Here is a 41,531-nt window from a genome sequence, read left to right on the forward strand (position 1 = left end):
GAGGAGAGCGTAGCTCTCATCACATTTCGGTCCCCTTTTATTTCGGGCGAAAGCGGGATTCCCAAGGGCCTCGTCCTTGGGTGGGGTCAAGGGGCAAAGCCCCTTGCAGGGTTTGGGGCAGCGCCCCAATAAAACAAACAAACAACCCGCCCGCCCCGCGCCCCTTGCAGAGCACGAGACGGAGTCTCGTACCCCAGCCACACCATAAAAAAAGAGGCTATACCCAGAGTGGGTATAGCCTCGAGATTTTCAGTGATGCGGGGCTAGGGTTTGCAGACGAACTGCTCGCTGTCTTTGATGTACTGATCGAGACAGGGGCGATAATATTCGAACGTTTTTTCTAAGCCCTGATCTGTCGTGGTTGTTGGTTTCCAACCCAGTTCGGCGGTGATTTTTGAGCAATCGCCGTAGAAATCACCGATGTCGATTTTTTTCTTTTCTTCGGGCCACGGGACGAGCTTAAAGGAGCCGCTTTTGGCGGTGGCGATCATTTTTTCGCAGATGCTTTTGAGGGAGATAGGTTCATCGCCAGCGAGGTTGTAGACCTGACCGACGGCCTGTTCCTTCTGTCCTGCGACGAGGAGGGCGTCAACGACGTCTTCGACATAGTTCATGTCGCGTCGCTGGAGGCCATCGCCGTAGAGCTGGATTTGCTTATTTTCTGCCACGAGCCGGATAAACCAGCCGAGAAAGCCTTGGCGGTTGTGCTTCAGGAGCTGCCGAGGTCCGTAAGTATTTGTAAGCCTGAGGACGGAGGTCGGAATGCCATACACCTTGTTGTAGAGCAGGTGATACCATTCGCCAGCGATGCAGTTGATACCGTTGACGTCAACGGGGTCGAGTGGGTGCTTTTCATCGACGGGCATGTAGTGTGGCTTGCCGTATATCTGTCGGGTACTGGTAAGGACGATGCGGGCATCGCGGTTACCGTGGCGACAGGCTTCGAGCACGCCGAGCTGAGCTTTTGCATTGATTTCGAGATCCGTAAACGGGTCGTGCATGGAATCAATGTGGCTCACTTGTCCTGCGAGGTTAAAAATAACTTCCTGATTGCGAATGAGGTACTTCATGGAGACCTGATCGCGAACATCGGAGATGTTGAGATGGATGTCATTTTTAACTGGTTCGATGTTGTAGAGGTTTCCGCCATACTCCTCAATCATGGAGTCGACGACGGTCACGTCTGCACCGGCCTGAACCAGCCGAATCGCGAGGTTGGAGCCGATAAAGCCACATCCACCGGTGATGAGAACTTTTTTACCCGAATAAAACTGCATTGTATGCGTCTCCGCCTAGTGCTTGGTGGGGCGAGGCAGTATGAGGTTGAGAACCACACCGATGACGCCGGAAAGACCGATGCCGGAGAGTGTGACTTTGGACAAGCCAAAGCTCATGCCGCCAATGCCGAAAACAAGAATAACTGCGACAATGGCCATATTCCGGGGTTCGAGCAGATCTTCGCCAGCTTTGACCAGAGCATTGATACCGACGACGGCGATGGTACCAAAGAGGAGAACCATGATGCCGCCCATGACGGGGGTCGGGATGCTCTGCAAGACTGCGCCGAGCTTGCCAACAAAGGCAAGGCAAAGTGCTGTGAGAGCGGCCCAAGTCATGATGCCGGGGTTGAAAGATCTGGTCAGAGCGACTGCGCCAGTGACTTCGGAGTAGGTGGTGTTTGGGGGGCCACCGAGGCAGGATGCGAGAGCGGTAGCGAGACCGTCACCGAGCATGGTGCGGTGGATACCGGGTTCTTCGATGTAATCCTTGCCAGTAACCGAAGAGATAGCGAGTACATCGCCAAAGTGCTCAATGGCCGGAGCGATGGCAACCGGGACAATGAACAGGATGGCTTCCCAGTTAAATTCTGGGAAAACGAAGTTCGGCACGGCGAACCACGGGGCGTTTTGCACAGTCGTGAAATCAACCATACCAAAGTAAAGGCTCAGGGCATAACCTACAACGATTCCGCAGACAATGGGAATGAGTCGCAGAATTCCGCGTCCCAGCTGAGAGACCAGAATCGTGGTCGTGAGGGCACACATGGAAACGATAAGCGCTTCGTTGCGTGCGAAAAGCTCAATGGAGCCGTCTCCGCTTTTGCCGATAGCCATAAAGACAGCGGTCTTGGCGAGGAGCAGGCCGATAACCATGATAACAGGTCCCGTTACGATGGGGGGAAGCACTCGATGCAGGATCTGGGTTCCGCGGAATTTAATCATTGCGGAAAGGAAGACATAAAAAAGTCCCGCAGCGGCAAGGCCACTCATAGTTGCGGGGATGCCCCAAGTCTGCACACCGTAAATGATTGGAGCGATGAACGCAAAAGATGATGCAAGGAAAATCGGAACCTTGCGTTTGGTGACGACCTGAAAGAGCAGGGTACCGGCACCAGCTGTGAACATAGCAACGTTTGGGTCGAGTCCCGTCAGCAGGGGGACCAAAACCAGCGCGCCAAATGCCACGAACAGCATTTGGGCTCCCACAAGGGAGTCTCTCAGTCGGAAGGAATAATCCGTTTCGGCCATGAGTTTAATGCCTCCGTATGTTGTTCGTTGACACAAAAAGGATGGAAACCAACATCGACATTATTTTGTGCCGAAAATCTTGTCGCCAGCGTCACCCAGACCAGGCAGGATGTAGCCGTTCTCGTTGAGGCAGTCATCAACACTTGCAGTGTAGACCTCAACGTCGGGGTGCTTTTCTTCGAGCTTTTTCAGGCCCTCAGGAGCAGCCACGAGGAAGATGCCGCGAATGTTTTTGCAGCCAGCTTTTTTGAGCAGGTCAACAGTGGCGATGAGCGTTCCGCCAGTTGCGAGCATGGGATCAAGGATAAGAGCCATGCGGTCCTGAATGTTGTTGGCGAGCTTGACGTAGTATTCGACAGGCTCAAGAGTCTCTTCGTTACGGAAGAGGCCAACGACGCTGACTTTTGCACCGGGCACCATGTCGAGCACGCCGTCGAGCATGCCGATACCCGCGCGGAGAATCGGAACAACAGTAAGGGTTTTGCCCTTGATGTTGTCGATTTCAACATCGCCATTCCAGCCGTCGATAGTCACCTTCTCGGTTTCGAGGTCTTTGGTGGCTTCGTAGCTCAGAAGGCGAGCAACTTCATTGGAAAGAGCACGAAAATCTTTTGTGCTCAGGGATTTTTGGCGCAGCAGACCGAGCTTGTGCTTGACCAGCGGGTGGTCCACAACATGAACAGCCATTGTATCTCCTTGGCAATTTTGGATGTTGAAAATTTGATAGGAAAATGCGTGGTGCAAAATCTTGCTATTTTTACCCGTGGACGCGTTTAAGGTCAATAGCCGCTCCAAAAATGCAGAAGCTCTGCATCAGGGGGAGGGGAAAAGCGACGCAAAGAGGAAAAGCCTTGATTATGAGTGCTCTTTTGAAAAACTGCATATGCAATTTTTTTCATGAAAGGCGCTTTTTACGCTGAAAAAAAGAATATGAGATCTTTTGAGGGGTGATTGAGGGGCTGATGACGCGGGAAAAAAAGAAAAATAAAAAGAAGAGATTTTGATTTGAATGTTGTGAGGGGTGGAAAAACAGAGATCATAAGATGAATTTGTTAACGAAAAAAAATAAAAAAGAAGAAAAGAGAATGTGCACATTGCCTTGAGAGATAAAAATGCAGTTGTGATGGAATTGCAGAGAAAGAAAAGGTGGTGTTGAGAGGTGGGGAATTTTACAGGGGGGAAGAAGGAATTTACAGGCGTGAATTTCTTGACTACATGAATGCTTTTTCTACGAGGAACTGGCGAAAAGCTGTGCCGTGGAGCACGCGAGAGCGTTTGGCACATGCGGAAGCCTTTGTCGTCGTGGGCCCAAGAGTATACCAGCCTGTGGCAGAGTCGGGTTTTGCACGCCGGGCTTTTGCGAGACACGGAACACAGGACACACGAGGAGCATTCATGAATATTTTTGTTTTTGGTTCGCTGGCATTCGATCGTATTATGGCATTCCCCGGCAAGTTCGAGGACCATCTGATTCCTGAAAAACTGCACATGATTAACGTCTGCTTTGTGGGAAGTGACCTGACCGAGCGCTTTGGTGGAACCGCTGGGAATATTGGCTACACTCTGGCCCTGCTGGGCGAAAAGCCTGTGCTGGTTTCCTCTGCTGGTCGTGATGACTTTGGCCGCTATGACGAGCACTTGAAAAAGCTTGGTCTGGATGATGATGGCATCCGCATCGTCACGGAATCCCTGACCGCAAACTGCCACATTACGACAGACCTTGCTGCAAATCAGATCACCTGCTTTAACCCCGGCGCAATGGGCTACCCGTGCGAGTATGACTTTGCTTCGGCTGACCCGGAAAAAGATATCGCCATCGTGGCACCCGGCAACCATGCTGATACTATTGAGCTGCCTCGTAAGTTCCGTGAGATGGGCATGAAGTATATCTTTGACCCGGGCCAGAACATTACGGCTCTGCCGGGTGAGAAGCTGCTGGAGGCCTTGACGGGTTCTTGGATGTTTATCTCCAATGACTATGAGCTTGAAATGGTGATGCGTGCCACAGATATGAATCTGGAACAGCTTTTGGAGCGGACCCAGTACGTTGTCACCACACTCGGAGAAAAGGGCTGTGTGATTCATAGCGCTGAGGGAGAATGCCGTGTTCCTGCGCTGGAAGGCGTGAAGGTCGTGGACCCCACAGGTGCAGGCGACAGCTTCCGTGCAGGCCTGCTCAAGGGCCTTTCTCTGGGCTGTGAGCTGGAAGTGGCCGCCCGCATTGGTGCCTGCTGCGCAAGCTATTGCATTGAGAAGACAGGGACTCAGGAACACGTCTTTACAGAAGAGGCGTTCTGGGAGCATTATACCAAGAATTTTGGACCGGTTTCCTTCCGCTAGCCCGCATAAGGAGATCGGCCCTGTACATGGTGGCCGCCCCTGTGGCGGCCAGCACAACACAGGATGGTCTCTCATGCTTGAACTGACGAATGAGGCTGTGGAAAAATATCTCCAGCAACTGTTTGGTCCTGAGCTTCGGCTTACCGGCGTTGGTGAGCTTGGCTCTCTGGATCAGCAGGAGATGAAAGATTTTGGATACGGCAAGCCACTGGAGCTGTTCTGGGAAAAGAATGGTGAGTCAAAGAGCGCTGTGCTGTCCATGATGAAGGGCGACCGGTACGGGCATCAGGAATACTGGGATCGTGCCCGTATCCTGATGATGCAGCATGACACCGGGCAACGCATGGAGCGGCATGTGAAGCCGCTTGGACTGGGCTATGCGGACCAGGCAGGCAAACTTTTTGCCGTACAGAATCCGCAGGAATTTTTTGTCCTGAGTGAAAAGAGTCAGGGGCGGGATTATTTCCGTGACCTGTATCGGATTCGCGAGGGAGAGCTTCGGGACGAAGACGTGGCGCTTGCGGCTGAATTTGGCCGCTGGCTGGCACGCATCCATTCAGAAAAACATACGGACCCAGACCTTTACGTCCGCCGGGTTCGTAATCTTGTTGGCGATTGTGAGTGCATTTTCGGCATTGATGATGGCTATCCCTATCCTTATGAATTCTTCCCGCCAGAACGCTTTGTTGCTTTGGAGCAAAAGCTGGTAGAATGGCGCTGGAAACTTCGACAGCACACTGACAGACTCTGCGCAGTTCATGGAGATTTTCATCCGTGGAATATTTTGGTGCAGGAAGGAAGCGCCAGCCCGGATTTCCGCGTGCTTGACCGGAGCCGGGGAGAGTGGGGCGAGGCTGCTGACGACGTGGCCTGCATGACCCTCAACTATATGCTTTTTGGACTCTACAAGAAGCCGTACCTTTCTGGCTCCTTCGCAACGCTTTTTTCCACGCTGTGGGAAAGCTACCTCGAGGCCAGCGGAGACACGGAAATCTGCAAGGTCATTGCTCCATTCTATGTTTTTCGGGCAATGGTCGTGGCTTCTCCTGAGTGGTACCCAAACCACCCTATTGAGGTGCGAAAAGGCCTGTTCAGATTCGTCGAAAATATATTACAAGATGATATCTTTGATTGGCAGAATGTGAATCGATACATGGAGAACGCATAATGTCTGAGACTGCATCAGCACAGCGTCAGGGCTGGGCGATTTGGGTTGTGGGCCTTCCGGGGTCTGGCAAAACCAATCTTGCCCGTGGGCTTGCCGCAAAACTGAGCATACAGGGAGACTGCGTGGTGTGGCTCCAGATGGATGCTCGCCGAAAAGCGTATTTCCCGGAACCGACATATTCTGACGAAGAGCGGGAGGAAGCATATCGGCTTTTTGCTGATGAAGCTGCGGCCCTGACTCGAGAAGGGAAAAATGTCGTTATGGATGGTTCCGCATTCCGTGCGGACATGCGCGACTACGCCCGTTCAATGATACCTGATTTTGCCGAAGTTCATGTCCAGTGCTCGCTTGAGGAAGCCATGAAGCGGGAGCACCGCCGTGAAAAAGGTCTGGTTATGGCAGACCTCTATCGCAAGGCTCTTGAGCGAAAAGAAACAGGGAAAGAGTTTCCCGGACTTGGCAAGGTCATTGGCGTCGATGTGGTCTTTGAAGAAAGTCCACAGGCTGAATACACCATAAACAACGAGTTTATCTCCAAGGATGAAACGCTTCGCCGTACACTCCGTTTTGTTCGCGAGTGGCTGCAAGGTGTTGAAGCTCATCATTTTTGCGATGAAGACGAGTCCTGATAGTGTATAATTCATTTCTTTATGGGGGATTTTTTGCACGGAGCACGCACTTCGTGGAGAAATTCCCCCCTTCCAGCATTTGCCTTTAGCGCCGCTTTTCCCTAAACAGAACTGTTTTGGATGCAGGAAAGCTTCTGCATTCCCGTTTCATTATTTCCAACAGCATTCTGGCGCTGATATGCCGGAAAAGAATACAGATATGACCAGCACGAAAACTTTCCATGTTCTGACCTTTGGCTGTCAGATGAATGTTCATGATTCCGAGTGGCTTGCTCGCGCCCTGACTGTGCGCGGATGGACCGAAGTTTCCGAAGACGAAGCAGAGGTATACATTGTGAACACCTGTAGCGTCCGGGATAAGCCGGAGCAGAAGGTGTACAGCCTGCTTGGCCGCCTTCGGGCATACATCGCAGAGCACCCAGACCGTTTTGTGGCTGTTGGTGGCTGTGTCGCCCAGCAGATTGGAAATGATTTTCTGGAGCGCTACCCCTTTGTGCGTCTGGTCTTTGGTACGGACCAGGTTGGGCGCGTGCCGCATGCTCTGGACGAGCTTCTCGAAGATGGCGAACGCCGTATGGCTCTGCTTGATTTTGAGGATGGCTATCCTTCTCAGGACGCTGTTGATCCTGAATCCGCTGCTGTGACCCATCTTCCGGGACAGGCCTTTGTGAACATCATGAAGGGCTGCGACAATTTCTGTGCGTACTGCATTGTTCCCTTTGTCCGCGGACGTCAGCGCTCTCGCCGGGCCGATGACATTGTCCGTGAATGCGAAGTGCTGGTCGAAAGCGGAGTGCGTGAAATTACGCTGCTTGGTCAGAATGTGAACAGCTTTGGACTGGACAAGCAGGGCGACGGCACCAGTTTTGCCGAGCTTCTGGAGCGGGTCGCAGCTATTGATGGCCTGACTCGCCTGCGTTTCACGACATCGCACCCCAAGGACCTGGCTCCCGAAGTCATCGACGCTTTTGGTCGTCTGGATGCACTGTGTCCGTCTCTGCATTTGCCGATGCAGTGCGGTTCAGATAATATACTGAAAGCAATGGGGCGTAAGTATGATATGGAACGCTACATGGGCCTCGTTCGTGGCCTGAAAGAAGTGCGTCCTGATATTGCTCTGACCACGGACCTCATTGTTGGTTTCCCCGGTGAAACAGACGAAGATTTTCGCCAGACCCTCGCTGCTGTCGAAGAAGTGGGCTTTGAGTCCAGTTTCTCCTTTATTTATTCCGATCGCCCCGGCACCCGTGCAGAGAAAATGCCGTTCAAGATTGACCGAAAGGTGCAGGGGGAACGCCTGATTGAATTGCAGACTCTTCAGGAAACACTGACCAGAGCAGCTCTAAAAAGGTGCGAAGGCACTGAGGCGGAAGTCCTCGTAGAGTCTCGAAGCAAGGTGCAGGACGGCGACGACGTCATTTCCTGGCGTGGGCGTGACCGTTACGGTAGAGTGGTAAACTTCCCGTGGCCACAGGCTGCCGGTGATCTCGCTGGAAAGCTCGTGCGTGTTCGCATTGAAATTGCCAAAAAACATTCTCTTTCGGGAAAAGTTGTAGGCGAACTATGGTAAAAATGACTGTGTATGGTCTGGCGCTGGATGAAACAGCGCAGGTTCCGGTGCTTATCCTCAAAGACGTAGAGGAGGATACGACCTTGCCGATTTGGGTGGGGGCAACGGAAGCTATGGCAATTTCCCTTGCACTCAACAAGGTGGCATTGCCGCGGCCCATGACGCATGATTTGATGCTCAATCTTGTTCACCAGCTTGGCGCCGAGGTTTTGCGCGTTGAGCTGGTTCGTGAAGAGCGTGGAACCTATTTTGCCGAGATTGTTTTGCAGGTTGCGGAAGAAGAAATTCGCGTTGACTCTCGCCCGTCAGACGCTATTTCTCTCAGCCTTCGGGCCAAGTGTGACCTGTGGGTCAGCAAGCAGGTGCTCGAGACTGCTCTGGAGCAGCTTGGGGATGCAGAATCCCGCCTGACCCCGAATACAGACCGTGAATCCTGGGAAGCGATTCTCCAGCAGTACAGCGGCGACGACAACAAATACAAAATGTAAGTCCCTATTCACCTGCTCTTGCAAAGGAAGTCCGATGATTGACCTGCATACGCATACGGTTTTCAGCGATGGCGAACTCATTCCCGCAGAACTGGCCCGCCGGGCAAAAGTCGCAGGGTATCGTGCCCTCGCTATGACAGATCATGTTGATGATTCCAATGTCGAAACGGTGCTTGCTGCCGTGCGGCAGGTGACGGAACTGTATTCTCCGTACATGGAGATTGATCTGTTCTGTGGCGTTGAGCTGACACATGTACCGCCCGCGCTGATTTCCCGCGTGGCCGACCGTGCGCGTGAGCATGGTGCCCAGATTGTCGTCGTGCACGGTGAAACCATTGCCGAGCCAGTTGCTCGCGGGACAAACCTTGCTGCGCTCGAAGCTGGGGTCGATATTTTGGCCCATCCGGGACTCATTACGCACGAAGAAGTGCAGCTTGCCGCAGAGAAGGGCGTTGCTCTTGAGATTTCGACCAGAAAAGGACACAGCCTGACAAATGGTCACGTTGCGGCCTTTGCCCGCCGCTATGGTGCAAAACTGGTCATTAATAATGATGCGCATGCGCCGTCAGATCTCGTTGGCGAAGACATGCGAAAAGCTGTGGCCCTTGGGGCTGGACTTTCTTTGGATGAATACCGAGCAGCAGAAGAAAATGCGCGTGGCATTCTCCAGAAGGTGCTGAACCGGGAACGGGCCAGACGGCAGTAAGTGCATGTGCAAGCTTGTGAAATGATTTGTGTGGGAATACAAGTTTGCGTAGGCGGGAAGAGTTTTGAACTTCAAAGGTTTTGAGGCCCCTGCCGACGCGGTCGAAAGATCGTCAGTGATTTTGTATACAGAGAAACGAGCAGGTTCAGAGAGCGTCTTTTTGTTGGCGCAGTGTCTGGGCTACTGAAAGTTTCACAAAGGATATTTTTATGCCCCAAGCTGGTATTTTTGCGATTCTCGGGCACGCGACGTTTACCGTAAAGTGCGTCCTGGCTTTGCTGGTGTGCATGTCTCTTATGAGCTGGAGCGTGATTCTTTTCAAGATTGTGGTCCTGAATCAGGCCCGCATTCGTGCCAGAAAAGACTATGCAAAATTTGTTATGGCGCAGACACTTTCCGAAGCCATGACCGCCCTTGGTCGCGATTACTCTTCGCCGCTGTATGGCGCGGGCACAATGGCAATGGACGAGCTGAAGCGTCTGGAGAAGGTCAAGCTTCTTGATGCAGCTCATAGTCCCATTGTCATTGAGAACCTTGGGCGTGCATTGCGGCAGGGCGTAAGCGCTCAGCTTGGCAAGTTCTCCCGTTCTTTGCCGTTTCTCGCGACCTGCGGTAACTCGGCTCCTTTTATTGGTCTGTTTGGTACGGTTTGGGGCATTATGCATGCGTTCCATTCCATCGGGCAGATGAAGACGGCGGCGCTTGCTGCTGTTGCACCGGGTATTTCTGAGGCTCTGATTGCAACTGCGGTCGGTCTTGCTGTCGCTATTCCCGCGTCCATTGCCTACAACGTGTTTTTGGGGATGCTCCAGACCGTGGAACGCGAGCTGGTGAATTTTACCGGAGCATTTCTGAACACCGTGCAGCGTGAGCTGTCTGGTGAAGAAGCTCCTAAAGCAGAAAACCCCATGCTCAAGGGGATGGACAATGGGCTTTAATTCTGGCGGACAGAACAGCTTTATTGCCGAAATCAACGTGACGCCCTTTGTTGATGTCATGTTGGTTTTGCTGATTATTTTTATGGTCACTGCGCCAATGATGACGCAGGGGCTTGAGGTTGACCTGCCCCAGACCCAGACCGTCCAGACCCTGCCACAGGGCAAAGATCACATGGTTTTGACCATTTCCAAGGATGGAGAGCTGTATCTCGATGAGTACAAGGTGCCACGTGAACAGCTTGCCGGACACCTTGAACGTCTGGTAAAAAAGCCAAATAAATTCCTGTACCTGAGAGCAGACAGAGCCGTACCTTACGGAGTTGTTGTCGAAGTCATGGGACAGGTCAAGTCTGTGGGCATTGATCGGCTCGGTGTTGTGGCAGAGCCGGACACTGACCCGTCCAGAAAGAAGTCTTAGGTACCCCCGCAGTGATACGTTTTTTTAGCTGGATTTTTTCTTTTCTCATCCACGCAACAGTCGTTTGCGCGGCTCTTTTTGTTGCGTCTCCAGAACCAGCAAAGATGAATCTCGACATCCCTGTCTATCATGTGGATCTCGTGAAGCTGGTGCCCAAGAAAGGAACTCCGGCTCCGCGGCGTGCTGCTCCCAAGCCTGCGGCTCGTCCTAAGGCGGCACCTGTTGCGGCTCCCGCACCAGCTCCAAAAGAGGTTCATCCCTCTGCGCAGCAGATCGCCTCGCGGGAGGAAAAGCCTAAGCCAAAGCCGAAAAAGATCGTCAAGAAAGAGGCGCCCAAGAAGCCTGTCAAAAAGAAGGCTCCGCCCAAAAAACTTGAGACCAAGAAGCCAGCCAAGAAAGTGACCAAGGCCAAGCCGAAGAAAAAAGCTGCGCCAAAGAAAAAGGTCGCGCCCAAGAAGAGCCGCCAGCAGTTGCTGAATGAGGCCCTGCAGCAGGCAAAGAAGGATGCCAAGTGGAAAGAGCATCTGGAGAAGAAAAACCGCAAGTCGACAATGGAAAATGAGCTTGCGGCGCTGCGAAGTCTTGTCGCCAAGGAAGATGCCAAGAAAGGCCCGGTTGGGGCCGGTGGTGATTCTGACGATGGCGTAGAGGTCGGGCTGGAACAAATTTATGCTGCTCAGGTCAAAGAGATTATTCAGGAGAATTGGCGCTTCCCCTCAATTCCCGTAGAATCACAGCTGAGCGCGACAGTCGTGCTCAAGGTCAACGCTGCTGGCGCGATTGTCGATTCTCGGCTTATCAGCACCTCTGGCCGTCCAGATTTTGATTCTTCTGTGACCAAGGCGATCAAGGAAACGCGTCAGCTTCCGCCGCCGCCGGGAAAAGTGAGCCAAATCCAGATCAACTTTAATCTTCAGGACATGCTGTAATATGAAACGTTTTCGCATCCTTTGCACTGTCCTTTGTCTCGTGCTCTGTCTCACTGGTACAGCCTTTGCCAGTCAGAGCATGACTATCGACATCAACGGGCCGGGGCAAAACCGGGTGAACATGACCCTTGCCGAGCCGTTTATCTTTTCTGGCTCGACTCCAGATGTTGCCCGCAGCTTTTCGCAGCTCGTTGAGCAAAATCTCGGCCTCCTGCCTTTTATTCAGGTGGTCCCCGCATCCAGTATTCTCGGTGGTGCGCAGCTCAAGGGTGTGACTCGTGACGACATTGACTTTCACCGTTTTCAGGTGAGTCGGGTCGACATGGTCGCGACCGCTGGGTGGCGTCCTGATCCGGCTGGTGGAAGCCGTCTTGAATGTCGCGTGTATGAGAGCTTTGGTTCCCGCCTTCTTGTCGGCAAGGCCTATGCCGGTGTAAACCGGGCCAATGTTGCCCGTGTTGCAGATCTTTTTTGTGAGGCGTTTATGAAGGCCCTCACTGGACGCAGTGGCTTCTTTAGTTCCACCCTCGCGTTCACCAAGACAAGCGGCAAGAAAGGACAGCGCAATATTTGGACTGTGACTCCGCAGGGGCGAAACCTGCGGCAGGTGACCTTTATGGACGGCGCAAGCAGCAGCCCCTCATGGTCTCCTGATGGTCGCTTTCTCGCCTTTGCCCATCACAGCAATCATGAGCACACGCTTGGCTTATGGGATTCGCGGAACAACAGAATTTTCATGAGCAAGGTTCCCGGTACAACGATCGGAGGCACCGCCTTTACCAGTCAGGGGAATGTTGTCATTGCCCTCACTCGCGGCAACATGGAAATTTTTGAGCTGACCCGGGATTTGACCCGAATTAAAAAAACGCTCGTCCAGAACTGGGCGATTGACGTTTCTCCTGATTTTTCCGCCGATGGCAAGACTCTCGCCTTTGCCTCAGACCGCTTTGGCAACCCACATATTTTCACTCGGGACATGGCTACGGGTAAAATTTCTCGCGTTACGTACGATGGGAAGTATAATACAAGTCCGTCGCTCAGCCCTGATGGGAAGATGGTTGTCTTTTCTCGGCGTACTGACGAAGGTCATCGGATTTTTGTCCACGAAATCGACACCGGACGCGAAAGGCAGCTGACCTTTGGCCCCGGAAGTGACGAAGAACCTGCATTCTCCCCGGATGGGTATTTTATTTGCTTTGCGTCTAATCGCTCCGGGAAGTATCAGTTATATTTGACAACGCGACATGGTGCTGAACCAAAACGCATTCCAACTGGAAATGGGGATGCAACACAGCCCGCTTTCGGCCCAAGGTCTCGTTAGTACATGTTTTATGCCCGCAACTGGCGGCAGGTATGAAAGAAAAGAGTTGAGCTGACATTGCCTTTCGTATTAATGCGAAGTAATCCCAGTAGAAGATAAAGGAAGCCAGTACCTTGCTTGACTGTGGATTTTCGCAAGTGTGATTCAAGAAGTTTCTGAAGCTGATTGAGGAGGATGAAATGAGAATGAGACTCCTGGTTGTTGGATTGCTGGTTGCTTTTATGGCCCTCACTGGTTGTGCAAAAAACCAGATGAGCACCGAGCCTGGTACCCAGGCTGGTGAAAATGCCGCTGTTGCTACTGATTCCCAGAATAGCAATGGCCTGAGCGAGCAGGACCTCGCTGACCAGCAGCGTCAGGCTATGGCCGCCGCTGAGCAGGAAATTACCCAGAACAGAATTTACTTCGGTTTCGACAAGTTCGACCTCGACGCTGAAGCAAAAGACGTTCTCAAAACCAAGGCCGAAGCACTGAAGGCTCACTCCGAGTGGAAGATGCTCATCGAAGGTCACTGCGATAACCGCGGTACCGAAGAGTACAACCTCGCCCTCGGTGAACGCCGCGCCCGCGCTGCATACGAGTTCCTCGTTATGCTTGGCGTGCCGTCTTCTAACCTGAAGATCGTTTCCTTTGGTGAAGAGCGCCCCGCTGTCGACGCCGACAACGAAGCCGCTTGGGCTAAAAACCGTCGCGATGAGTTCAAACTCTTCAAGTAAGCGACTCGGTTTGCCCCTTTTTAAAAAACGCCGCTCAGCGAACGCTGAGCGGCGTTTTTTTATGGCGTAGGTGAGTTTGGGGGCGCAGTTTGGTGTTGTATTGGGACGCTGTCCCAAACTCTGCAAGGGGCGCTGCCCCTTGACCCCGCCCAAGGACGAGGCCCTTGGGAATCCCGCTATCGCTCAAAAAAGACGGCTGAATGGGATGAAAGCTATGCTTTCCTCTCCATCAGCCGTCTTTTTTGAGCTAGTGGGCGTTTCCCGAATGCGTGTTTTTTTGCCTTGTTCGAACCTCCCTTTCTTTCTGAACGCTTGCGTTCAGAAAGAAAATGGTGGCAACTCGCAGAAGAGAAAGAGGCTCTCGACGTTATTTTCATCAAGTTTGAATTTCATTCACGCGAAGCGTGGATGGAATTCAAACTCGTTGAGGATACGTAAGGGAATCATTCCCTTACGCGGGGGGTTGGGGGCTGGCCCCCAATCTTCCTCCCCCATGCTCCTAGCGTACGCCATTCTGGCGCATAAATGGGGCGTATTTTTTGTCAGTGCCTTTGATGTGACCGACGAGCCAGTCGCGAAGGAAGTTCATGATGTCGGTAGAGACATCAGCCTGCCCGGAGGAATACTGCTGGGCGAACTGCTTGACCTTGTCTGTGAACTGCTTGTGAATGCGCTTGTGGCTTGCGGTGTCGGCGTAGCCGAACTTGTCGAAATACTTTTCTTCGGTCCCGAAGTGATAGACGGTGTAGTCGAGGAGTTCAGTAAGAATTTTTTGAATAACGTCTCTGCCGTGGCCGTTTTTCATGCCGCGATAGAGGGTGTTAATCAGGTTAATGAGCTGCTTGTGCTGTGAGTCTAACTCATTGACGCCGGTAGCAAGCTCGTGAGTCCAGTTGAACAGGGTGTCGGCAGAGATGGAGTTCAGGTCCTGCACGAGATGCTGGAGGTTGACGTTCATGTCAGACAGCTCGTGAGCGGAGCGCGCGGCGTCAGTAATACCGTGGGCAATGGAGTCGGCAACGTCGTTAACTTCGCCGACGGCGTTGTTGATTTCCGACATGGTCTGCGCCTGTTCCTCGGCAGCGGCGGCAATGGCCTGAATCATGCTGAGGTTCTCTTCGGCGAGAGACGTGATGGTGCTGACGGCGTTGCCGGATTCACGGGAAAGCTCTGCTGCACTGTTTACGAGGTCGGCGGCATCATCCATGCGGTTGACGTTGGCCTGAGCGGCCTGCTGAATGCCAGCGATGGAGACGCCGACTTCTTTTGTGGCGGCCATTGTTTTTTCGGCGAGTTTTCTGACTTCGTCGGCAACAACGGCAAAACCACGACCAGCCTCACCTGCGCGGGCGGCTTCAATGGCGGCATTCAGGGCGAGGAGGTTGGTCTGGTCAGCAATGTCGTTAATAACATCAATAACCTGTCCAATGCCCTGAGCCTGCTCACCAAGGCCGTGCATCAGCCCCTTGAGTTCGCTGGTAATGCCTTCAACCTGAAGGATGGCATCCTGGGCACGGGTGACGACCTTGGTGCCTTCCTCAGCCTGCTGCTTGGTATTTTCAACGTTAGCGGCGGTTTCGTGGGTGTTGCGAGAGATGTCTGTAACGGCTGCGGACATTTCGACCATAGCGGTAGAGGTCTCGTGCATGCGCTCACGCTGGGTGGCGGCACCAGTGCTGATGCTGTCAGTCAGATCCGTGATGACGTGAGTTGCTTCTGCTGTGCTGTCGACCACGAGGGTGAGCTTGGCAGCAGTTTCGCTCATTTCTGCTTTGCGGGTTTCCTCGGCCATTTTGGAAGCCTGTGCGGATTCCTGAATGGACTGCCGGGTGCGCTGCTCAATGCTGGAAAGTTCTTTGCTCAGTCTGTCATTTTTTTTGACGATGTCTTTTTTTTCCTGAAGCAGGATATCAAGGGAGCCTTCGAGGCTCTGCCCGATACGTTGCCTCCCGAGCCTGTGCGCAATGGCTTCCTGCGGGGCAAAGCCGTGTTGCTGTGCAAAGAAAAGGGCTGTGGCGGCAAAGATGGCTGCGACAAGGCCGAGCACCGTCAAAACAAATGGTGAGGCTGCAAGCTGTGCAGCAATGCAAATCCCTAGGGCTGCAATGAGGCTAAGGATTCCGCAAACAAGCGACGGGGTTTTCTGGATCATGTTCCTTCCCTGTTCAGCATTGTGGCCCGAAATGGGTCAGATAATAAGAGTGATTCCTGATAAGAACAGTGTGCCGTAAAATATTCTTATCGGCAAGAATTAACGAAACATTTGGGAGATATACTCTAAATAAAGAAATCGGGCACCAAAAAGGCAGAGAGCGCCGTAGAGTCCGGCAATTATGTCGTCGATCATGATGCCAAAGCCCCCAGGAAGCCATGATTCAGCAGCTTTGACGGGCCAGGGCTTGAGGATGTCGAAAAAGCGAAACGCCAAAAATCCAAAAAGGATTTGCCAGGACGTCATGATGGGGAAAAATGCGAAAACGAGCCACTGACCAGCGACTTCGTCAATGATAATGCAGCCGGGGTCTTTCTGGCCGAGCAGTCGTTCTGCCCTGTCTGCGGCAAGTCCGCCAAGAACGAAGACGAGGGCGATGATGATGCAGCGGACAAGGGGCGAATAGGGCAGAAGGAGAAAAGGGGCGGCGATGATGGCGACCGCAGATCCCCAGGTGCCGGGAGCTTTGGGTAAAAAGCCAACCGGGCCGAGCGTGGCTATTGCCTTAGAAATTTTATCTGTCGCAGTGGTGTGAGACATGGTCTTTCCTCTGTGTATTTTAGAGAAGCCTATGGAAGGGATAGGACCGAAGAAAAATTTTGGCAAGCGTTCAATGTATTGCGATTGCCATGCGGTATACCACAAAAAAAGCCCTGACAGGCAGGGCTTGGTGTCTATCGTGTCATCATTGCGCGGGGGCGAATGGCCCGGATTGTCTGGAGGCATTGCACAAGTCGGGCAAGGGGCAGACCCACGACATTGTTGTACGAGCCGCTGATGGACTCAATGAGAAAGCCGCCTTTGCCCTGAATGGCGTAGCTTCCGGCCTTGTCCATAGGCTCGCCTGTTTCGATGTAGCTAAAGAGGACTTCAAGGGGCTGTGGTCCCATTGTGACTTCCGTGGAGACGGAAAAACATTCAGGACGGGGAGAGCTGGGGTGATAGACCGCGCAGCCTGAAATGACGTGATGTGTGTTGTCCACAAGCTTGGAGAGCATCATCATGGCATCTGTTGTGCCGCTGGGCTTGCCCATGATCTCGTCATCGAGAGTTACAATGGTGTCGCAGCCAATAACGATGGCGTCTTTGTTCGCCTTGTGAACGGCGTCTGCTTTGGCGAGCGCGGCACGAACGGCAAATTCTTCTGGTGTTTCGTGGTCTTCGGGTTCTGGCTCGCACTCGTCTGGGGCGGGAATGATTTCAAAATCAAGGCCGATGGATTCCAGCATTTCGCAGCGTCGGGGGGAGCCAGAGGCCAAGATGATGCGCTGGATGGACTGAAAGGGGCCTGCTTCAACAACAATCGGTTCAATATCCATAAACGGGTTCCATAAAAAACGGGTCGGCACCCAAGGGAGCCGACCCGCTGATGTTCAGTGTTGGGCGTGAATCACACTGCGGTTTGATCCGCAAGGATGGCATGCAAAAGCGCTTCATCCAGTGTGGGGTGAGCCCATATGATACGGTGAGCGTCGGCGAGAGTCCAGCTTTCGCTGACCATGAGTGTCGCCTGCGTTATGAGATGCGACACGCCATGCCCGACAGCCGTTACCCCACATATCTTTCCATCATTCCAGAGTATTTTGATAAAGCCCTGAGCCAGTGCGTGTGCCTGCGCAATGGGGTTTGCCGCCAGTGCATACTGGGAAACCACAGGGGACAGACCCTCTGCACGCATGTCTTCTGCCATTTTTCCTACCCGAATGCTTTCTGGTGCTCCATAAATGCACCACGGCATTGGCCCGGAGGAATAAGGCGCAGATGTTTTGCCTGCGATGATGTCTGCAACATACTGCCCCTGATGCGAAGCCGCATGAGCGAGTAACGCCTGCCCATTCAGATCGCCAATGGCGTAGATACCTGCTGCGGCCTTGAGATACTCGTCAACCTGAATAAAGCCACGGCTGTCTTGCGTGCAGGCGGATTCTTCCAGCCCTAGCCCGTCAAAGACAGGGCCTCGGCCTGTGGCGACAAGCACACGGTCTGCCGTAAGCTCTTCGCCAGATTCCAGCGTGAGTTCTGCATGCTCGGCAGTGCTCCTGAGTGACTGCACCCGTTTGCCAAGAAGAAGCTTCCATTTTTCGCGTTTGCAAAGTTGCGCAATGGTCTTGCTTACGTCTGGGTCCTCAAAGGGCGCCAGACGATCAAGAGCTTCGACGACCGTGATTTTTGTTCCAAGGCGGGAAAAGAAACGGCCAAGCTCCAGACCAATAACGCCGCCGCCAACAAGAATCAGGCTTTCGGGAATTTCCGTCAGGTCCAGAATCCCGTCAGAGTCAAGAATCCGCTCGCCGTCTGGCTCCAGCCCCGGGAATGCACTCGGAGCCGAACCCGTAGCAAGCACCAGGTTTCCAAACTCAATGGCTTGCGGGCCATCGCTAAGCTGAACGTCGATATGTGACGCGTCGTGTATGTGGGCACTGCCTTCAAAAAGGGCAATCCCAAGCTGTTCGAAGCTCTTGCGTAGTCCCTGACGCGATCCATTCAGCACCTGCTCTTTGCGTTTTTGAAGCGCTGGGAGATTTGGCTGAATACTGCCAGAAAGCAGCTTGAATTTGGACTGTGCTGCCAGCTCATGAATGCACTCTGTTGCTCCCAGAAAGAGCTTTGTAGGAATGCAGCCACGATTCAGGCAGGTGCCGCCGAGTTCTCGACGTTCCACAATGGCGACGGAAAGTCCATTTTGTGCTGCGCGCTTGGCGCAGGCTTCGCCACCGGGACCAGAACCAATGACAACGAGGTCAAAGCGCACTGTGTGCTCAGACGTCATCTGTCAGCTCCATGCTGCGTGCGGCACGCGTTTCATCGAGTCGGGTGACAGGAAGTGTCACAGGCGCATGCTTGACGCTTTCAGGGTCTGTTTTTGCTGTTTCGATGATCTCGGCGAGGGCATCAACAAAGTCGTCGAGGGTGCTCTTGGATTCTGTTTCTGTTGGCTCAATCATGAGGCACTCTGGGACAATGAGCGGGAAATACACAGTGGGTGCATGGAAGCCCTTGTCCAGAAGCGCCTTGCCAACGTCCAGCGCACGGACGCCGTTGAGTTCATCACCAACAACAGAGCAGACAAACTCGTGTTTGCAAATGTCGTTGTGCGGGACCTCAAGGAGAGAGCTGACGCGTGCGCGGATGTAGTTTGCTGCCAGAACGGCATTTTCACTCGCGCGGGTCAGGCCTGCTCCGCCAAGGCGAAGAATGTACGCGTAGGCTTTGAGGTAAACGCCAAAGTTGCCATAGAACGGCGCCATGTAGCCGATACTCTTGGGATGGTCGTAGTCGAGAACAAAGCGGCCATCTTCGAGTTTCTTGACGCGGGAGACTGGCAGGTAGGGTTTGAGCCGTGGCGAAACACCAACCGGGCCAGAACCCGGACCACCGCCGCCGTGTGGCGTGGCAAAGGTTTTGTGCAGATTCAGGTGAACAACGTCAAAGCCTGCATCACCCACGCGCATTTTGCCCATGATGGCATTCATGTTTGCCCCGTCATAATAGAGCAGGGCGTCCTTTTCGTGGATCATCTCGACGATTTCCGGGAGATGTTTTTCAAAAAGGCCAAGAGTGTTGGGGCAGGTCAGCATAACTGCGGCGACATCATCGTCCAAAGCCTCGCGAAGGGCTTCGGGGTCAACCATGCCGTCACGGGATTCGATAGAAACAATGTCAAAGCCCGCAAGGTGTGCTGATGCGGGATTTGTGCCGTGCGCAGAGTCCGGGATGATGACTTTGGTCTTGTTCGTGTTGCCCTTGTCCGCATGGTACGCAGCAATAAGCATTGCCCCGGTCAGCTCGCCATGTGCGCCTGCCATTGGGTGAAGGGTGTAGGCGGCCATGCCCGTGATTTCGCAAAGCAGGCTCTCGAGATCATACATGACGGCAAGAGCGCCCTGTGTGAAGTGGCCTGCTCCCTTGAGCTGGGCCATGAGGGGGTGCAGTCGGGTGAAGCCCGGAAGTGCTGCGGCCTGCTCAATGAATTTGGGATTATATTTCATTGTGCAGGAGCCAAGCGGGTAGAAATTGCCGTCGACGCTGTAGTTCAGGTGCGAAAGCCGGGTGAAGTGGCGGACCACGTCCAGCTCACTGAGTTCTGGGAGCTGGGCCGGGCTTTGGCGCATCATTGACTTGGGCAGAACATCTGCGGCCTTGAGCTGTGGCTCGTTTAGGCACACACCTTTTCTGCCGGGGACTGATTTGGCGAAGAGCGTTTTCATCGAATCACACCTCCAACCATTTCAGCAAGGATACCAAGATCCTGACGGGAATGTTTTTCTGTGCAGGCGACCAGCAGGCAGTTTTCCAGCCCCTTGAAGTAGCGGCCCAGAGGGAAGCCGGGGACAAAGCCGCGTTCAGTGAGCTGGTCAACCAGCTCATAGGCCGGAATGGGGAGCCTGATCGCGAATTCATTGCAGAACGGGGCATCTGTCAGCAAACTGATGCCGGGAATCTCTGTGAGTCGCTGTGCAGCGTACTGTGCATTTTCCATGCTTTTTTCTGCAACGCGCTGCATGCCGCAGGGACCAAGAAGGCTCATGTAGGCAAGGGCGCGCAGGGCGCACAGAGACTGGTTCGAGCAGATGTTTGACGTGGCGCGCTGGCGGCGGATGTGTTGCTCGCGGGCCTGAAGGGTCAGCACGTAGCCTGTACGGCCTTCGGTATCCACGGTGCGGCCAACGATTCGGCCGGGCATCTGGCGCACCATTTTTTTGGTGCAGGTCATGATGCCGAGGTATGGGCCGCCAAATGACAGAGGCATGCCAAGGCTCTGGCCTTCGGCCACTGCGATGTCTGCGCCCATTTCACCGGGTGTTTTGAGGATGCTCTGCATGACCGGATACACAGAGATAACACTTTTTGCCTTGACGGAGCGTGCATGGTCAAACAGTTCGGTGAAGTCATTGACGTTACCGAAGAAGTTGGGATTCTGCACAACAACAGCAGCGGTTTCTGAGTCTACAGCGGCCTTAAGTGCGTCGAGGTCTGTTGACCCGTCGCGGTGAGGCACGGTGACCAGATCAAGTTTGAGATTTTTGGTATATGACGCCAGCATGATGCGATAAATCGGGGACAGGGCTTCGCTGATGACCAGCTTTTTACGCTTGGTCGCCCGGACGCCCATCATCATGGCTTCAAAGATGGCAGAACCGCCATCGTACACCGAGGCATTAACGCACTCCATGTCGAAGAGGCGGGAGATGGCTGTTTGATATTCGAAGATAGCCTGCAGGGTGCCCTGTGAGGCTTCTGGCTGGTAGGGGGTGTAGGCCGTGGCAAATTCACCACGGTTAGTCAGGGTGTCGACAGCGGCCGGGATATGGTGGTCATAGAATCCCGCGCCAAGGAAGCTGACAACATCAACGACGTTCTTTTCCGCCAGTCGTTCGATGTGGGCCATGACTTCCATTTCGCTCAGACCATCGGGGAGATTGAAGCTCTTGGGACGAAGCGCCGGGGCGATGTCCGCAAAAAGAGCATCAATGTCGCTGACCCCAATGGTGTCAAGCATCTGCCGTGTCTCCTCAGGAGTATGAGGAATGTAGGGCATTGGTATGACTCCTTAAAAAAGGGCTAGCTAGTGACAGGATACGGCGTTTTTTTCGTAGTCTGCGGCGTTCATCAGGCCCTCGGGCTGTGCGGCAAGTTTGATCTTGACCAGCCAACCTTCTTCGTATGGGGACTGATTGACTTTTTCGGGGGCGTCTTCAAGAGATTCGTTGATTTCAACAACTTCACCGGAAACCGGGGCGTAGATTTCGCTCGCGGCCTTGACGGATTCAACAGAACCCATCTCTGCACCTGCATCAAACGTGTCGCCAATTTCTGGCAACTCAACGTAGGTCAGGTCTCCAAGCTGTTCCTGCGCAAAGTGTGTGATGCCAACATAGGCAAATTCACCGTCAATGCGCGCCCATTCGTGTGACTTACTGTAGAGCAGATCCTGGGGAATCACTGTCCTGTCTCCTTGATTCTGTGTCCCGGCCGTGGCCGTGGGCCGATGATGGCCGGAGAACGGGTTTATGTCGTTGTATTTGTCTTGTGCAATGCAGTGAGTACTGCCACTCATGGGGATATACTTTTGCAGGCCGCTTCGCAATAGCAAGGCGGCCTGTAACGCGTCTTTACGACTGGGGACGTGGGGCGGGGAGGGGCTTCTCCGAGTATGCAAGAACACGCGTCAAAAAGTTTAGTAAATACTGTAAGGGCTTGTTCTTGTGACTCTTTTGGAGAAAATGTTTTGAAGCTACGCTTTTCGCTCCTGAATCTGGATGCCGAGATTGCGGATCTCATCCAGTAGCGTTTTCTTACGGATTGGCTTCACGATATACGAGGTGGCCTCGCCAAGGAAAAAGGCGTCATGAAGTTCCTTTGTGTCATCAAGGGCAGAAATCATGATGGTTTTTGTTCGCTTTTCCAGAGGAACATCGTGTTCTGTTTCAATCTCTCGAATTTCTCGCAATGCCTGCTGGCCGTCAACATTCGGCATTATAATGTCCAGGCAAATGAGGTCATACGGTTCGTTACTCGTCAAGGAACGCTTAAATGCTTCCACAGCTTCCTCGCCATCTACTGCAACATCACAGTATCCATACGGATACAGAATTTTCTGCATGAGCCTGCGGCTGTCGAAGTCGTCATCAACAATTAAAAAACGCATGGGTCCTCCCTCATTTCTGTAAATGATAAACGTACTGAAATGTGTAATTGATTTTTATTTGTGATGCAATATTTGCTGGGGAGTTGTAAGCACTTCCGAGACAGCGTACCCTCCTTTCTCACTGGTTCAAAAGGATTTTCATTTTTGGAGTGTGCATGAAAAGATTTTTTGCTGCGGCGCTTTGTCTTCCCTTTCTCTTTCCTCGTCTGTGCATGGCTGCGCAGATTGGCGAGAAAAAGCCAATTATGGGGCTTGGTGTTTTGATCGCCGCAGGCATGAGTGTCGCCGTTGTCCTTTTTTTACGATTTTTGTTTGGACCCAAGGGAATTTTGCGCCCTCGGGATTTTGGTACAGAGCACATAGCCATGCGCAAGCGGCACAAGGCTGAGCGTAAGGATTTACAGCGGCGCTGGAAGCGCGGTGAAATTCGTGCAGATGAGTATTCGGCAGAACTGGAGCGTATTGAGAATGAAGAGCATGGAGCTTGAGCAGCACAAGGCATTGTTTTTGGACTTTGTCTCAAATTTTCAGTCTGATGTCCCTCTCGACAAGGAAAATTACGACCTCAAACGAGATCACACCTTTCGCGTTCTTCACTGGGCACAGCAGATTACGAAAAGTGTTGAAGGGGAGTGTGGTCGATCCCCAGACTGTCTTCGGGCAACTCATCTTGGTGCCCTTTATCACGATATTGGGCGCTTTCCCCAGTACAGGACGTGGAAGACTTTTGCTGATCCAAAGTCTACCAATCATGGGCGTCTCGGTTTTCGGACATTAAAAGCAACGGGCTTTCTACGCGACATCCCTGAGCACTGGCGCAAAGTTATTCAGGTCGCTGTCGCGCTTCACAACCGGCGTGAGATTCCCCCTCATTTACCCAAAGATATGGACTTTGCCCTGCGTGTCGTTCGCGATGCCGACAAGCTTGATATTCTTGAGGTTATGATTGCCCATCTCGCCCCTGATGCTCCGCCGAACCCCGTTGTCACTCTTGGCCTTTCTAACATTCCAGAGTGGAGTGACGATCTGCTTGAGATGCTTCGTACAGGGCATCTCGGCGCCTACACCAGGATGCGCAGTTTACACGATTTTCGGCTGCTCATGTTAAGTTGGGTTTATGACATGAATTTCCCCTTCACGGCGCAGTGTGTCTTACAGCGCAAGAACTGGGACGACCTTGCACAACCGCTCCCCGATGACCCGGCTATTCGTGCCGCTCTCGCTCCCGCTCGTGCCCATCTTGAGGCTTTAGCGCAGCGTTAGTTAGGGCTATGGGGATAGCAAGGGCGCATGTGGGGTGGGCTGGTGTTGTGTTGTATTGGGACGCTGTCCCAAACCCTGCAAGGGGCGCTGCCCCTTGACCCCGCCCAAGGACGAGGCCCTTGGGAATCCCGCTATCGCTCAAAAAAAAATACGGCTGATGGAGAGGAAAGCTTCGCTTTCCTCTCCATCAGCCGTATTTTTTTTTGAGCTAGTGGGCGTCCCGTGTGTTCTTTTTCTTTGTGCTCCAATCCTTTCTTTCTGAACGCTTGCGTTCAGAAAGAAAATGGTGGCGAACTCGCAAAAGAGAAAGACTTTTTTTACGCCTTCTCACCCAAGTTTGAATTTCATTCACGCGAAGCGTGGAGGGAATTCAAACTCGCTGAGGATACGTAAGGGAATCATTCCCTTACGCGGGGTCCGGGGCTGGCCCCGGTTCTCTTCCCCCCTCCTCCGCACACATCTCACTTTAACTACGTACGGTTTACAGAGATGCGTTCAGAGTGCTGGATGTAGTGCAGGATTTCTTCGTGGATTTGGGGGTGGATGTCTTCGAAGGCGAGGCCGAGTTCTGGAGTTCCGTTTGCCTGTGTAATGCGTTGGATTTTAGCGATGATGCGGTTTTTTCCTGTAGCCTTAAAGACGGGGCAGTCGATGCCGATTTGGTCTCCGATGTGAAGGTCGGTAACGCTGACGGGGGCGGTGAGTCGGCATCCTGTTTCGCTCAGGTCGAGAATGACGCCGTCGGGGCTTGCGCCGTTAATGAGTGCGGTGACGGGGAAATAACAGACGATGCGCTTGCTGCTCCTGAGGTTGTAGGAGTCCACGGCTTTGGGGAATTCGAGGAAGAGGAGGGGCTGTGGTTTTGCGATGCGGCCGAGGACTTTGGACGCGAAGGCCCATGCCTTGCCTCGGGAGAGGAAGCGAACGATGAGTTCTTCGCCCTTGTAAAGTCTTTCCAGAGCTGTGGGATATTCTGCAATTGACGGGGTTTTGCAGAGAAAGTACTGGCCGCGTAAGCCACCTATGAAACGCGTTGCGAAACGTTCGGGGTAGCTTTTGGTTTCCAGCACGAACTGTGTTCCGGGGAGTATTTGATAAATATCGTCTGGAAGAGTGTGCTGTGCTTCTTCTTGTGCAGAGGTCGACATGACACATGTCCTGTAAAATCTGAGTATTTGTAGAAAATCAAGCGTGATTCTTTTTGCCTTAAATTGCAGTATCAATCAAGCATTGGCTTGGAAGAGAAAATATCTTTCATGGGTGAGCGGTTCTTTTTTGGTATAAAATGAGATATGTTCATTGTACTGGGAGAGAGGGAAAAATCCAGAAAGAGGGCAATGTGAGTTCTGAAACCGCGTCGAAAGTGGCTGTAACAGAGATGCCTTTGGAGGGGATTGCTGCGTATTGGCTTTCCTTGCGGAAGGTTATGGGCAACAAAGTTTCTGCAAAGGTAGCGCGAGAGGAGGCCGAGCGCACAGACGAGACGTATATCAAATACGTCCTGACGTCGGCGTTCAACGGGCTGAGCGATGAGCAGTTTTTGCGTCTTGCGCGGAGCAAGGCGGAGACTGTTCTTCGGAGTCTGAGACACCGCTACGGAATGATCTCTGAGGCACTTCTCTCTATGTCTGCAGGGGAAAATCCTCGAAAGTCCCTTATGCGGATGAGTGCATATTTCCCTTCAACCCGTATTCCTGAAGACAGAATTTCCAAGATGGCGCTGGAGATGGTGCGCAAGGCACGAGATGGTGGTGTGCAGGGCTTTACTGTGACCATTGATGATAGTACTCCGGCGGACCAGCTTCTTGTAAAGCTGATGTTTTATGTATTTTGGCTTCGCCATGAGGGAAGCCATGACTTTGCATCGCTTTCGGAAAGTTCCCGAAGCATTTTTTTCCGGGAGGGCATTTCCATGCTTGGAGATGGCTTTGACCGGAGTTTCATAAAAACCTGTCTGGACCTGCGTCGAAACGGTCTTGTGGAAGACGCAGCACTCAAACTGAAAATGACGGCTGAGCTGGCGCGAGGACTGCGCGAAGGCATGTCCTACGATGAGCTGTTTGCGCTTGGGCAAGCGTTTATGCCGTAGTCTCATACACCTTCAATATCGAAAATTTCATGACAAATACGAATTTTTCCACAGACTCCAGTGAATCTGGACTGTGGAGTGCTCTTGTGCCGCATGCAATGGCAGGCAGCCGTCTGGATGTGTACCTTTCTGGTGAGTTCAAGGATCAGGGGCTGTCCCGCTCCAAAATCCAGCAGCTGATTAAGGCTGGAAAAGTGACAGTCGATGGGACACAAGTAAAACAGCCTAAGCTGAAACTTTCTGGTGGAGAACAGGTCGAGTGCGCTGTGGAGCTGGACAATGGCGTGTTGACGCCAGAAGAGGGTGCTCTGGAAATCCACTATGAAGATGAACAGCTCGTGGTGGTGAATAAAGAGGCAGGCCTGACAGTGCATCCCGCACCATCACAGCGCACCAATACCCTTGTGCAGCGCATGTTGTCCCGCTACCCCAAGCTTGGCGAAATGGAAGGCGAACGTCCGGGCATTGTCCACCGCATCGACAAGGATACGTCTGGAATTATGGTGGTTGCTCTGGATGAGGCAACTCGGCTTGCTGTGGCAGAGGACTTTGCCGAGCGCCGTATCCATAAAGAGTATTTGGCTCTCGTGCATGGCGTGCCGCAGTGCACGACCGGGCAAAAAGAGGGTGAAATTACGGCTCCAATTGGTCGTGATCCCAAGCATAAGACCAAGATGGCTGTCATGGAAAAGGGCGGACGGGAAGCCAGAAGTGCATGGCGGGTTCTTTGGACAAGCCCAGACGAGAGCGCGAGCCTTGTGCGGGTGAAAATTTTTACAGGCCGGACGCACCAGATCCGTGTGCATATGGCGCATATCGGGCATCCGCTCCTTGGCGATCAGGTTTATGGCGCACGCCTGCACAAAGAATGGTGCCGCAAGGTTGGAAATGCTGAGGAGCTGGCTCCACGCCAGATGCTCCACGCGTGGCACCTGAGCCTGACGCACCCCAAAACGGGTAAGCTGATGGACTGGAAACAGGCTCCGCCAGAGGATTTCCAGCGACTGCTTCTGCACCTTGGACAGCAGGTTCAGAGAATTGGCGTAATAGGTATGCCGGGATGCGGTAAATCTGCCCTGAATGCATGCCTTGAGCATTGTGGATGCCCTGTGTTTAGCGCTGATGCCGAAGTTGTGGCTCAGTATGAAGCCGGAGGCGACGCATGGACACTCATTCGCCAGCGCTTTGGTGAGCGCTTTGCCCCTGAGGGCGAGTGTGTGGCAAAGAGAGAGCTGTTCGCGGCGATGAAAGACTCTGAGGTTTTCCGCAAAGAGCTTCAGGCTATTGTTCATCCACTTGTTGAGCATGCGGCAAAAGAGTTTTTTGCGGAGCACGCAGCCAAGCCCTGTGCTGTTGCCGAGGTCCCGCTTTTGATCGAAGGCCAGTGGAAAGAGCAGGGTTGGGTTGATCTTGTTGTTGGCGTGCGCTGTGATGAAGACCAGCGCCGGCAGCGCCTTGTCGCCCGGGGCTGGGATGATGAAACTATTGCCACGGTGGAGTCATGGCAGTGGAAAGCTGAAGACAAGCTTGCCCGCTGTGATGAAATAGTGGAGAATTCAGGAACGCTGGAGGATTTGCAGACTCAGGCCGCAGCACTGTGTGAGCGGCTTGCTGCCCGGCGTGCCGAGCAAAAACGCGTCTTGCAGGCAAGGTTCGAAAAACTCTGGAGTGCCTAAGGTATGTTTCCCATTCGCGATAGTGTTCCCCGTGTGCACGTACCGTATGCAGTGTATGGAATCATCCTGCTGAATACGATAGTGTTTTTGTTGACGGTGAACCTGAGCGAGCGGGATATGGCACTTGTCTTTCATATTTTTGGCGTGGTGCCACTCCGCTTTTCGGATGTGGCACTCGCCGCCCAGATGGGCTACCCCCCGGACGGGTACTGGGCTTTTTTGACCTATATGTTCCTGCATGGGAGCTGGCTGCATTTCATTATCAATATGTGGACGCTGTGGATATTTGCAGACAATATTGAGGATGTGATGGGGCCGTGGCGTTTTTTGGCCTTCTATATCCTGAGTGGGCTTGCAGCTCTTGTCGTGCATATGGTCTTTAACCTGTCCTCAAACATCCCGGTGGTGGGTGCCAGTGGCGCCATTGCCGGAGTAATGGGGGCGTACTTCCTTTTGTATCCTCATTCGAGGGTGCTGACTGTCATTCCTATAATAATCATTCCTTTTATCGTCGAAATTCCGGCAATTATTTATTTGGGTATTTGGTTCCTGACCCAGTTTGTCTCTGGCGTGGCCTCGTTTGTTGCCGCCAAAAGCGGTGGCATTGCGTGGTGGGCACATGCCGGGGGATTCCTTGCCGGGCTTATACTCCTGCCACTTTTCCGGCAAAAAGGGCGTTGCTATTTTTGCCGTCTTCCAGACGCAGATCCGCGTTCGGTTCCAGGCTTTCGCCATTAGCCGCCGGGGCACATCCTAGAGTGGACTTTTTTCAGATTCTGATTATGAATTTAGTCCGCTCCTGACGTGGGATGGGGGCGAGAAAACACCTAAAGGAACCGCGATATGCTGAAAATAGAAGACCTCCACGTAAAAATCGGCGAGCGCGAGGTGCTCAATGGCCTCGATCTGCACATCGCCGAGGGCGAGACGTTTATCCTGTTCGGCCCAAACGGCTCTGGTAAAACGACGCTGCTCATGACCCTCATGGGTTTTGGCAACTATACTGTTACCGGTGGCCGTATTATATTTAAGGGGCACGACATTACATATGCTCCGATTCACGAACGGGCCCGTCTGGGTATTGGCATGTCGTTCCAGCGCCCCCCGACGATTCATGGCGTTTCGACCCGAAGCCTCGTGGAGCTTTGTGGTAAGCATGGCCAGAATGGTCACGCTTCTGTCGATGATCTCGCAGAGCGTGTGAATTTTGACCATTTTCTTGATCGAGACATTAACGCCGGTTTCTCCGGTGGTGAAATCAAACGCTCCGAGCTGTTGCAGCTTATGGCACAGGCTCCTGACCTCGTCCTTTTTGACGAGCCAGAGTCTGGCGTTGACCTTGAAAATATGGCTCTGATTGGCAAGAGCGCCAGAAAGCTGCTCGACGGCTTTGTGGCTCCTCATCCGCAGAAATCCATGAAGGAACAGCGGGCACGTCACAAGACTTCTGGTCTTATCATCACCCATACAGGCTACATCCTTGACTACATCAACGCAGACCGTGGTCAGGTGATGTTTAACGGGCATCTGTGCTGTGAAGGCCGTCCCAGAGATATTCTGGAGCACATCGGCAAGTACGGCTACAAAGAATGCGTGCGCTGCCTGAGCAAATAACGACAACGCCTGACGGAGTTGAAAATGAAAGACGTAAATCTGTCTGAATATAGTTTTGAAGGTGGCGAAAACGGTTCTCTCGTTGATCTGCGCAATCTGGATGAGGCGGACAAGAAGCGCCTTGTTATGGCTGGCGTTGACGTTAACGACGATGAGCGTGCTGGCAGCTACCTGCATATGAACCATGGCAGCATCCACTGTACTTCCCATCAGGAAGGACTGGAGCTGATGGACATCAAGGACGCTCTCAAGAAGTTCGATGGCCTGCCTGACTATTTCTGGAAGCTTATTGACCCGGAAAAAGATGAATTCACTCGTGAGGCATTCAAGAACCTGCACGGTGGCTACTTTGTTCGAGTCAAGAAAGGCGTCAAGATTGCCCAGCCTGTGCAGTCCTGCCTGTTCATGAAGGGCCACGGTGTTGGACAGAATGTCCATAACCTCGTGATTGTCGAAGACGATGCCGAGCTGCACCTGATTACGGGCTGTGCTGTTTCCAGCGCAACCGAAGCTGCGGCCCATCTTGGCATTTCTGAATTTTATATTGGCAAGAACGCCAAGCTGACTTTCACCATGATCCACAACTGGGGTGAAGAGGTCGTTGTTCGACCCCGTACCCACGGCGTGGTGGAAGAGGGCGGCGAGTTTCAGAACAATTACGTGCTGATGTCACCTGTGGGCAATCTCCAGAGCGCCCCGGTTATCGATCTGAATGGTCGTGGTGCCCGTGCACGTCTGAACTCTGTTCTGGTTGCTCCCAAAGGCTCCTACCTCAGCTCTGGTGGTGTGCTGAACCTGAACGCACCAGACACTCGCGGTGAGATTATTTCCCGTACGCTGACAACTGGCGGAACTATTGTCGCTCCCGGTCGCATTTGCGCAAAGGACGTTCCTGCCCGTGGTCATCTGGAGTGTAAGGGCCTCATTCTGGGCGATGGCCGCATCCATGCCATTCCGGAACTCGATGGGTATCTGGAAGGCGTTGAGCTGTCCCACGAAGCTGCTGTGGGCAAAATTGCACAGGAAGAAATTGAATACCTTCAGGCCCGCGGACTGGACGAAGACGAAGCAACGTCGACGATTGTTCGAGGCTTCCTGAATGTTGAAATGGAGGGCCTTCCCGAGGAACTCCAGCGTGCTATTAAGGAACAGATTGACCAGCTGGATTCCAGCGAGGATGTTCTCTAGTTTCCTGCACTCTGACGCTAAAGGCCCGGTTTTATACCGGGCTTTTTTTTATGTTTGTGTGATTAATTTCTTTATTTCCAAACCCCTTGATCGTGAAATTTATCTTGGGTATCAGTCTTTCATGAAGAACTGGAAGCGTGCTGACACTCTTGAACTTGTTCAGGGTGAGGAGTACAGCTTTTCCTTTCGTGTGATGTGGTAACGGCCGCACGAGCTACGACGCCGAACGTACGTCTGTTTATATTTGTGACTCATTCTGAGGTGAATTCGTGCCCGGATATAAAGAACATCTCACAGGAGGTGCGGCTACTGCTGGCGGAAGCCTGCTCATTGCCTGCCTTGCTCTTCCTGTGGCTCTGAAACCGAATCTTCCAGAAGGTTTGGCACTGTTTTCCATCTGCGTGCTTATGTCTCTGTTTCCTGATGTGGATACGGACTCCAAAGGGCAGCGATGGTTCTATTCAATTTTGGTGGTGGTCGATCTCGCCCTGATGTGGTTTGGAAAATATCACTGGGCCGCGATTCTGGGACTTGTAGCCATGTTCCCGGCTTTGGATCATCACCGAGGATGGACGCATACCTGGTGGGCCATGCTTCTTGTGCCGCTGCCCATCATCTTGTTTCCGGTGTTTTTTTTGGCGATGGACTGGCAGCCAATGGTGCCCTATTACGTCGCCGCAGTGCTGGGATACTTTTCCCATCTCTTTTTGGACAAGGCGTTTTAAGGAATAAAAAAAGGACCGCCCAGAGTGAGCGGTCCATCGGAATACGGGGGAAAAATGAGAAAACTGTGTGCCAGATGTTTGTACTGGCTCCCTCCCAAAGGGAAGGATATTCTTTGTGAAGTCGAAGGGACTTGCCGCTACCGTCCTGTTGGGACCAAAAGCAGCGGAAATGCAGAATGCCATACAGAGGCATGCGGTTCCTGTGAATTCTGGGAGCCACATCCAAATCCTCAGCGGAACCACGACGAATACTAGATTCGCAGTGAATCCGTCTGCGGACCGGATTTCTACATTTGTTCCATTTCAGGGAGCCAGCCAGAGAGAATCTCAGCAAGCTGGCTTGCCTGTTTGGCAGAAGAAATGTTGAACTTAGACTGAAGGGTGTAATGGCCTCCACGCTTCTGGTAGCGGCCGACACGAATTTTGGGAGCCTTGTACTCTTCAGTCCTTTTATCCATCTCTTGATACATGAAGACAATCGTGGTCCAAGAACCCTTGGTCAGAACTTCTTTCTTCAGTTCCTTCACAACAAGACGGCCGTCTTCGTCTTCCCAATTAATCGTAATTTCATCAATTGTTTCTGCCATTTTATACTCCTTCACTCGGTCTTCATAATGATTTGGCTCCCCCAAGTCCTTTGGGGCACAGCCGCTGCTTCACTCGCACGGAACAGACGGGATTTCAAACTTTTTTTCAATTTTTTTGAGAAAGAGTGACTATCCCAACTGAATCTATGGTGTTTTTCATCACGCAGAAACAATCCGCAAAAAAAGGTCTCCTGCGAATGGGCCAAGTTTTCTTCCAAGCCCTTTGAGGCGGAGCGCTTTGCCCGGAGAAAAGTCTGGGGGCAGGGCGACTTCTATGGTCACAGGCTTGCCTGACAGGCCCTGTCGAATAGACAGGCGCACAAGGCTCCCGGGGATCATCTGGCTTGGCAGCAGACGAATGGTCTGTTCGTCGTTCATCTGCTTGCGGAACCAGTTTTTGATGCCCTGAATGGGACCACCAGAGACCTGAATGTTCATCTGGGCGCCAGCAACGTTCAGGTTGACGCTTTTTGTTTTGCCTTCGGATGTGGCAAAACCAGCTCCACCCTGTGTCTTTTTGATTTCCCGATAAATATCTTCAAAAACTTTTCGTGCGAAGGGGTCCTTGAGGACATTTTGCAGCACTTCTTCTTTGCCAAAAGAAAAGCCGCCAGTTGGTTCGGCTTCCTGCTTCTGGCCCGGACGGGGGCGTGCCTGTTCGCTGCGTGCGCTGGACTGTTTTTGATAGCGCTGGCTTGCCTGTCTGGCAGAAGCGCGGGGTTTTCCTGTACCTGCGCTGCTTTTGCGCTGGCGTGAGGAACCCGAAGGCTCAGAGGACAGGGCCTCTGTCAGAATGACATACGCCTCATTGAGTTTTTGGAAGTCCCGTGCAGCCTGTTCGTTGTTGGGATTGAGGTCTGGATGCAGTTCAAAGGCCCGTTTGCGATAAGCCTTTTTGACCTGTTCCAGAGTCGCTCCTGCGGGAAGCTTCAGAAAGGCGTAACAGTCGCGGACGTTCACAGGACCTCCAGAAAAGAGAGTTAGAGAGTTTTGAGGACGTGGGTCAGGGCTTCCGGGGTGTCTTCGGCTTCCTCAATTTCGAGAGAGCGAAGATATTCAAGCCCCTGTCGCTGAAATTCTTTGTGCCCGGCCTCTGCGCAAATGCCAGGACAGTATTCCTGTACCATTTCCCAGCTTGTTTCGTCGATGAGATTGCCCTTAAAGAAGGGCCATGCGCGGCAAATGTCGGGACGACCGGGGTGCACTCCGCAGCCTTTTCCCTGTTTGAAAAAAATACAGTAGCCGTCGTCGCCAGTGATGAGACGAATTTTGCCACTTTTTTCTTCTGTATAACTGCTGCGCATCTCGTCCAGCTCGAGTCCGAGGAACTCGGCAAGACGCTTCTGGTCTTTGGCTGCCATGATGATGCCACCTTCACCCTTGCAGCAGTGGCCACACATCTTGCATTCAAAGGCCGAAATAGTCTGGGTCATCCAAAAAGTCTCCTGTGCTCAACCATGAGGCAGCGATCTTCTACCACCGCGGTCGAGGTTTGGTTAAGCAACGTCTGAGCTTCCAGACTGCTGATGCCAGACTGCATCCAGAACAGCAGGGGCGCTTCGGAAAGGGCCAGACATTCTTTGGCATGGCCCGGGCAGTATGCAGGTGCCCGAAACACGTCAACGCAGTCAATGCGTTCGGGAATGTCTGTTATGCTCTGATAGGTGGTCAGTCCCCACACATTTTTGCGTTTGGGATGCACCGGAATCACCGTAAAGCCAGCATCAATAAGATAGCGGCCGACCATGTTAACCGGTTGTCCTTCAACATCTTTTGCGCCGATGATGGCGATGGTGTTGACCTTGGCCAGAAGTTCCCTGACTGTATCGTCTGACAGTAGCATTGGCAGCTCCGTGGTTGCGAAATATTCGGGGATGGGCCATTGTGAGCCGCATCCGGGCCTTGTTGTCCGTAAATTTGCTGTAATCGTCAAGCAACCCAAAAGGGGTGAATCTCATGTCGGAGCGTTTGACTCCCGAAGCAGCTCTGAAGCTGCTGACCGAGGAATCGGTTTTTAGTCTGGGCCGCATGGCACATGCACGGCGGATGGAACTGCATCCTGACCGACGCGTGACCTACATTGTGGACCGGAATATTAATTATACCAATGTGTGCATGTCTGGCTGCAAGTTCTGCGCGTTTTTCCGTGCACCCGGTGATGAGGGTGGCTATGTCCTGTCCAAGGATGTGCTGGCCGACAAAGTTCGCGAAACCGTCGAGCTTGGTGGCTATCAGATTCTTTTGCAGGGTGGCATGAACCCTGATCTTGATCTTGCCTTCTATGAAGACATGCTCTCTTTCCTGAAAGAGAAATTCCCCTCAGTTGCCATTCATGGCTTCTCCCCGTCCGAAATTTGGTACTGGGGTCAGGAAAGTGGCCTTGGACACGTTGAAGTTATGCGCCGTCTGGTTGCCGCTGGTCTTGATTCCATTCCCGGTGGCGGTGCAGAAATTCTGGTCGACCGTGTGCGTAGTGATGTTTCTCCGCGCAAGGCAACGGCTGACCAGTGGCTTGAAGTCATGCGCGATGCCCACGGACTGGGCCTGCGTACGACCGCAACCATGATGCTTGGCGAAGGCGAAACCCTTGAAGAACGCATTGAGCATCTGGACCGGATTCGTTCCCTGCAGGATGAAACCGGTGGCTTTACCGCGTTTATTCCGTGGACCTTCCAGCCTGAACACACCCGTTTGCCCCGACCTGAGGCTTCGAGTGAAACCTACCTCAAAACGCTGGCTCTGTCCCGTCTGTACCTCGACAACATCGACAACGTGCAGGCTTCTTGGGTTACGCAGGGACCACTTATTGGTCAGCTTGCCCTGTTCTGGGGTGCCAACGATTTTGGGTCCACCATGATCGAAGAAAATGTCGTGGCTGCTGCTGGTGTGCATTTCCGCCTGCCAGAATCCAAGCTGCGTTCCCTCGTGGAATCGGCTGGCTTTGTGCCGTGCCGTCGGCGCATGGATTATACTCTGATGGAGTAAGCCCTGACACGGGTTTTTCTTATCGACACAATGTGGCGAAGCCCTTAGAGGGCTTCGCTTTTTTTTAAGCACCCGAAAGCCCGACCTTTTTTGTCGTCAATTCGACGAAGGGCTTACCATTCCTGCATATCTTGTTCTCTCGCCAGTGGCGTGATATTCTAAAAGCCTCAAAAAACGACATTTGGACGAAGAGAGGGCTTCGTGGGGAAAAAGATGCAGATGACGCAGGGTGAACTGATCTCCATGCCTGAGAGGGCTACGGGGGCTGTTCCTGTTGCAGAAGCCGCTTCTGTCCCCCTCGAACGTGAGCCAGAAGAGCAGGTCTCGCGAGCACCAGAAAAGTCCGTGAGTCTGTTTTTCTCCGCCTGTCCCTTCCCGATGGCTATCTGGCGTCGCAACGCCGATGGCCTTTTTTGTTTGGACGAGGTAAATGCTGCGGCCCAGCACTTTTTTGGCCCAGAAATTCAGCGCTTTTTGGGTGAGGATATCCGGACCATTTTTGTCGATCTGCCTGAACTTTCAGGGATGCTCGAACGTGCTGCTCGTGAAAATATTTCCCTTCATCAGAACCTGAATTATCCGACCAGAACTCAACCTGCGCGCCATCTGCGCATGAAGTTTTATTTTATCCCGGCTTCATATGACGAAGTGATTTTGTACTGCGAGGATAAAACCTCTGGCATGAAGTCGTGGGAAGAGCGGAAACGTGCGCAGAGTCGTTTTGAGACGCTGTTTCAGTCTGCGCCTGTGGGAATCTATCAGACAGGCGAGGAAGGACGGCTGGAGCACGTCAATGAGCGCCTTGTGCGTATGTATGGCTATCAGGATGCAGAGGACATGGAGCTTCGGGTTGCTGATCCCTGTGAACTGATTGTGGATGCAGAACAGCGAGGCGTGCTCCGGCGTCGACTCATGGAGGAAGATATTGTCCGGGATTTTGAGTGCCTTGTGCGCCGGTGCAATGGTGAGTCTTTTTGGGTGAGCAGGAGTGTGCGGATTGCCAAGAATGCGGCCGGGCAGATTGTGTCGACCTTTGGCTTTGAGCTGGATATTTCCGAGCGCAAGTCGTCTGAGGCCCTGCGGGAAGAAATTGAACGCATCACGCGCCATGATCTCAAGTCCCCGCTGAATGCTATTGTCGGGTTGTCGAATTTTATGGCCGAGGATGAGGCGTTCTCTCCTGACCAGCGGGAGAACCTGCGGCTTATTGAGCATTCCGGCAACACCATGCTCAACATGATTAACCTTTCTCTTGCGGTTTATCGTATGGAGCGGGGCACGTACCGAATGGAAAAGGAAACGCACGATGTCTTTTCCATTCTGCGGGAAGTGCTGTTTGAGTTGCGCAACGTGACAGGCTCACACGACGTTGAGATCAAGGTTTTGTATAATGGCATTCCGGCAGGTCCAGAGTGCAGCCAGCCCGTGCGGGGAGAGAAACTCCTGTTTTGGGCGATGTTTTACCATCTGGTGCGTAACGCTGTCGAAGCCTCAGGCTCTGGTGGGGTCGTGCAGGTGGCTCTGGAGAATGAAGGGGATTTCGTCAGGCTGTCGATTCACAACGATGGCGTCGTGCCTGTCCCTGTTCGGGAATCACTTTTTGAGAAGTTTGTGACCTTTGGCAAGAATTCGGGCACAGGTTTTGGAGCGTATTGTGCCCGCCTCATCGCGTTGGAGATGGGGAATGATATCCGCTACCAGACCAGCGAAGAAACGGGCACAACCATGATATGTCTTTTGCCTGCCCTCTAGTTATGCGCCAGAGAATTCTTTTTTGGCGCTGAGAACTTTCTGTATGTATCTGCGTGTTTCAGCGTAGGGCAAATCCGATTTCAGCTTTGCATAGACCTGTGAAGGACTCATGGCATTGATGCGCTGTGCTGCATCATTTCTGTTGCGGCTAAAAGTACGGAACACGTTGCCTGCTCCCGTGTTGTATGCTGCAATAACGCAGTACTCTCGAGTCTGTGGGTTGCGCACTTTGGCAAGGTGGCTTGTGTCCAGAATGTGCAGGTACGCGGTGCCATAGGTAATGTTGTTTCTGGCATTGAACAGAAAACTTTTTGTTGGCGGGGTCTTGGACCCTGTGAGATTGCGCCGGACCTCAACCCCGGCACTGCGCGGGACGATCTGCATCAGACCAAAGGCCGGGATGTGGCTGACCGCAAAGGGGTTGAAGTTGCTTTCGGTTTTGATAACCGCATAGATGAGGCTGCGGTCCACATTGAAACGGCGGCTCTGTTCGTTGACGATGTCAGCATATTTATGAGCACGCACATCCATATGGTTGCTTTGCAGTGGAAAGCTGACGCTGTGGACTGTCTGGCCTGTGCTGAGTCTGCTTGTCCGCATTTTGGTCGCAACGAGGTAGCGGGCGAAGCGTCTGGCTCGCCACTGCCAGCGGATGGCCTTGCCGTCCCGGTCCTTAACCTGATTATACAGGAAGGGTTCTCCCTTGAACTCAACCTGTTTGTCAGAGAAAAGATCGACGTTGCGAGGATCTGCCGGAGCGAGCAGGGTTCCAACAAGGGCGTTTTCCAAACTCAGTTTGGGATTTTTGCTGTCCACGCTCTGGACCGTGACCGTGCCGCTGTCAAAGGTAACAACAGAACGCGCCCGGTAGCCGTCAGAGTATTTGACGTAGGTCTTGCGGTTGGATTCTTTGCGCTGCTTGCGGCCCCACACTTTATCAACATGGGAGCGGAACGCTGCGACACGTCGTTGGAAGCTCTGGATGTCAGATTTGAGGGCCTGAGGATTGTTGATGTACCGGGTGGTCTTTTTTTGTGCCAGCTGCTGAGCGGCATGGCGGTCGCCATCCACGGCAATACGTTTGAGCAGAATGTTGTCGCCAGAGGCGCAACCTGTCAAAGAAAGAAGGGCTGCGAGAGCGGCAGCGCCGAGACTTGATGAAATCTTGGAAGGATGAAAAAGCTTGAACATTTCGAGGATGATAGTGAAATATTCAAGGATATCAAGGGCCGGAACAGACCCTTGATATATTCTGATTCATTAGGCAAAGCTCACGCCAAGGCGGGTCTGGAGATCGGCCAAAATTGCGGAGCCGCGCTCTTCGTCTGCTGTAAACAGCTCATCCAGAAGAGCAGAAGGAATGACATCTGGCTGATAGCGGATGGTGATGGTTTGCGTAAATATGCTGACCTTCACGTCATCAACGCCCTTTGGCATTTCGTCAAACTTCGGAAGTTTGGAAAATTCTGGGGAGCTGAGAATCGCAGGATTCACCTTGATTTTCAGGGTCCCGGAGCTGTGGGACGCGATACGAAGGTAATCACGGGCTTTGAGCAGCCATTCAAAGTTCATATGTCTCTGTTCCTCTTGTGGGTTCGAAAGTCGTTTCCCGAGAGAGTCGGTGTTTTGGTATGGAACTCTCCACAGGACGGAGCGCTTCTATACTCGGTGCGCTCTGGCATGGCAAGTCAGGTACCGCGCTGAGGTGCGCGAAAGATTTTTTGTAAACATTTTGCAGTAGGACTGGCAATTTTTTTCCCAGGCAAGGAGCAGTTATGTTTGAAGCTATAGACATTATCCCTCGTGAGGAACTGGAGCGACGCTGGTCGCGGTGCCGTACTCTTCTTTCTGAACTGCTTCCTGATGCCAGCGGACTTTTGGTCAGCTCGCGGCTGACGGGGTACTGGCTGACAGGAAGCTGGGTGAATGGGCTGGTGTGGCTCCCAAAGAATGGTGAAGCCGTGCTTATGGTTCGCCGGGGGCTGGAGCGGGCAGAGATGGAATCGACTGTTACGCACAAACTCCCGTATCGTTCGTATCGCGACATTCAGGGCATTGCTGCGACGTGCGGAGTGCCGATGACTGGCGTTATCGGTGTGGATATGGGCGTCCTGCCGTGGGCGATGGGCGAGCGTCTTGCTTCCTCTCTGGAAGGCGCTCGCTGTGTCGCTGCGGACCATGTGATTTCTTTGGCCCGTTCTGTCAAAACTCCGTGGGAACTTGAGCGGCAGCGTCGTTGTGGTCAGCAGCATGCTTTGGCTCTGACTGATGTTTTGCCTCGGGCTATACGGCCCGGCATGTCCGAGCAGGAAATTTCCCGCATTGCATGGGACGTTTTCCTTGAGCTTGGGCACATGGGACCAACCCGCATGGGCAACTTTGGCGAAGAAATGTTTTTTGGTCACATTGCTGCTGGAGACAATGGCAACTATCCCAGCACGTTTAATGGGCCACTCGGTCTCAAAGGGGGGCATCCCTCAGCACCATTTATGGGCAGTGCAGATTCCGTATGGGAAAAGGGACAGATTCTTTCCTGTGACATTGGCTTTTGTTTGGCTGGGTATCAGACAGACCGGACGCAGGTATATTTTGCCGGAACTCCTGACGAGATTCCTGCGGATGTTCAGAAAGCGCATGAGTTTTGCGTGAAGGTTCAGAACTGGACTGCTGAGAGCATGCGACCCGGTGCGCTCCCTGAGGATTTATATTTGCATACTCTGGAGTGGGCCAAGCAGGAAGGCTTTGCAGATGGCTATATGGGTGTTGGTCAGAATCAGGTGCGTTTTTTGGGGCATGGTATTGGGCTGGTCATTGACGAATTCCCGCCGCTTGCCAAGAAAGTTCGCCGTCCGCTCGAAGAGGGGATGGTCATTGCCGTTGAACCCAAGATCGGTATCCCCAGCATTGGAATGGTTGGCATAGAAAACACGTTTGAAGTCAAGGCAGATGGGGCGGTGAGCCTCACAGGAGACTGTACAGATATTTTGTGCATTACAGAGTAAAAAAAGCCCCGGGCGTTTGGCTCGGGGCTTTTTTTTGATGTCTACTTTTTGAGGTGGCTCGCAAGTGCCTGTTCCATTTGGGAACTGGTGAACAGGTCGCGGAGCACCAGCGGCTGTTTTGACCGGTCTCCTTTCGGGAAGATGGCAACAACCGGGATACTCTGGCTCCCCAGAGCATTCAGAAGTTTCATGCCGTCAGGGTTGTGGTCGGTCAGGTCAACCTGAATCAGTTTGGCCCGATATTCTTTGGACCACTTTTGGAGTTTGTCCGGAGTGAGTGTTGTCTTTTTGAGTGCCTTGCAGTTCGTGCACCACGCCGCGCTAAAGTCAAGGATGATCGGTTCCTTGCCAAGCAACTCTTCAAACTGTGTTGCCTGGAATTCTGCCCACGGTTCGGGAGCATCTGCCTGCATGAGGAGAGGCCAGGCCGCGACAACAAGTGCGGCAGCTGCGGCCCGGATGCTCCAGCGTTTCAGTGCGCTTTGTGACAGCGAGGTCCACTGGCCCCATATCCATGCGGCAAGTGCGATGACCCACATGAATGCCATTGCCGGGATGAGCAGGCTTTGCGGGATGATACTCAGCAGGTACACGCAGGTTGCCAGCAGGAAGAGCCCGACGCCCTGTTCGAGGTAGCCACACCAGCGCCCCGGTTTGGGGAAGCGTTTGGCAAGGCTTGGGAAAATGGCCATTGCAAGGAATGGAGAGGACATACCAAGTCCGATGAAGACAAAAACAAGAGCAACAATGAGTGGTGGCTGTGCCAGCACCCAGCCCAGAACGCCGCCAAGGAATGGGCCACTGCATGGCGTTGCCAGCAGCGTTGCCAGAATGCCTGTAAACAGGGCCTGCATTCGTGGTGATTTGCTTGTGCCTGAGGTCTTGAGGTCAATGACTGGGAGATTAAACAGGCCAAACAGCGAGAGTGACAGTGCAAAGATGAGTGCTGTGATACCAATCACGAGGTATGGCTTTTGGAAAATTTGCCCCCACGCAAGGCCAAGGCTACTCAGTATTCCTGCGAGGAAAACAAAGTACAGCAAGATGCCCAGAGAAAAGAAGACGTTATGTTCCCGGAATGTATGGATTCGTTTTTTTTCGTCTTCTTCTTGTGCGCCGCCAAGAAGTGCTGAAATCTTCAGGCTGATAACAGGCAGCACGCAGGGCATGAAGTTGAGGATAAAGCCCGCAATAAAGGCCAGAAGCAGTGCTTTTCCAAGTCCTGTAACTTCAAAGCCCGGTGCGAAGTATTGGGGGGTAAACTGAGGGTTAAACCCTTGTGTTTCGTGTAGGTCTGTTGCGTGGCTTTTTTGTGCTTCCTGGCCATCACTCATGGATAGAGCGGCACGGTATTCTCTCCACCATGGTTGGCTTTCTGCGCTTTTGAGTGTTTCGCCTTTTGCCTTTCCCGCTTCAAAAGCTGTCGGCATCTGTATGGGCATGCAGCTTGTTTTTGTGCACAGCAGGCCTTTGAGTGTGCCGTTGAGGGTTGCCTCTTTGTTTTGGAGTTCGCCTGGCATCAGCGGGACGAACAGCGGTGTTTCTGTCTCGTAAGCAAAAATGGTTTTATTCGGTTCAAAGGTGTCAGGCTCAGCCTTGCCCGGAGGGTATGCCGTTTTTTTTTCTTCACCATTAAGTGTGACGGAAAGTGTCGTCGGAAGTCCTGTGTCACCCGGAGGATTGCCGTAGAGATGGGCCTCTTTTTGAGGTGTGACCCACAGCACTGCGAGGTAGCCGCCACGTGTCGGGGTGTCCGAACGGTACAGCTCCCAGTGTTGGTTGACGGGGTTGGCGTAGGCTATCTGAGTCATTAGCGCGCACGCTACAAGAGCTATATTCAGCACCAACCAGAACTTTCGGGAAAGGTGGATTTTTTTCATGTTTCAACATTAAGTAGAAAAAAAGTTGTTGACAAGTTTTTGCCTAAGGTGCAAAAGCAAACCCGCTTCGACGGTACGCCGTCACCGAAACGTGGGTCATTGGCTCAATTGGTAGAGCAGTGGACTCTTAATCCATTGGTTCGGGGTTCGAGTCCCTG

At 52.9% G+C, this 41,531-nt stretch carries 42 protein-coding genes; 23 read left to right on the top strand and 19 right to left on the bottom strand.

Features of this window, described 5'->3' with window-relative positions; genetic code table 11:
• Window positions 1–263: 263 nt before the first annotated feature.
• The 3 genes from B5D23_RS02890 to upp are packed head-to-tail and all read right to left on the bottom strand — an operon-like array spanning window position 264 to window position 3,215.
• Complete coding sequence (locus B5D23_RS02890; protein ID WP_078683911.1) at window positions 264–1,277, bottom strand: NAD-dependent epimerase/dehydratase family protein; 1,014 nt, start codon at window positions 1,275–1,277, stop codon at window positions 264–266.
• 15 nt (window positions 1,278–1,292) lie between these two features.
• A complete protein-coding gene (locus B5D23_RS02895; RefSeq protein ID WP_078683912.1) occupies window positions 1,293–2,528 on the bottom strand; it encodes a uracil-xanthine permease family protein in 1,236 nt (411 codons plus the stop codon).
• 60 nt (window positions 2,529–2,588) lie between these two features.
• Entirely contained in the window at window positions 2,589–3,215 is a 627-nt protein-coding gene (upp, locus tag B5D23_RS02900; protein WP_078683913.1) for a uracil phosphoribosyltransferase, read from the bottom strand.
• 708 nt (window positions 3,216–3,923) lie between these two features.
• Between upp and B5D23_RS02910 the strand changes: the two genes are divergently transcribed.
• The 11 genes from B5D23_RS02910 to pal all read left to right on the top strand — a co-directional run bounded on the left by B5D23_RS02910 (window position 3,924) and on the right by pal (window position 13,751).
• Window positions 3,924–4,868: a carbohydrate kinase family protein gene (locus B5D23_RS02910; RefSeq protein WP_078683915.1), complete on the top strand. Its 945-nt coding sequence runs from the start codon at window positions 3,924–3,926 to the stop codon at window positions 4,866–4,868.
• Between the two features lie 73 nt (window positions 4,869–4,941).
• Entirely contained in the window at window positions 4,942–6,036 is a 1,095-nt protein-coding gene (locus B5D23_RS02915) for a phosphotransferase family protein (RefSeq protein WP_078683916.1), read from the top strand.
• Window positions 6,036–6,665 (top strand): adenylyl-sulfate kinase, encoded by a 630-nt coding sequence (locus B5D23_RS02920; protein WP_078683917.1) that lies wholly within the window; start codon window positions 6,036–6,038, stop codon window positions 6,663–6,665. Before B5D23_RS02915 ends, B5D23_RS02920 begins: the two co-directional genes overlap by 1 nt.
• Before the next feature lie 199 nt (window positions 6,666–6,864).
• The gene (gene miaB / locus B5D23_RS02925; protein ID WP_144012519.1) at window positions 6,865–8,235 is read left to right on the top strand and encodes a tRNA (N6-isopentenyl adenosine(37)-C2)-methylthiotransferase MiaB; all 1,371 of its coding nucleotides are present in this window, start codon (window positions 6,865–6,867) and stop codon (window positions 8,233–8,235) included.
• Window positions 8,229–8,723, top strand: a complete 495-nt coding sequence (locus B5D23_RS02930; RefSeq protein WP_078683919.1) for a bifunctional nuclease family protein — start codon at window positions 8,229–8,231, stop codon at window positions 8,721–8,723. Before miaB ends, B5D23_RS02930 begins: the two co-directional genes overlap by 7 nt.
• A 34-nt stretch (window positions 8,724–8,757) precedes the next feature.
• Window positions 8,758–9,429, top strand: coding sequence for a histidinol phosphate phosphatase domain-containing protein (locus B5D23_RS02935; protein ID WP_078683920.1), 672 nt, complete (start codon window positions 8,758–8,760; stop codon window positions 9,427–9,429).
• A 209-nt stretch (window positions 9,430–9,638) separates the two neighbouring features.
• On the top strand, window positions 9,639–10,367 hold the full coding sequence (locus tag B5D23_RS02940) for a MotA/TolQ/ExbB proton channel family protein (RefSeq protein WP_078683921.1): 729 nt from the start codon (window positions 9,639–9,641) through the stop codon (window positions 10,365–10,367).
• A complete protein-coding gene (gene tolR / locus B5D23_RS02945; RefSeq protein WP_078683922.1) occupies window positions 10,357–10,785 on the top strand; it encodes a protein TolR in 429 nt (142 codons plus the stop codon). Before B5D23_RS02940 ends, tolR begins: the two co-directional genes overlap by 11 nt.
• Before the next feature lie 11 nt (window positions 10,786–10,796).
• Window positions 10,797–11,714, top strand: coding sequence for a TonB family protein (locus tag B5D23_RS02950; RefSeq protein ID WP_078683923.1), 918 nt, complete (start codon window positions 10,797–10,799; stop codon window positions 11,712–11,714).
• A 1-nt stretch (window position 11,715) separates the two neighbouring features.
• Window positions 11,716–13,035: a PD40 domain-containing protein gene (locus tag B5D23_RS02955; RefSeq protein ID WP_078683924.1), complete on the top strand. Its 1,320-nt coding sequence runs from the start codon at window positions 11,716–11,718 to the stop codon at window positions 13,033–13,035.
• Between the two features lie 179 nt (window positions 13,036–13,214).
• On the top strand, window positions 13,215–13,751 hold the full coding sequence (gene pal, locus B5D23_RS02960) for a peptidoglycan-associated lipoprotein Pal (protein WP_078683925.1): 537 nt from the start codon (window positions 13,215–13,217) through the stop codon (window positions 13,749–13,751).
• A 499-nt stretch (window positions 13,752–14,250) separates the two neighbouring features.
• On the opposite strand, the gene B5D23_RS15275 is transcribed toward pal, so the two are convergent.
• The 8 genes from B5D23_RS15275 to B5D23_RS03000 all read right to left on the bottom strand — a co-directional run bounded on the left by B5D23_RS15275 (window position 14,251) and on the right by B5D23_RS03000 (window position 22,612).
• A complete protein-coding gene (locus tag B5D23_RS15275; RefSeq protein WP_078683926.1) occupies window positions 14,251–15,903 on the bottom strand; it encodes a bacteriohemerythrin in 1,653 nt (550 codons plus the stop codon).
• A gap of 99 nt (window positions 15,904–16,002) precedes the next feature.
• Window positions 16,003–16,503 carry a phosphatidylglycerophosphatase A family protein gene (locus B5D23_RS02970; protein WP_078683927.1) on the bottom strand — a complete coding sequence of 167 codons (501 nt, stop codon included), beginning with the start codon at window positions 16,501–16,503 and terminating at the stop codon, window positions 16,003–16,005.
• A 134-nt stretch (window positions 16,504–16,637) separates the two neighbouring features.
• Window positions 16,638–17,282, bottom strand: coding sequence for a Maf family protein (locus B5D23_RS02975; RefSeq protein ID WP_078683928.1), 645 nt, complete (start codon window positions 17,280–17,282; stop codon window positions 16,638–16,640).
• A 71-nt stretch (window positions 17,283–17,353) separates the two neighbouring features.
• Window positions 17,354–18,733 (bottom strand): dihydrolipoyl dehydrogenase, encoded by a 1,380-nt coding sequence (gene lpdA / locus B5D23_RS02980; RefSeq protein WP_234985059.1) that lies wholly within the window; start codon window positions 18,731–18,733, stop codon window positions 17,354–17,356.
• On the bottom strand, window positions 18,723–20,171 hold the full coding sequence (gene gcvPB, locus B5D23_RS02985; RefSeq protein ID WP_078683929.1) for an aminomethyl-transferring glycine dehydrogenase subunit GcvPB: 1,449 nt from the start codon (window positions 20,169–20,171) through the stop codon (window positions 18,723–18,725). Before gcvPB ends, lpdA begins: the two co-directional genes overlap by 11 nt.
• Window positions 20,168–21,502: an aminomethyl-transferring glycine dehydrogenase subunit GcvPA gene (gene gcvPA / locus B5D23_RS02990; protein ID WP_078683930.1), complete on the bottom strand. Its 1,335-nt coding sequence runs from the start codon at window positions 21,500–21,502 to the stop codon at window positions 20,168–20,170. Before gcvPA ends, gcvPB begins: the two co-directional genes overlap by 4 nt.
• 27 nt (window positions 21,503–21,529) lie before the next feature.
• Complete coding sequence (gcvH, locus tag B5D23_RS02995) at window positions 21,530–21,907, bottom strand: glycine cleavage system protein GcvH (protein ID WP_200803619.1); 378 nt, start codon at window positions 21,905–21,907, stop codon at window positions 21,530–21,532.
• A 291-nt stretch (window positions 21,908–22,198) separates the two neighbouring features.
• Window positions 22,199–22,612, bottom strand: coding sequence for a response regulator (locus B5D23_RS03000; RefSeq protein WP_078683931.1), 414 nt, complete (start codon window positions 22,610–22,612; stop codon window positions 22,199–22,201).
• A 155-nt stretch (window positions 22,613–22,767) separates the two neighbouring features.
• Here B5D23_RS03000 and B5D23_RS03005 point away from each other — a divergent pair, with 155 nt between their 5' ends.
• Both B5D23_RS03005 and B5D23_RS03010 read left to right on the top strand, forming a co-directional pair.
• Entirely contained in the window at window positions 22,768–23,100 is a 333-nt protein-coding gene (locus tag B5D23_RS03005) for a hypothetical protein (protein WP_078683932.1), read from the top strand.
• The gene (locus B5D23_RS03010) at window positions 23,081–23,875 is read left to right on the top strand and encodes an HD domain-containing protein (RefSeq protein WP_159445884.1); all 795 of its coding nucleotides are present in this window, start codon (window positions 23,081–23,083) and stop codon (window positions 23,873–23,875) included. Before B5D23_RS03005 ends, B5D23_RS03010 begins: the two co-directional genes overlap by 20 nt.
• Before the next feature lie 470 nt (window positions 23,876–24,345).
• On the opposite strand, the gene B5D23_RS03015 is transcribed toward B5D23_RS03010, so the two are convergent.
• Window positions 24,346–25,023 carry a flagellar brake protein gene (locus B5D23_RS03015; RefSeq protein ID WP_078683934.1) on the bottom strand — a complete coding sequence of 226 codons (678 nt, stop codon included), beginning with the start codon at window positions 25,021–25,023 and terminating at the stop codon, window positions 24,346–24,348.
• Between the two features lie 191 nt (window positions 25,024–25,214).
• On the opposite strand from B5D23_RS03015, the gene B5D23_RS03020 reads away from it, so the two are divergent.
• The 7 genes from B5D23_RS03020 to B5D23_RS03050 all read left to right on the top strand — a co-directional run bounded on the left by B5D23_RS03020 (window position 25,215) and on the right by B5D23_RS03050 (window position 31,167).
• Window positions 25,215–25,964 (top strand): hypothetical protein, encoded by a 750-nt coding sequence (locus B5D23_RS03020; protein WP_078683935.1) that lies wholly within the window; start codon window positions 25,215–25,217, stop codon window positions 25,962–25,964.
• Window positions 25,965–25,993: 29 nt separating this feature from the next.
• Window positions 25,994–27,640 (top strand): dephospho-CoA kinase, encoded by a 1,647-nt coding sequence (gene coaE / locus B5D23_RS03025; RefSeq protein ID WP_234985060.1) that lies wholly within the window; start codon window positions 25,994–25,996, stop codon window positions 27,638–27,640.
• Window positions 27,641–27,643: 3 nt separating this feature from the next.
• Window positions 27,644–28,378, top strand: a complete 735-nt coding sequence (locus B5D23_RS03030) for a rhomboid family intramembrane serine protease (protein ID WP_078683936.1) — start codon at window positions 27,644–27,646, stop codon at window positions 28,376–28,378.
• Between the two features lie 105 nt (window positions 28,379–28,483).
• Window positions 28,484–29,254, top strand: coding sequence for an ABC transporter ATP-binding protein (locus B5D23_RS03035; protein ID WP_078683937.1), 771 nt, complete (start codon window positions 28,484–28,486; stop codon window positions 29,252–29,254).
• A 24-nt stretch (window positions 29,255–29,278) separates the two neighbouring features.
• Window positions 29,279–30,442 carry a SufB/SufD family protein gene (locus B5D23_RS03040; protein ID WP_078683938.1) on the top strand — a complete coding sequence of 388 codons (1,164 nt, stop codon included), beginning with the start codon at window positions 29,279–29,281 and terminating at the stop codon, window positions 30,440–30,442.
• Window positions 30,432–30,644: a hypothetical protein gene (locus tag B5D23_RS03045; RefSeq protein WP_078683939.1), complete on the top strand. Its 213-nt coding sequence runs from the start codon at window positions 30,432–30,434 to the stop codon at window positions 30,642–30,644. The genes B5D23_RS03040 and B5D23_RS03045 overlap by 11 nt, the downstream gene beginning before the upstream one ends.
• 67 nt (window positions 30,645–30,711) lie before the next feature.
• Entirely contained in the window at window positions 30,712–31,167 is a 456-nt protein-coding gene (locus B5D23_RS03050; protein WP_078683940.1) for a metal-dependent hydrolase, read from the top strand.
• Between the two features lie 287 nt (window positions 31,168–31,454).
• Here B5D23_RS03050 and B5D23_RS03055 read toward each other — a convergent pair whose 3' ends face one another.
• The 4 genes from B5D23_RS03055 to B5D23_RS03070 all read right to left on the bottom strand — a co-directional run bounded on the left by B5D23_RS03055 (window position 31,455) and on the right by B5D23_RS03070 (window position 33,597).
• Window positions 31,455–31,754 carry a hypothetical protein gene (locus B5D23_RS03055; protein ID WP_078683941.1) on the bottom strand — a complete coding sequence of 100 codons (300 nt, stop codon included), beginning with the start codon at window positions 31,752–31,754 and terminating at the stop codon, window positions 31,455–31,457.
• A gap of 159 nt (window positions 31,755–31,913) precedes the next feature.
• Window positions 31,914–32,714 carry a J domain-containing protein gene (locus tag B5D23_RS03060; RefSeq protein WP_078683942.1) on the bottom strand — a complete coding sequence of 267 codons (801 nt, stop codon included), beginning with the start codon at window positions 32,712–32,714 and terminating at the stop codon, window positions 31,914–31,916.
• Window positions 32,715–32,734: 20 nt separating this feature from the next.
• Window positions 32,735–33,187, bottom strand: coding sequence for a YkgJ family cysteine cluster protein (locus tag B5D23_RS03065; RefSeq protein WP_078683943.1), 453 nt, complete (start codon window positions 33,185–33,187; stop codon window positions 32,735–32,737).
• A complete protein-coding gene (locus B5D23_RS03070) occupies window positions 33,184–33,597 on the bottom strand; it encodes a CoA-binding protein (RefSeq protein ID WP_078683944.1) in 414 nt (137 codons plus the stop codon). Before B5D23_RS03070 ends, B5D23_RS03065 begins: the two co-directional genes overlap by 4 nt.
• Before the next feature lie 113 nt (window positions 33,598–33,710).
• On the opposite strand from B5D23_RS03070, the gene mqnC reads away from it, so the two are divergent.
• Together mqnC and B5D23_RS03080 are read left to right on the top strand one after the other, a co-directional pair.
• Complete coding sequence (gene mqnC / locus B5D23_RS03075) at window positions 33,711–34,739, top strand: cyclic dehypoxanthinyl futalosine synthase (RefSeq protein ID WP_078683945.1); 1,029 nt, start codon at window positions 33,711–33,713, stop codon at window positions 34,737–34,739.
• 213 nt (window positions 34,740–34,952) lie between these two features.
• Complete coding sequence (locus B5D23_RS03080) at window positions 34,953–36,491, top strand: sensor histidine kinase (RefSeq protein WP_144012521.1); 1,539 nt, start codon at window positions 34,953–34,955, stop codon at window positions 36,489–36,491.
• Here B5D23_RS03080 and B5D23_RS03085 read toward each other — a convergent pair whose 3' ends face one another.
• Both B5D23_RS03085 and B5D23_RS03090 read right to left on the bottom strand, forming a co-directional pair.
• The gene (locus tag B5D23_RS03085) at window positions 36,492–37,682 is read right to left on the bottom strand and encodes a murein transglycosylase domain-containing protein (protein ID WP_078683947.1); all 1,191 of its coding nucleotides are present in this window, start codon (window positions 37,680–37,682) and stop codon (window positions 36,492–36,494) included.
• Between the two features lie 69 nt (window positions 37,683–37,751).
• The gene (locus tag B5D23_RS03090) at window positions 37,752–38,063 is read right to left on the bottom strand and encodes a heavy-metal-associated domain-containing protein (RefSeq protein ID WP_078683948.1); all 312 of its coding nucleotides are present in this window, start codon (window positions 38,061–38,063) and stop codon (window positions 37,752–37,754) included.
• Window positions 38,064–38,266: 203 nt separating this feature from the next.
• On the opposite strand from B5D23_RS03090, the gene B5D23_RS03095 reads away from it, so the two are divergent.
• On the top strand, window positions 38,267–39,493 hold the full coding sequence (locus B5D23_RS03095; RefSeq protein ID WP_078683949.1) for a M24 family metallopeptidase: 1,227 nt from the start codon (window positions 38,267–38,269) through the stop codon (window positions 39,491–39,493).
• Window positions 39,494–39,534: 41 nt separating this feature from the next.
• Here B5D23_RS03095 and B5D23_RS03100 read toward each other — a convergent pair whose 3' ends face one another.
• Window positions 39,535–41,304, bottom strand: a complete 1,770-nt coding sequence (locus B5D23_RS03100) for a protein-disulfide reductase DsbD family protein (RefSeq protein ID WP_159445885.1) — start codon at window positions 41,302–41,304, stop codon at window positions 39,535–39,537.
• Window positions 41,305–41,531 lie beyond the last annotated feature (227 nt).

The sequence above is a fragment of the Desulfobaculum bizertense DSM 18034 genome, from assembly GCF_900167065.1.
Lineage (GTDB): Bacteria > Desulfobacterota > Desulfovibrionia > Desulfovibrionales > Desulfovibrionaceae > Desulfobaculum > Desulfobaculum bizertense.

Coding starts and splice junctions, on each gene's coding strand:
- B5D23_RS02910 (WP_078683915.1), top strand. CDS start 3,924: ATGAATATTTTTGTTTTTGGTTCGCTGGCATTCGATCGTATTATGGCA.
- B5D23_RS03035 (WP_078683937.1), top strand. CDS start 28,484: ATGCTGAAAATAGAAGACCTCCACGTAAAAATCGGCGAGCGCGAGGTG.
- B5D23_RS03065 (WP_078683943.1), bottom strand. CDS start 33,187: ATGACCCAGACTATTTCGGCCTTTGAATGCAAGATGTGTGGCCACTGC.
- miaB (WP_144012519.1), top strand. CDS start 6,865: ATGACCAGCACGAAAACTTTCCATGTTCTGACCTTTGGCTGTCAGATG.
- B5D23_RS02890 (WP_078683911.1), bottom strand. CDS start 1,277: ATGCAGTTTTATTCGGGTAAAAAAGTTCTCATCACCGGTGGATGTGGC.
- B5D23_RS02935 (WP_078683920.1), top strand. CDS start 8,758: ATGATTGACCTGCATACGCATACGGTTTTCAGCGATGGCGAACTCATT.
- B5D23_RS03055 (WP_078683941.1), bottom strand. CDS start 31,754: ATGGCAGAAACAATTGATGAAATTACGATTAATTGGGAAGACGAAGAC.
- B5D23_RS03080 (WP_144012521.1), top strand. CDS start 34,953: ATGCAGATGACGCAGGGTGAACTGATCTCCATGCCTGAGAGGGCTACG.
- B5D23_RS03000 (WP_078683931.1), bottom strand. CDS start 22,612: ATGCGTTTTTTAATTGTTGATGACGACTTCGACAGCCGCAGGCTCATG.
- B5D23_RS02970 (WP_078683927.1), bottom strand. CDS start 16,503: ATGTCTCACACCACTGCGACAGATAAAATTTCTAAGGCAATAGCCACG.
- B5D23_RS03045 (WP_078683939.1), top strand. CDS start 30,432: ATGTTCTCTAGTTTCCTGCACTCTGACGCTAAAGGCCCGGTTTTATAC.
- B5D23_RS02930 (WP_078683919.1), top strand. CDS start 8,229: ATGGTAAAAATGACTGTGTATGGTCTGGCGCTGGATGAAACAGCGCAG.
- B5D23_RS03085 (WP_078683947.1), bottom strand. CDS start 37,682: ATGTTCAAGCTTTTTCATCCTTCCAAGATTTCATCAAGTCTCGGCGCT.
- B5D23_RS02895 (WP_078683912.1), bottom strand. CDS start 2,528: ATGGCCGAAACGGATTATTCCTTCCGACTGAGAGACTCCCTTGTGGGA.
- B5D23_RS03030 (WP_078683936.1), top strand. CDS start 27,644: ATGTTTCCCATTCGCGATAGTGTTCCCCGTGTGCACGTACCGTATGCA.
- B5D23_RS02955 (WP_078683924.1), top strand. CDS start 11,716: ATGAAACGTTTTCGCATCCTTTGCACTGTCCTTTGTCTCGTGCTCTGT.
- tolR (WP_078683922.1), top strand. CDS start 10,357: ATGGGCTTTAATTCTGGCGGACAGAACAGCTTTATTGCCGAAATCAAC.
- gcvPB (WP_078683929.1), bottom strand. CDS start 20,171: ATGAAAACGCTCTTCGCCAAATCAGTCCCCGGCAGAAAAGGTGTGTGC.
- B5D23_RS03070 (WP_078683944.1), bottom strand. CDS start 33,597: ATGCTACTGTCAGACGATACAGTCAGGGAACTTCTGGCCAAGGTCAAC.
- gcvPA (WP_078683930.1), bottom strand. CDS start 21,502: ATGCCCTACATTCCTCATACTCCTGAGGAGACACGGCAGATGCTTGAC.
- B5D23_RS03100 (WP_159445885.1), bottom strand. CDS start 41,304: ATGACTCAGATAGCCTACGCCAACCCCGTCAACCAACACTGGGAGCTG.
- B5D23_RS03015 (WP_078683934.1), bottom strand. CDS start 25,023: ATGTCGACCTCTGCACAAGAAGAAGCACAGCACACTCTTCCAGACGAT.
- B5D23_RS03095 (WP_078683949.1), top strand. CDS start 38,267: ATGTTTGAAGCTATAGACATTATCCCTCGTGAGGAACTGGAGCGACGC.
- B5D23_RS02940 (WP_078683921.1), top strand. CDS start 9,639: ATGCCCCAAGCTGGTATTTTTGCGATTCTCGGGCACGCGACGTTTACC.
- B5D23_RS03005 (WP_078683932.1), top strand. CDS start 22,768: ATGAAAAGATTTTTTGCTGCGGCGCTTTGTCTTCCCTTTCTCTTTCCT.
- B5D23_RS03090 (WP_078683948.1), bottom strand. CDS start 38,063: ATGAACTTTGAATGGCTGCTCAAAGCCCGTGATTACCTTCGTATCGCG.
- mqnC (WP_078683945.1), top strand. CDS start 33,711: ATGTCGGAGCGTTTGACTCCCGAAGCAGCTCTGAAGCTGCTGACCGAG.
- B5D23_RS02975 (WP_078683928.1), bottom strand. CDS start 17,282: ATGGATATTGAACCGATTGTTGTTGAAGCAGGCCCCTTTCAGTCCATC.
- B5D23_RS02920 (WP_078683917.1), top strand. CDS start 6,036: ATGTCTGAGACTGCATCAGCACAGCGTCAGGGCTGGGCGATTTGGGTT.
- B5D23_RS03040 (WP_078683938.1), top strand. CDS start 29,279: ATGAAAGACGTAAATCTGTCTGAATATAGTTTTGAAGGTGGCGAAAAC.
- lpdA (WP_234985059.1), bottom strand. CDS start 18,733: ATGACGTCTGAGCACACAGTGCGCTTTGACCTCGTTGTCATTGGTTCT.
- upp (WP_078683913.1), bottom strand. CDS start 3,215: ATGGCTGTTCATGTTGTGGACCACCCGCTGGTCAAGCACAAGCTCGGT.
- B5D23_RS02915 (WP_078683916.1), top strand. CDS start 4,942: ATGCTTGAACTGACGAATGAGGCTGTGGAAAAATATCTCCAGCAACTG.
- coaE (WP_234985060.1), top strand. CDS start 25,994: ATGACAAATACGAATTTTTCCACAGACTCCAGTGAATCTGGACTGTGG.
- B5D23_RS15275 (WP_078683926.1), bottom strand. CDS start 15,903: ATGATCCAGAAAACCCCGTCGCTTGTTTGCGGAATCCTTAGCCTCATT.
- B5D23_RS03010 (WP_159445884.1), top strand. CDS start 23,081: ATGAAGAGCATGGAGCTTGAGCAGCACAAGGCATTGTTTTTGGACTTT.
- pal (WP_078683925.1), top strand. CDS start 13,215: ATGAGAATGAGACTCCTGGTTGTTGGATTGCTGGTTGCTTTTATGGCC.